Source organism: Bacillus sp. FSL K6-1006 (genome assembly GCF_038593175.1).
GTDB lineage: Bacteria > Bacillota > Bacilli > Bacillales > Bacillaceae > Bacillus > Bacillus safensis.
Map to the genome: position 1 here is coordinate 1 of NZ_CP151970.1, position 57,671 is coordinate 57,671.

General features: G+C 42.8%; 50 protein-coding genes, 5 tRNA genes, 6 rRNA genes, 1 other RNA gene and 1 other annotated feature (1 of these 63 running past the window's edge). Of the genes, 55 read left to right on the plus strand and 7 right to left on the minus strand.

What is annotated here, in order from left to right; all coding sequences use genetic code 11:
- The 12 genes from dnaA (at nucleotide 1) to rrf (NSS65_RS00060) (ending at nucleotide 14,524) form a co-directional block, all read left to right on the plus strand.
- Nucleotides 1–1,341, plus strand: coding sequence for a chromosomal replication initiator protein DnaA (gene dnaA, locus NSS65_RS00005; protein ID WP_024424073.1), 1,341 nt, complete (start codon nucleotides 1–3; stop codon nucleotides 1,339–1,341).
- 196 nt (nucleotides 1,342–1,537) lie between these two features.
- The gene (dnaN, locus tag NSS65_RS00010; protein ID WP_024424074.1) at nucleotides 1,538–2,674 is read left to right on the plus strand and encodes a DNA polymerase III subunit beta; all 1,137 of its coding nucleotides are present in this window, start codon (nucleotides 1,538–1,540) and stop codon (nucleotides 2,672–2,674) included.
- 150 nt (nucleotides 2,675–2,824) lie between these two features.
- Nucleotides 2,825–3,040, plus strand: a complete 216-nt coding sequence (yaaA, locus tag NSS65_RS00015) for a S4 domain-containing protein YaaA (protein WP_144496518.1) — start codon at nucleotides 2,825–2,827, stop codon at nucleotides 3,038–3,040.
- 16 nt (nucleotides 3,041–3,056) lie between these two features.
- The gene (recF, locus tag NSS65_RS00020) at nucleotides 3,057–4,169 is read left to right on the plus strand and encodes a DNA replication/repair protein RecF (protein WP_144496519.1); all 1,113 of its coding nucleotides are present in this window, start codon (nucleotides 3,057–3,059) and stop codon (nucleotides 4,167–4,169) included.
- Between the two features lie 17 nt (nucleotides 4,170–4,186).
- On the plus strand, nucleotides 4,187–4,432 hold the full coding sequence (locus tag NSS65_RS00025; RefSeq protein WP_034283648.1) for an extracellular matrix/biofilm biosynthesis regulator RemA family protein: 246 nt from the start codon (nucleotides 4,187–4,189) through the stop codon (nucleotides 4,430–4,432).
- A gap of 57 nt (nucleotides 4,433–4,489) precedes the next feature.
- Nucleotides 4,490–6,406, plus strand: coding sequence for a DNA topoisomerase (ATP-hydrolyzing) subunit B (gyrB, locus tag NSS65_RS00030; protein ID WP_041118480.1), 1,917 nt, complete (start codon nucleotides 4,490–4,492; stop codon nucleotides 6,404–6,406).
- 232 nt (nucleotides 6,407–6,638) lie between these two features.
- On the plus strand, nucleotides 6,639–9,143 hold the full coding sequence (gyrA, locus tag NSS65_RS00035; RefSeq protein WP_034283649.1) for a DNA gyrase subunit A: 2,505 nt from the start codon (nucleotides 6,639–6,641) through the stop codon (nucleotides 9,141–9,143).
- A 364-nt stretch (nucleotides 9,144–9,507) separates the two neighbouring features.
- A 16S ribosomal RNA gene (locus NSS65_RS00040) occupies nucleotides 9,508–11,056 on the plus strand.
- Between the two features lie 95 nt (nucleotides 11,057–11,151).
- A tRNA-Ile gene (locus tag NSS65_RS00045) sits at nucleotides 11,152–11,228 on the plus strand.
- A gap of 14 nt (nucleotides 11,229–11,242) precedes the next feature.
- Nucleotides 11,243–11,318: transfer RNA gene (locus NSS65_RS00050), tRNA-Ala, on the plus strand.
- 98 nt (nucleotides 11,319–11,416) lie between these two features.
- A 23S ribosomal RNA gene (locus tag NSS65_RS00055) occupies nucleotides 11,417–14,347 on the plus strand.
- A gap of 61 nt (nucleotides 14,348–14,408) precedes the next feature.
- Nucleotides 14,409–14,524 (plus strand): 5S ribosomal RNA (rrf, locus tag NSS65_RS00060).
- Together the 16S, 23S and 5S rRNA genes with 2 tRNA genes alongside form the textbook arrangement of a ribosomal RNA operon.
- A gap of 10 nt (nucleotides 14,525–14,534) precedes the next feature.
- On the opposite strand, the gene NSS65_RS00065 is transcribed toward rrf (NSS65_RS00060), so the two are convergent.
- A complete protein-coding gene (locus tag NSS65_RS00065; protein ID WP_024426750.1) occupies nucleotides 14,535–15,503 on the minus strand; it encodes a YaaC family protein in 969 nt (322 codons plus the stop codon).
- A 121-nt stretch (nucleotides 15,504–15,624) separates the two neighbouring features.
- On the opposite strand from NSS65_RS00065, the gene guaB reads away from it, so the two are divergent.
- Together guaB and NSS65_RS00075 are read left to right on the plus strand one after the other, a co-directional pair.
- A complete protein-coding gene (gene guaB, locus NSS65_RS00070; RefSeq protein WP_024426749.1) occupies nucleotides 15,625–17,091 on the plus strand; it encodes an IMP dehydrogenase in 1,467 nt (488 codons plus the stop codon).
- A gap of 160 nt (nucleotides 17,092–17,251) precedes the next feature.
- On the plus strand, nucleotides 17,252–18,577 hold the full coding sequence (locus NSS65_RS00075; RefSeq protein WP_065214475.1) for a D-alanyl-D-alanine carboxypeptidase family protein: 1,326 nt from the start codon (nucleotides 17,252–17,254) through the stop codon (nucleotides 18,575–18,577).
- 41 nt (nucleotides 18,578–18,618) lie between these two features.
- Here the strand turns inward: NSS65_RS00075 and NSS65_RS00080 are convergent, their stop codons facing one another.
- Nucleotides 18,619–20,097 carry a PLP-dependent aminotransferase family protein gene (locus NSS65_RS00080; RefSeq protein WP_070326893.1) on the minus strand — a complete coding sequence of 493 codons (1,479 nt, stop codon included), beginning with the start codon at nucleotides 20,095–20,097 and terminating at the stop codon, nucleotides 18,619–18,621.
- Between the two features lie 246 nt (nucleotides 20,098–20,343).
- On the opposite strand from NSS65_RS00080, the gene pdxS reads away from it, so the two are divergent.
- The 5 genes from pdxS (at nucleotide 20,344) to NSS65_RS00105 (ending at nucleotide 24,587) form a co-directional block, all read left to right on the plus strand.
- On the plus strand, nucleotides 20,344–21,228 hold the full coding sequence (pdxS, locus tag NSS65_RS00085) for a pyridoxal 5'-phosphate synthase lyase subunit PdxS (protein WP_039175840.1): 885 nt from the start codon (nucleotides 20,344–20,346) through the stop codon (nucleotides 21,226–21,228).
- A 20-nt stretch (nucleotides 21,229–21,248) separates the two neighbouring features.
- Entirely contained in the window at nucleotides 21,249–21,839 is a 591-nt protein-coding gene (gene pdxT / locus NSS65_RS00090) for a pyridoxal 5'-phosphate synthase glutaminase subunit PdxT (RefSeq protein WP_065214477.1), read from the plus strand.
- 53 nt (nucleotides 21,840–21,892) lie between these two features.
- Nucleotides 21,893–22,109, plus strand: a binding site (T-box leader).
- A 49-nt stretch (nucleotides 22,110–22,158) separates the two neighbouring features.
- A complete protein-coding gene (gene serS / locus NSS65_RS00095) occupies nucleotides 22,159–23,433 on the plus strand; it encodes a serine--tRNA ligase (RefSeq protein WP_070326894.1) in 1,275 nt (424 codons plus the stop codon).
- Nucleotides 23,434–23,534: 101 nt separating this feature from the next.
- A complete protein-coding gene (locus NSS65_RS00100; RefSeq protein ID WP_024425758.1) occupies nucleotides 23,535–24,365 on the plus strand; it encodes a methyl-accepting chemotaxis protein in 831 nt (276 codons plus the stop codon).
- 129 nt (nucleotides 24,366–24,494) lie between these two features.
- A tRNA-Ser gene (locus NSS65_RS00105) sits at nucleotides 24,495–24,587 on the plus strand.
- An 89-nt stretch (nucleotides 24,588–24,676) separates the two neighbouring features.
- Here NSS65_RS00105 and NSS65_RS00110 read toward each other — a convergent pair.
- The 4 genes from NSS65_RS00110 to NSS65_RS00125 all read right to left on the minus strand — a co-directional run bounded on the left by NSS65_RS00110 (nucleotide 24,677) and on the right by NSS65_RS00125 (nucleotide 27,943).
- Nucleotides 24,677–25,336: a deoxynucleoside kinase gene (locus NSS65_RS00110; RefSeq protein ID WP_034284267.1), complete on the minus strand. Its 660-nt coding sequence runs from the start codon at nucleotides 25,334–25,336 to the stop codon at nucleotides 24,677–24,679.
- Nucleotides 25,333–25,956 carry a deoxynucleoside kinase gene (locus tag NSS65_RS00115; protein WP_024425759.1) on the minus strand — a complete coding sequence of 208 codons (624 nt, stop codon included), beginning with the start codon at nucleotides 25,954–25,956 and terminating at the stop codon, nucleotides 25,333–25,335. Before NSS65_RS00115 ends, NSS65_RS00110 begins: the two co-directional genes overlap by 4 nt.
- 85 nt (nucleotides 25,957–26,041) lie before the next feature.
- On the minus strand, nucleotides 26,042–27,343 hold the full coding sequence (locus tag NSS65_RS00120; protein ID WP_144496867.1) for a glycoside hydrolase family 18 protein: 1,302 nt from the start codon (nucleotides 27,341–27,343) through the stop codon (nucleotides 26,042–26,044).
- A 45-nt stretch (nucleotides 27,344–27,388) separates the two neighbouring features.
- Nucleotides 27,389–27,943 carry an isochorismatase family cysteine hydrolase gene (locus NSS65_RS00125; RefSeq protein ID WP_034284265.1) on the minus strand — a complete coding sequence of 185 codons (555 nt, stop codon included), beginning with the start codon at nucleotides 27,941–27,943 and terminating at the stop codon, nucleotides 27,389–27,391.
- 79 nt (nucleotides 27,944–28,022) lie between these two features.
- Between NSS65_RS00125 and tadA the strand changes: the two genes are divergently transcribed.
- The 25 genes from tadA (at nucleotide 28,023) to rsmI (ending at nucleotide 47,022) form a co-directional block, all read left to right on the plus strand.
- A complete protein-coding gene (tadA, locus tag NSS65_RS00130; RefSeq protein ID WP_034284264.1) occupies nucleotides 28,023–28,499 on the plus strand; it encodes a tRNA adenosine(34) deaminase TadA in 477 nt (158 codons plus the stop codon).
- A 76-nt stretch (nucleotides 28,500–28,575) separates the two neighbouring features.
- Nucleotides 28,576–28,840: signal recognition particle sRNA large type (gene ffs / locus NSS65_RS00135), an RNA gene on the plus strand.
- Nucleotides 28,841–29,170: 330 nt separating this feature from the next.
- Complete coding sequence (dnaX, locus tag NSS65_RS00140; protein ID WP_065214479.1) at nucleotides 29,171–30,883, plus strand: DNA polymerase III subunit gamma/tau; 1,713 nt, start codon at nucleotides 29,171–29,173, stop codon at nucleotides 30,881–30,883.
- A gap of 26 nt (nucleotides 30,884–30,909) precedes the next feature.
- Nucleotides 30,910–31,233 (plus strand): YbaB/EbfC family nucleoid-associated protein, encoded by a 324-nt coding sequence (locus tag NSS65_RS00145; protein ID WP_008342011.1) that lies wholly within the window; start codon nucleotides 30,910–30,912, stop codon nucleotides 31,231–31,233.
- A 15-nt stretch (nucleotides 31,234–31,248) separates the two neighbouring features.
- Nucleotides 31,249–31,845, plus strand: a complete 597-nt coding sequence (gene recR, locus NSS65_RS00150) for a recombination protein RecR (protein ID WP_070326896.1) — start codon at nucleotides 31,249–31,251, stop codon at nucleotides 31,843–31,845.
- An 18-nt stretch (nucleotides 31,846–31,863) separates the two neighbouring features.
- Nucleotides 31,864–32,088: a YaaL family protein gene (locus NSS65_RS00155; protein WP_024425764.1), complete on the plus strand. Its 225-nt coding sequence runs from the start codon at nucleotides 31,864–31,866 to the stop codon at nucleotides 32,086–32,088.
- A 66-nt stretch (nucleotides 32,089–32,154) separates the two neighbouring features.
- The gene (locus tag NSS65_RS00160; RefSeq protein ID WP_034284261.1) at nucleotides 32,155–32,418 is read left to right on the plus strand and encodes a pro-sigmaK processing inhibitor BofA family protein; all 264 of its coding nucleotides are present in this window, start codon (nucleotides 32,155–32,157) and stop codon (nucleotides 32,416–32,418) included.
- 274 nt (nucleotides 32,419–32,692) lie between these two features.
- Nucleotides 32,693–34,241, plus strand: a 16S ribosomal RNA gene (locus tag NSS65_RS00165).
- Between the two features lie 95 nt (nucleotides 34,242–34,336).
- Nucleotides 34,337–34,413 (plus strand) — tRNA-Ile (locus tag NSS65_RS00170).
- Between the two features lie 14 nt (nucleotides 34,414–34,427).
- Nucleotides 34,428–34,503, plus strand: a tRNA-Ala gene (locus tag NSS65_RS00175).
- A gap of 98 nt (nucleotides 34,504–34,601) precedes the next feature.
- Nucleotides 34,602–37,532, plus strand: a 23S ribosomal RNA gene (locus NSS65_RS00180).
- A gap of 61 nt (nucleotides 37,533–37,593) precedes the next feature.
- Nucleotides 37,594–37,709, plus strand: a 5S ribosomal RNA gene (rrf, locus tag NSS65_RS00185).
- A gap of 171 nt (nucleotides 37,710–37,880) precedes the next feature.
- Nucleotides 37,881–38,072 carry a sigma factor G inhibitor Gin gene (locus tag NSS65_RS00190; RefSeq protein ID WP_024425620.1) on the plus strand — a complete coding sequence of 64 codons (192 nt, stop codon included), beginning with the start codon at nucleotides 37,881–37,883 and terminating at the stop codon, nucleotides 38,070–38,072.
- A gap of 128 nt (nucleotides 38,073–38,200) precedes the next feature.
- Nucleotides 38,201–38,815 carry a 5-bromo-4-chloroindolyl phosphate hydrolysis family protein gene (locus tag NSS65_RS00195; protein WP_041115189.1) on the plus strand — a complete coding sequence of 205 codons (615 nt, stop codon included), beginning with the start codon at nucleotides 38,201–38,203 and terminating at the stop codon, nucleotides 38,813–38,815.
- Between the two features lie 18 nt (nucleotides 38,816–38,833).
- Nucleotides 38,834–39,898 carry a toxic anion resistance protein gene (locus NSS65_RS00200; RefSeq protein WP_065215446.1) on the plus strand — a complete coding sequence of 355 codons (1,065 nt, stop codon included), beginning with the start codon at nucleotides 38,834–38,836 and terminating at the stop codon, nucleotides 39,896–39,898.
- 77 nt (nucleotides 39,899–39,975) lie between these two features.
- Nucleotides 39,976–41,385 carry an aminotransferase class I/II-fold pyridoxal phosphate-dependent enzyme gene (locus NSS65_RS00205; RefSeq protein WP_326135442.1) on the plus strand — a complete coding sequence of 470 codons (1,410 nt, stop codon included), beginning with the start codon at nucleotides 39,976–39,978 and terminating at the stop codon, nucleotides 41,383–41,385.
- Nucleotides 41,382–42,020, plus strand: a complete 639-nt coding sequence (gene tmk / locus NSS65_RS00210) for a dTMP kinase (protein ID WP_111926607.1) — start codon at nucleotides 41,382–41,384, stop codon at nucleotides 42,018–42,020. The genes NSS65_RS00205 and tmk overlap by 4 nt, the downstream gene beginning before the upstream one ends.
- Nucleotides 42,021–42,099: 79 nt before the next feature.
- Nucleotides 42,100–42,429: a cyclic-di-AMP receptor gene (locus NSS65_RS00215; RefSeq protein WP_024425625.1), complete on the plus strand. Its 330-nt coding sequence runs from the start codon at nucleotides 42,100–42,102 to the stop codon at nucleotides 42,427–42,429.
- A gap of 12 nt (nucleotides 42,430–42,441) precedes the next feature.
- Complete coding sequence (locus NSS65_RS00220) at nucleotides 42,442–42,882, plus strand: YaaR family protein (RefSeq protein ID WP_024425626.1); 441 nt, start codon at nucleotides 42,442–42,444, stop codon at nucleotides 42,880–42,882.
- Between the two features lie 11 nt (nucleotides 42,883–42,893).
- Nucleotides 42,894–43,883, plus strand: a complete 990-nt coding sequence (gene holB, locus NSS65_RS00225; RefSeq protein WP_024425627.1) for a DNA polymerase III subunit delta' — start codon at nucleotides 42,894–42,896, stop codon at nucleotides 43,881–43,883.
- Between the two features lie 2 nt (nucleotides 43,884–43,885).
- Nucleotides 43,886–44,713, plus strand: coding sequence for a stage 0 sporulation family protein (locus NSS65_RS00230; protein ID WP_024425628.1), 828 nt, complete (start codon nucleotides 43,886–43,888; stop codon nucleotides 44,711–44,713).
- 14 nt (nucleotides 44,714–44,727) lie between these two features.
- A complete protein-coding gene (gene yabA / locus NSS65_RS00235) occupies nucleotides 44,728–45,081 on the plus strand; it encodes a DNA replication initiation control protein YabA (protein WP_217008956.1) in 354 nt (117 codons plus the stop codon).
- 55 nt (nucleotides 45,082–45,136) lie between these two features.
- The gene (locus NSS65_RS00240; protein ID WP_217008955.1) at nucleotides 45,137–45,880 is read left to right on the plus strand and encodes a tRNA1(Val) (adenine(37)-N6)-methyltransferase; all 744 of its coding nucleotides are present in this window, start codon (nucleotides 45,137–45,139) and stop codon (nucleotides 45,878–45,880) included.
- Nucleotides 45,867–46,166: a GIY-YIG nuclease family protein gene (locus NSS65_RS00245; protein WP_098677773.1), complete on the plus strand. Its 300-nt coding sequence runs from the start codon at nucleotides 45,867–45,869 to the stop codon at nucleotides 46,164–46,166. The genes NSS65_RS00240 and NSS65_RS00245 overlap by 14 nt, the downstream gene beginning before the upstream one ends.
- Nucleotides 46,141–47,022 carry a 16S rRNA (cytidine(1402)-2'-O)-methyltransferase gene (rsmI, locus tag NSS65_RS00250; RefSeq protein ID WP_034284141.1) on the plus strand — a complete coding sequence of 294 codons (882 nt, stop codon included), beginning with the start codon at nucleotides 46,141–46,143 and terminating at the stop codon, nucleotides 47,020–47,022. Before NSS65_RS00245 ends, rsmI begins: the two co-directional genes overlap by 26 nt.
- Before the next feature lie 45 nt (nucleotides 47,023–47,067).
- Here the strand turns inward: rsmI and NSS65_RS00255 are convergent, their stop codons facing one another.
- Nucleotides 47,068–47,358 (minus strand): AbrB/MazE/SpoVT family DNA-binding domain-containing protein, encoded by a 291-nt coding sequence (locus NSS65_RS00255; protein WP_087975202.1) that lies wholly within the window; start codon nucleotides 47,356–47,358, stop codon nucleotides 47,068–47,070.
- A 520-nt stretch (nucleotides 47,359–47,878) separates the two neighbouring features.
- Between NSS65_RS00255 and metG the strand changes: the two genes are divergently transcribed.
- From metG to ridA, 11 genes are all read left to right on the plus strand, one after another.
- On the plus strand, nucleotides 47,879–49,879 hold the full coding sequence (gene metG / locus NSS65_RS00260; protein ID WP_048239539.1) for a methionine--tRNA ligase: 2,001 nt from the start codon (nucleotides 47,879–47,881) through the stop codon (nucleotides 49,877–49,879).
- An 81-nt stretch (nucleotides 49,880–49,960) separates the two neighbouring features.
- Nucleotides 49,961–50,728: a TatD family hydrolase gene (locus NSS65_RS00265; protein ID WP_024425634.1), complete on the plus strand. Its 768-nt coding sequence runs from the start codon at nucleotides 49,961–49,963 to the stop codon at nucleotides 50,726–50,728.
- Between the two features lie 244 nt (nucleotides 50,729–50,972).
- Complete coding sequence (locus NSS65_RS00270) at nucleotides 50,973–52,175, plus strand: ubiquitin-like domain-containing protein (protein WP_326135443.1); 1,203 nt, start codon at nucleotides 50,973–50,975, stop codon at nucleotides 52,173–52,175.
- 161 nt (nucleotides 52,176–52,336) lie between these two features.
- Nucleotides 52,337–52,897, plus strand: coding sequence for a ribonuclease M5 (gene rnmV, locus NSS65_RS00275; protein WP_024427200.1), 561 nt, complete (start codon nucleotides 52,337–52,339; stop codon nucleotides 52,895–52,897).
- Nucleotides 52,890–53,768 (plus strand): 16S rRNA (adenine(1518)-N(6)/adenine(1519)-N(6))-dimethyltransferase RsmA, encoded by an 879-nt coding sequence (rsmA, locus tag NSS65_RS00280; protein ID WP_144496859.1) that lies wholly within the window; start codon nucleotides 52,890–52,892, stop codon nucleotides 53,766–53,768. The genes rnmV and rsmA overlap by 8 nt, the downstream gene beginning before the upstream one ends.
- A gap of 114 nt (nucleotides 53,769–53,882) precedes the next feature.
- Nucleotides 53,883–54,767, plus strand: a complete 885-nt coding sequence (gene yabG / locus NSS65_RS00285) for a sporulation peptidase YabG (protein WP_024427198.1) — start codon at nucleotides 53,883–53,885, stop codon at nucleotides 54,765–54,767.
- Nucleotides 54,768–54,980: 213 nt separating this feature from the next.
- Entirely contained in the window at nucleotides 54,981–55,238 is a 258-nt protein-coding gene (locus NSS65_RS00290; protein ID WP_003217979.1) for a Veg family protein, read from the plus strand.
- Between the two features lie 163 nt (nucleotides 55,239–55,401).
- Nucleotides 55,402–55,587, plus strand: a complete 186-nt coding sequence (locus tag NSS65_RS00295) for a small, acid-soluble spore protein, alpha/beta type (RefSeq protein WP_012008653.1) — start codon at nucleotides 55,402–55,404, stop codon at nucleotides 55,585–55,587.
- Between the two features lie 146 nt (nucleotides 55,588–55,733).
- Nucleotides 55,734–56,603 carry a 4-(cytidine 5'-diphospho)-2-C-methyl-D-erythritol kinase gene (ispE, locus tag NSS65_RS00300; protein ID WP_019743558.1) on the plus strand — a complete coding sequence of 290 codons (870 nt, stop codon included), beginning with the start codon at nucleotides 55,734–55,736 and terminating at the stop codon, nucleotides 56,601–56,603.
- A gap of 55 nt (nucleotides 56,604–56,658) precedes the next feature.
- Nucleotides 56,659–57,492, plus strand: a complete 834-nt coding sequence (gene purR, locus NSS65_RS00305; protein WP_024427197.1) for a pur operon repressor — start codon at nucleotides 56,659–56,661, stop codon at nucleotides 57,490–57,492.
- 38 nt (nucleotides 57,493–57,530) lie between these two features.
- On the plus strand, nucleotides 57,531–57,671 hold the 5' portion of the coding sequence (gene ridA, locus NSS65_RS00310; protein WP_024425639.1) for a 2-iminobutanoate/2-iminopropanoate deaminase. Its footprint extends 237 nt past the window's final position; 141 of the gene's 378 nt are visible here — the first part of the coding sequence; its start codon is at nucleotides 57,531–57,533; its stop codon lies beyond the right edge, outside the window.

A 57,671-nucleotide genomic window follows, 5' to 3' on the forward strand; every position in this document is an offset into this window, starting at 1 on the left:
ATGGAAAATATTTTGGATCTGTGGAATAAAGCACTTCAAAAAATAGAGACAAAATTGAGCAAACCCAGTTTTGAGACATGGATGAAATCGACAAAAGCCCATTCTCTTCAGGGAGATACGCTTACAATTACGGCACCTAATGAATTTGCTAGAGATTGGCTTGAGTCAAGATATCTTCACTTAATTGCTGATACCATCTATGAACTAACAGGTGAAGAGCTCAGCATTAAATTTATTATTCCTCAAAATCAGGACGAAGAGGAAGCCATGCCAAAGTCTCCTATCAAAAAAATGTCTAAAGAAGAGCCCGTTGACATTCCACAAAATATGCTGAATCCAAAATATACATTTGATACTTTTGTTATTGGTTCAGGCAACCGTTTTGCTCATGCCGCTTCACTTGCAGTCGCGGAAGCACCAGCAAAAGCATATAACCCGCTTTTTATTTATGGGGGCGTTGGTTTAGGAAAGACTCACTTGATGCATGCGATTGGTCATTACGTGATCGACCATAATCCATCGGCCAAAGTGGTCTATCTATCATCTGAAAAATTTACTAATGAATTTATCAACTCAATTCGAGATAACAAAGCTGTCGACTTCCGTAACCGCTATCGGAATGTAGATGTGCTTTTGATAGATGATATTCAATTTCTAGCAGGAAAAGAACAAACACAAGAAGAGTTTTTCCATACATTCAACACACTTCACGAAGAAAGTAAGCAAATCGTCATTTCTAGTGACCGGCCTCCGAAGGAAATTCCGACACTTGAAGACAGATTACGCTCTCGATTTGAATGGGGCTTAATTACAGACATTACCCCGCCAGATCTAGAAACGCGCATCGCAATTCTGCGCAAAAAAGCAAAGGCAGAAGGCTTGGACATTCCAAATGAAGTCATGCTGTACATTGCCAATCAAATCGACAGCAACATTCGTGAGCTGGAGGGTGCTTTGATTCGTGTTGTTGCTTATTCATCTTTAATTAATAAAGACATTAATGCAGATCTAGCAGCTGAGGCGCTAAAGGACATCATTCCTTCATCAAAGCCTAAGGTCATTACAATTAAAGATATTCAAAGAATTGTAGGGCAGCAATTTAATATTCGATTAGAGGATTTCAAAGCAAAGAAACGTACGAAGTCAGTTGCTTATCCAAGACAAATTGCCATGTACCTCTCTAGAGAAATGACCGATTCCTCTCTGCCTAAAATCGGAGAAGAATTTGGCGGTCGTGATCATACGACTGTCATTCATGCTCATGAGAAGATTTCGAAATTAATTGTTGAAGATGAACAGCTTCAGCAGCATGTCAAAGAGATCAAAGAACAATTAAAATAACCAAGCTGATATAATGAGTACGGGAAAATGTGAATAACTAGAGCATAGTCATACACAGTCTGTCCACATGTGGATAGGCTGTCTTTCCTTTCTTTTTCATGACTTATCCACATATTCACAAGCCCTACTATTACTTCTACGATTTTTATTAATAAAATATATATACATGTCATTAAGAAAATTTAGGAGGACCACTATGAAATTCACGATTCAAAAAGATCGTCTTGTCCAAAGTGTCCAAGATGTATTAAAGGCTGTATCCTCTAGAACAACGATTCCTATTTTGACAGGGATTAAAATTGTTGCGTCTGATGAAGGGGTTTCTCTAACAGGAAGCGATTCTGATATCTCAATTGAATCTTTCATTCCTCAAAGAGATGGAGATTTAGAGGTTATCACCATTGATCGTCCGGGAAGTATTGTGCTTCAAGCCCGCTTCTTTAGTGAAATTGTAAAGAAACTGCCTATGTCTACTGTCGAAATTGAAGTAGAACAAAATCACCTGACGATCATCCGCTCTGGTTCAGCGGAATTTAACCTAAACGGCTTAGATGCTGAAGAATATCCGCATCTTCCACAAATTGAAGAGCATCATGCATTTCAAATTCCGACAGATCTGCTTAAAAACTTAATTCGTCAAACTGTTTTTGCAGTGTCCACCTCAGAAACACGACCTATCTTGACAGGTGTAAACTGGAAGGTAGAAAAAGGTGAATTAATATGCACGGCGACGGATAGCCACCGTCTTGCTTTAAGAAAAGCGAAGCTAGATATTAACGAGGAAAGTTCGTATAATGTCGTGATTCCAGGGAAGAGTTTAACAGAGCTAAGTAAAATTCTTGATGATGGACAAGATCTTGTGAGCATCGTCATTACAGAAACCCAAGTTCTTTTTAAAGCACAAAATGTGCTGTTCTTCTCAAGGTTGCTGGATGGAAATTATCCAGATACAGCTCGTCTGATCCCGCAAGAAAGTAAAACGGATGTCGTGGTCAACACGAAAGAGTTCCTTCAAGCCATTGATCGGGCATCACTTTTGGCAAGAGAAGGACGTAATAATGTCGTGAAACTGTCAGCTGATCCTGAACAAAGCCTTGAAATCTCTTCTAATTCACCTGAGATCGGTAAAGTGGTGGAGACGGTTCAAGCAGATGACATTAAAGGGGAAGATCTTAAAATCTCCTTCAGTCCAAAATATATGCTGGATGCGTTAAAAGTATTAGAGGGAACAGATATTCATGTAAGCTTCACTGGTGCAATGAGACCGTTCCTGCTGCGTACGCCGAATGATGATTCTATCTTGCAATTGATTCTTCCGGTAAGAACGTATTAATTCAAACTAAAATGGCTGCTGTGTGAGTGCACAGCAGCTTTTCTTCTCGTTTTCCATGCTTTCTTTCATCCCAGTTGGCTTTCCCCCTTTCCTTCTTGTCTTGTTTTTTAGTACAATTAGATATTAGTGATATTGAAAGAGGTCGATACAATGCCTAATCTTATAACCATTGAAACAGAAATGATTACATTAGGGCAGTTTTTGAAATTAGCCGAAGTCATCCAATCTGGCGGAATGGCGAAATGGTTTTTAAGTGAACATGAGGTGCTCATTAATCAAGAGCCAGATAATAGACGGGGACGCAAACTATACCCAGGAGATGTTGTCGAGATTGAAGGTTACGGCACATTTCAAGTTGTGAATTAGAAACGGGTGACAATACATGTACATTCAAAGTCTGGCGTTAACTTCATACCGAAACTATGAACACACCGAGCTTCAATTCGACAATAAGGTGAATGTTATGATCGGTGAGAATGCCCAAGGTAAAACGAACTTGATGGAAGCGATCTATGTATTGTCGATGGCAAAGTCTCATCGTACGTCAAATGATAAAGAACTTATCCGATGGGACCAAGACTATGCTAAAATAGAAGGTAGAGTCATTAAAAAAAATGGTCCACTCCCAATGCAGCTCGTGATCTCAAAAAAAGGGAAAAAGGGCAAGGTCAATCACATTGAACAACAGAAGCTCAGTCATTATGTTGGTGCATTAAACACCATCATGTTTGCGCCAGAGGACTTAAGTCTTGTGAAGGGCAGCCCGCAAATCCGCAGAAGATTCCTCGACATGGAGATTGGACAAGTTTCTGCTGTCTACTTGCATGATTTATCGCTCTATCAAAAAATCCTTTCTCAGCGGAATCATTACTTGAAACAATTGCAGACAAGAAAGCAATCGGATCAAGCGATGCTGGAGATTTTAACAGAGCAGTTGATTGATGCGGCAGCGAAAGTGATCAAAAGACGACTGACTTTTACGAAACAGCTCGAAAAATGGGCGCAGCCGCTGCATTTTGGGATTTCTAGAGAGCTAGAAACACTCACGCTCCAATACCAGACGGCAATAGAGGTATCAGAAGCGTCAGACTTGTCGAAAATAAAGAATAGCTATGAAGAATCGTTTCAGAAACTAAGAGAGAGAGAAATAGACCGAGGGGTGACACTGTGGGGGCCTCACAGAGATGACCTGCTTTTCTTTGTGAATGGCCGGGATGTTCAGACATATGGCTCTCAAGGGCAGCAAAGAACAACAGCTCTTTCATTAAAGCTGGCAGAAATTGATCTGATACATGAAGAAATCGGAGAATATCCTATTCTTCTACTTGATGATGTGTTATCTGAACTTGATGATTACAGACAGTCTCATTTGCTCCATACCATTCAGGGGCGAGTACAGACCTTCGTCACCACAACAAGTGTTGAAGGTATCGATCACGCCACCCTGAAAGAAGCGGAAATTTTCAGAGTAGCCAGTGGAAAAGTAATTGACTGATAAATGAGGTGTGAGTCTTGTATATTCATTTAGGTGATGATTGTGTTGTTTCTACACGAGAGATTGTCGCAATTGTTGATTACAAAATGAGGTCGTCTTCTGTTGTAGAAGAATTTCTACAAAAACAGGAGAAACATATCATTTCGTTATCACAAGGGACACCCAAATCCATTGTCGTCACAACTGAGTCTGTTTATTACTCTCCTCTTTCCTCAAGCACGCTCAAAAAACGTGCTTCGTTTGTGATTGAAATTGAAGTCTAAAAGCTCAATTCATATAAATATATCGTTTAAGAAAAGTGTAGGTGAATGTACGTGGCAATGGAACAGCAACATAATAGTTATGATGAAAATCAGATACAGGTGCTTGAAGGACTAGAAGCTGTTAGAAAACGTCCAGGAATGTACATTGGGTCAACCAATGCAAAAGGACTTCACCATCTTGTATGGGAAATTGTCGACAACAGTATTGATGAGGCATTAGCTGGTTATTGTACAGACATTACAGTGCAAATTGAAAAGGATAACAGCATTACAGTAAAAGATAATGGCCGCGGGATTCCTGTTGGAATTCATGAGAAAATGGGGCGTCCTGCCGTAGAGGTCATTATGACTGTTCTTCACGCTGGCGGTAAATTTGACGGCAGCGGTTATAAAGTATCTGGCGGTCTGCATGGTGTAGGGGCATCTGTTGTAAATGCATTATCTACTACCTTAGACGTGACCGTATACCGTGACGGAAAAATTCATTATCAGCAGTTCAAACGCGGTGTTCCAGTGGGAGATTTAGAGGTTATTGGTGAAACAGATGTAACCGGGACAACAACCCACTTTGTGCCAGATCCAGAAATTTTCACGGAAACCATTGAATTTGATTACGATACACTTGCTAACCGTGTTCGTGAGTTAGCTTTCTTAACAAAAGGTGTAAACATCATCATAGAAGACTTGCGTGAAGGCAAAGAGCGGAGAAATGAATACTGCTACGAAGGCGGTATTAAGAGCTATGTAGAACATTTAAACCGCTCAAAAGAAGTCGTTCATGAAGAACCTGTGTACATCGAAGGTGAGAAAGACGGAATCACAGTTGAAGTAGCATTACAATATAACGATTCCTATACAAGCAATATCTATTCCTTCGCCAACAATATCAACACGTATGAAGGCGGAACACATGAAGCTGGCTTTAAAACCGGTCTAACGCGTGTCATCAATGACTATGCTCGTAAAAATGGCGTATTCAAAGATGGGGATGCGAATTTAAGTGGTGAAGATGTGCGAGAAGGCTTAACAGCCATTATCTCCATCAAACATCCAGACCCTCAATTCGAAGGACAAACGAAGACAAAGCTTGGGAACTCAGAAGCGAGAACCATCACAGACTCCCTTTTCTCAGAAGCACTTGAGAAATTCTTGCTTGAAAATCCTGATTCTGCGAAAAAAATTGTGGAAAAAGGACTGATGGCAGCTCGTGCAAGAATGGCTGCCAAAAAGGCTCGTGAGCTGACAAGACGTAAAAGTGCGCTGGAAGTCTCCAGCTTACCTGGGAAACTGGCGGACTGTTCTTCTAAAGATCCTTCCATCTCTGAGCTCTATATTGTAGAGGGAGATTCTGCGGGCGGATCTGCTAAGCAAGGCCGTGATCGTCACTTCCAAGCGATCTTACCGTTAAGAGGGAAGATCCTAAACGTAGAAAAAGCTCGTTTAGATAAAATTTTATCGAACAACGAGGTTCGTGCAATGATTACAGCGTTAGGAACTGGAATTGGAGAAGACTTCACTTTAGAGAAAGCACGCTATCACAAAGTTGTGATCATGACAGATGCCGATGTAGATGGAGCGCATATCCGAACGCTTCTCTTAACATTCTTTTATCGTTACATGCGTCAAATCATTGAAAACGGTTATGTGTATATTGCGCAGCCGCCTTTATATAAAGTGCAGCAAGGAAAACGTGTGGAGTACGTGTATAACGATAAACAGCTGGATGAGCTGTTAAAATCACTACCTCAAACACCAAAGCCTGGACTTCAGCGTTATAAAGGTCTTGGAGAGATGAATGCTACTCAGCTTTGGGAAACAACAATGGACCCTGATGCGAGAACACTTCTTCAAGTCACACTTGAGGATGCGATCGATGCTGATGAGACATTTGAAATGCTGATGGGAGATAAAGTAGAGCCGAGACGGAACTTTATCGAAGAAAATGCACAATACGTGAAAAACCTTGATATTTAGATGAATCCCTCCTGAGAACAACCTTATTTCTTGTTTGGAATAAGGTTGTTTTTCAAGAAACAGGGGTGTGAAACGAATGTCCTGGTTTTCCGTGTTTTCGTTGATTTTCTAGTAAATTAATGTGTATAAAGCCGAGATTATTGATATAATGAAGAATAGTCTTGTGAAGATAAATACATATTTTACTCCCACATAATTTATTTCATGTGATACGTAAAGGGAGGTTCTTATAGTGAGTGAACAACATACACCAAATGTACGCGAAGTGAATATTAGTCAAGAAATGCGTACGTCCTTTTTAGATTATGCAATGAGTGTTATTGTTTCGCGTGCATTACCAGATGTGCGAGATGGATTGAAGCCCGTGCATCGAAGAATTTTGTATGCGATGAATGACCTAGGTATGACAAGTGATAAACCATTTAAGAAATCTGCACGTATCGTTGGAGAAGTTATCGGTAAGTACCACCCTCACGGTGACAGCGCTGTATACGAAGCGATGGTTCGTATGGCGCAAGACTTCAACTATCGAAATATGCTGGTTGAAGGACACGGAAACTTTGGTTCTGTCGATGGAGACAGTGCAGCAGCAATGCGTTATACTGAGGCGCGTCTATCTAAAATTTCAATGGAAATCCTTCGTGATATCACCAAGGATACGATTGATTATCAAGATAACTACGATGGCAGTGAAAGAGAACCAATCGTCATGCCTGCTCGTTTCCCGAACTTATTAGTCAACGGGGCAACAGGTATCGCTGTAGGGATGGCAACCAACATTCCGCCTCACCAGCTAGGTGAAGTGATTGATGGTGTACTGGCAATTAGTCAAAGTCCAGAAATGACAACACAGGAACTAATGGAGATCATTCCAGGACCAGACTTCCCAACTGCGGGACAAATCATTGGCCGAAGCGGAATCCGTAAGGCATATGAAACAGGCCGGGGCTCTATTACATTACGTGCAAAGTCTATCATCGAAGAAACATCCAGCGGTAAGCAGCGGATTGTCATCAATGAAATTCCATATCAGGTCAACAAAGCCCGTTTGATCGAAAAAATCGCTGATCTTGTGCGCGATAAAAAGATCGATGGCATTACAGATCTGCGTGACGAGTCTGATCGTAATGGAATGCGGATTGTGATTGAACTGCGAAGAGATGCGAACGCCCACGTTCTATTAAACAATCTTTATAAACAAACGACACTCCAAACGTCATTTGGGATCAACTTATTGGCACTAGTTGATGGACAGCCGAAAGTCTTGTCCCTCAAACAATGTCTTGAATATTATTTAGAGCATCAAAAAGTGATTATTCGCAGAAGAACAGCATATGAACTTCGTAAAGCCGAAGCAAGAGCTCATATTCTAGAAGGTTTAAGAATTGCCCTTGACCACTTAGATGAAGTCATTGCATTAATTAGAAGCTCTCAAACTGCTGAAATCGCGAGAAATGGCTTAATGGAGAACTATAGCTTGTCCGAAAAACAAGCACAGGCCATTCTTGATATGCGTCTTCAGCGCTTAACTGGTTTGGAAAGAGAAAAGATAGAAGAAGAATACAAAGGGCTTGTTGATTTGATTGCTGAGTTGAAAGCCATTTTAGCAGACAATGAAAAAGTTCTTGAAATCATTAGAGAAGAATTAACAGAAATCAAAGAACGTTTCAATGATACGCGCCGTACTGAAATTGTGACAGCAGGTATTGAAACAATTGAAGACGAAGATTTGATTCCTGTTGAGAACATCGTGATTACGCTGACTCATAATGGTTATATCAAGCGTCTGCCTGCATCAACATACCGCAGTCAAAAAAGAGGCGGTAAAGGTGTTCAGGGAATGGGAACCAATGAGGATGATTTCGTAGAACAGCTGATTTCAACATCTACCCATGATACGATCCTCTTCTTCTCTAATAAAGGGAAGGTCTATCGTGCGAAGGGATATGAGATTCCTGAATTCGGACGGACAGCGAAAGGGATTCCGATTATTAACCTGCTTGAAGTAGAAAAGGGAGAGTGGATTAATGCCATTATTCCAGTAAGCGAATTTGATGAAGATTCGTATCTCTTCTTTACAACAAGACATGGTGTATCAAAACGAACTTCATTGTCTCAGTTTGCCAACATTCGAAACAATGGACTTATCGCATTAAGTCTTCGTGACGAAGATGAACTGATGGCTGTCCGTTTAACCAATGGAGAAAAACAAATCATCATTGGTACGAAAAAAGGTATGCTGATTCGTTTCGACGAGACAGATGTTCGTGAAATGGGGCGTACGGCAGCTGGCGTGAAAGGAATTACGCTTTCTGAAGATGACATCGTCGTTGGGATGGAAATCCTTGAGCCAGATGCAAACGTATTGATCGTCACCGAAAAAGGGTATGGTAAGTTAACACCTGAAAAAGAATACCGTGTTCAAAGTCGGGGCGGTAAAGGTCTTAAAACATGTAAAATCACTGACAACAACGGTCCGCTTGTTGCGGTGAAGGCGACGAATGCTGAAGCTGAAGAGGACTTGATGATTATTACAGGAAGCGGCGTGATCATTCGTATGGCCGTTTCAGATATTTCAACAACAGGTCGAGTCACTCAAGGTGTCCGCCTGATTCGTCTAGGTGATGATGAACATGTCGCTACAGTGGCATTAGTTGAACAATCACAAGAAGATGATGAAGAGAATTCTGAAGAAAACGTAGAAACTATAGAGTCAGATCAAGAGCAATCTGAGTAAAAATAAAGCCGGTTTTTCACCGGCTTTATTTTTTTCTAAAAAAACATGAGTTTTTTTGAAATTTATAATGCTTTTTTCATAGATATGTGTTAATCTTTCAAAGGAGCAAAAAGAGGCTCTATTTTTTATCTCTGTTACAGTGGAAACTTCTTAAAAAAATAAAATGTTTTTCAAGAAAAATGTTGACTGTTGATAGAGATATATGATATATTTAAGTGGTCGCTTTAAGAGAGTGACAAACAAGTTCTTTGAAAACTAAACAAGACAAAACGTACCTGTTAATTCGAGTTTTTATAAAAAAATCCTATGAAATTTCATAGGTAGTCAGTCAAACTGGCGAAAAGCAAAACTTCGGTTTTGTACTTTTTCGGAGAGTTTGATCCTGGCTCAGGACGAACGCTGGCGGCGTGCCTAATACATGCAAGTCGAGCGGACAGAAGGGAGCTTGCTCCCGGATGTTAGCGGCGGACGGGTGAGTAACACGTGGGTAACCTGCCTGTAAGACTGGGATAACTCCGGGAAACCGGAGCTAATACCGGATAGTTCCTTGAACCGCATGGTTCAAGGATGAAAGACGGTTTCGGCTGTCACTTACAGATGGACCCGCGGCGCATTAGCTAGTTGGTGGGGTAATGGCTCACCAAGGCGACGATGCGTAGCCGACCTGAGAGGGTGATCGGCCACACTGGGACTGAGACACGGCCCAGACTCCTACGGGAGGCAGCAGTAGGGAATCTTCCGCAATGGACGAAAGTCTGACGGAGCAACGCCGCGTGAGTGATGAAGGTTTTCGGATCGTAAAGCTCTGTTGTTAGGGAAGAACAAGTGCGAGAGTAACTGCTCGCACCTTGACGGTACCTAACCAGAAAGCCACGGCTAACTACGTGCCAGCAGCCGCGGTAATACGTAGGTGGCAAGCGTTGTCCGGAATTATTGGGCGTAAAGGGCTCGCAGGCGGTTTCTTAAGTCTGATGTGAAAGCCCCCGGCTCAACCGGGGAGGGTCATTGGAAACTGGGAAACTTGAGTGCAGAAGAGGAGAGTGGAATTCCACGTGTAGCGGTGAAATGCGTAGAGATGTGGAGGAACACCAGTGGCGAAGGCGACTCTCTGGTCTGTAACTGACGCTGAGGAGCGAAAGCGTGGGGAGCGAACAGGATTAGATACCCTGGTAGTCCACGCCGTAAACGATGAGTGCTAAGTGTTAGGGGGTTTCCGCCCCTTAGTGCTGCAGCTAACGCATTAAGCACTCCGCCTGGGGAGTACGGTCGCAAGACTGAAACTCAAAGGAATTGACGGGGGCCCGCACAAGCGGTGGAGCATGTGGTTTAATTCGAAGCAACGCGAAGAACCTTACCAGGTCTTGACATCCTCTGACAACCCTAGAGATAGGGCTTTCCCTTCGGGGACAGAGTGACAGGTGGTGCATGGTTGTCGTCAGCTCGTGTCGTGAGATGTTGGGTTAAGTCCCGCAACGAGCGCAACCCTTGATCTTAGTTGCCAGCATTCAGTTGGGCACTCTAAGGTGACTGCCGGTGACAAACCGGAGGAAGGTGGGGATGACGTCAAATCATCATGCCCCTTATGACCTGGGCTACACACGTGCTACAATGGACAGAACAAAGGGCTGCAAGACCGCAAGGTTTAGCCAATCCCATAAATCTGTTCTCAGTTCGGATCGCAGTCTGCAACTCGACTGCGTGAAGCTGGAATCGCTAGTAATCGCGGATCAGCATGCCGCGGTGAATACGTTCCCGGGCCTTGTACACACCGCCCGTCACACCACGAGAGTTTGCAACACCCGAAGTCGGTGAGGTAACCTTTATGGAGCCAGCCGCCGAAGGTGGGGCAGATGATTGGGGTGAAGTCGTAACAAGGTAGCCGTATCGGAAGGTGCGGCTGGATCACCTCCTTTCTAAGGATATATGGAGCAGCGTACGTTTTCGTCTTGTTTAGTTTTGAAGGAACTTGCAAAAGATCCTACAACATCATATCTTCGATATGAAAGATGGGCCTGTAGCTCAGCTGGTTAGAGCGCACGCCTGATAAGCGTGAGGTCGGTGGTTCGAGTCCACTCAGGCCCACCATCTTCTATTAAATCGGGGCCTTAGCTCAGCTGGGAGAGCGCCTGCCTTGCACGCAGGAGGTCAGCGGTTCGATCCCGCTAGGCTCCACCAACGTGTTCTTTGAAAACTAGATAACAATAAGTAATACATTCACATTGAATGCAATGCAAAGTTCATCACACATAGTGATTCTTTCTAAAGTAAGAAATGGTTAAGTTAGAAAGGGCGCACGGTGGATGCCTTGGCACTAGGAGCCGATGAAGGACGGGACGAACACCGATATGCTTCGGGGAGCTGTAAGCAAGCTTTGATCCGGAGATTTCCGAATGGGGAAACCCACTGCTCGTAATGGAGTAGTATCCATACTTGAATACATAGAGTATGAGAAGGCATACCCGGGGAACTGAAACATCTAAGTACCCGGAGGAAGAGAAAGCAAATGCGATTCCCTGAGTAGCGGCGAGCGAAACGGGAACAGCCCAAACCAAGAGGCTTGCCTCTTGGGGTTGTAGGACACTCTATACGGAGTTACAAAGGAATGATATAAGCGAAGAGGTCTGGAAAGGCCCGCCAAAGAAGGTAACAGCCCTGTAACTGAAATGTCGTTCTCTCCAGAGTGGATCCTGAGTACGGCGGAACACGTGAAATTCCGTCGGAATCCGGGAGGACCATCTCCCAAGGCTAAATACTCCCTAGTGACCGATAGTGAACCAGTACCGTGAGGGAAAGGTGAAAAGCACCCCGGAAGGGGAGTGAAATAGATCCTGAAACCGTGTGCCTACAAGTAGTCAGAGCCCGTTAACGGGTGATGGCGTGCCTTTTGTAGAATGAACCGGCGAGTTACGATCCCGTGCAAGGTTAAGCAGAAGATGCGGAGCCGCAGCGAAAGCGAGTCTGAATAGGGCGCATGAGTACGTGGTCGTAGACCCGAAACCAGGTGATCTACCCATGTCCAGGGTGAAGTTCAGGTAACACTGAATGGAGGCCCGAACCCACGCACGTTGAAAAGTGCGGGGATGAGGTGTGGGTAGGGGTGAAATGCCAATCGAACCTGGAGATAGCTGGTTCTCTCCGAAATAGCTTTAGGGCTAGCCTCAAGGTAAGAGTCTCGGAGGTAGAGCACTGATTGGACTAGGGGCCCCTACCGGGTTACCGAATTCAGTCAAACTCCGAATGCCGATGACTTATCCTTGGGAGTCAGACTGCGAGTGATAAGATCCGTAGTCGAAAGGGAAACAGCCCAGACCGCCAGCTAAGGTCCCAAAGTATACGTTAAGTGGAAAAGGATGTGGAGTTGCTTAGACAACCAGGATGTTGGCTTAGAAGCAGCCACCATTTAAAGAGTGCGTAATAGCTCACTGGTCGAGTGACTCTGCGCCGAAAATGTACCGGGGCTAAACGTATCACCGAAGCTGCGGACTGTTCTTACGAACAGTGGTAGGAGAGCGTTCTAAGGGCTGTGAAGCCAGACCGGAAGGACTGGTGGAGCGCTTAGAAGTGAGAATGCCGGTATGAGTAGCGAAAGACGGGTGAGAATCCCGTCCACCGAATGCCTAAGGTTTCCTGAGGAAGGCTCGTCCGCTCAGGGTTAGTCGGGACCTAAGCCGAGGCCGAAAGGCGTAGGCGATGGACAACAGGTTGATATTCCTGTACCACCTCCTCACCATTTGAGCAATGGGGGGACGCAGGAGGATAGGGTAAGCGCGGTATTGGATATCCGCGTCCAAGCAGTTAGGCTGGGAAATAGGCAAATCCGTTTCCCGTAAAGGCTGAGCTGTGATGGCGAGCGAAATTTAGTAGCGAAGTTCCTGATTCCACACTGCCAAGAAAAGCCTCTAGCGAGGTGAGAGGTGCCCGTACCGCAAACCGACACAGGTAGGCGAGGAGAGAATCCTAAGGTGATCGAGAGAACTCTCGTTAAGGAACTCGGCAAAATGACCCCGTAACTTCGGGAGAAGGGGTGCTTCTTAGGGTGTTAAAGCCCCGAGAAGCCGCAGTGAATAGGCCCAGGCGACTGTTTAGCAAAAACACAGGTCTCTGCGAAGCCGTAAGGCGAAGTATAGGGGCTGACGCCTGCCCGGTGCTGGAAGGTTAAGAGGAGCGCTTAGCGTAAGCGAAGGTGCGAATTGAAGCCCCAGTAAACGGCGGCCGTAACTATAACGGTCCTAAGGTAGCGAAATTCCTTGTCGGGTAAGTTCCGACCCGCACGAAAGGCGCAACGATCTGGGCACTGTCTCAACGAGAGACTCGGTGAAATTATAGTACCTGTGAAGATGCAGGTTACCCGCGACAGGACGGAAAGACCCCGTGGAGCTTTACTGCAGCCTGATATTGAATGTTGGTACAGCTTGTACAGGATAGGTAGGAGCCTTGGAAACCGGAGCGCTAGCTTCGGTGGAGGCATCGGTGGGATACTACCCTGGCTGTATTGACCTTCTAACCCGCTGCCCTTATCGGGCAGGGAGACAGTGTCAGGTGGGCAGTTTGACTGGGGCGGTCGCCTCCTAAAATGTAACGGAGGCGCCCAAAGGTTCCCTCAGAATGGTTGGAAATCATTCGCAGAGTGTAAAGGCACAAGGGAGCTTGACTGCGAGACCTACAAGTCGAGCAGGGACGAAAGTCGGGCTTAGTGATCCGGTGGTTCCGCATGGAAGGGCCATCGCTCAACGGATAAAAGCTACCCCGGGGATAACAGGCTTATCTCCCCCAAGAGTCCACATCGACGGGGAGGTTTGGCACCTCGATGTCGGCTCATCGCATCCTGGGGCTGTAGTCGGTCCCAAGGGTTGGGCTGTTCGCCCATTAAAGCGGTACGCGAGCTGGGTTCAGAACGTCGTGAGACAGTTCGGTCCCTATCCGTCGCGGGCGCAGGAAATTTGAGAGGAGCTGTCCTTAGTACGAGAGGACCGGGATGGACGCACCGCTGGTGTACCAGTTGTTCTGCCAAGGGCATCGCTGGGTAGCTATGTGCGGACGGGATAAGTGCTGAAAGCATCTAAGCATGAAGCCCCCCTCAAGATGAGATTTCCCATTCCGCAAGGAAGTAAGATCCCTGAAAGATGATCAGGTTGATAGGTCTGAGGTGGAAGCGTGGTGACACGTGGAGCTGACAGATACTAATAGATCGAGGACTTAACCTATATTCTAATGTGAAGCATGAACATTGTTATCTAGTTTTGAGAGAACATTCTCTCCATCAGGTTTGGTGGCGATAGCGAAGAGGTCACACCCGTTCCCATACCGAACACGGAAGTTAAGCTCTTCAGCGCCGATGGTAGTTGGGGGTTTCCCCCTGTGAGAGTAGGACGCCGCCAAGCTTCATTAGGATCAGTTCCAGTCGGAACTGGTCTTTTTTGTTTTTTCTTCTAACAGCATCATGATGTATGCTGGGAACTTCTCTTCTGCAATCTCCATGTAGCGTTCAATCATGACGTAATCATCGCTAATGTATTGAGACAGCAGCTCGTACCACCATTCTGTTTCGTAGCGGGCAATCATACTAAGGTTATACATCAATAAGTAATGGCTGATGATTTCAGGAATCCCTAGAAAAGCATCTCGTGTTGACGGTATAAACCATTGATCCATTTCTAAATCATAATGAAGATGAGTAGCAAGAGCTGGGTTTTCTTCAAGAAATACATCAAACGTTAGTTTTTTAGCCTCTCTCTGTTTAAGTTTCCAGCTTGTATGGAACTCAAAGTATTCAATAAAGCGTTCAGCAGACATGTTATAAAGTAATGGAATATGATCTTGAATCATCATTCCATTAGCCTTTTCTACTTTAACTAATGTCGAGGGCTGCTTTTGAAACTCAAGAATATGACTCATTTCAGGTATTTTAGACAGGAGATGGATCATCGTAAATCGTTCATCTTCAAGACCATTTAATTGAAATAGATGCTTTAACACATGCATACATAGCCCATTTCTTTGGATTTTCACCTCATCTTCACTAAAACGGTAATGCTGTTTCTTTCTCTTTCTCGAAGTTACGCCATGAGCTAAAACAGAGGTTTGAGAAGGATAATGGGGATCAACTGTCAGCAAACATGCTTTAAGCAGCTGTGCCATTCCATAAAACAATAAAATGGGTTTAAGTTCTAGAGGCGCGATCGCTGCCTGTTCATAGAACGTATGGCCATGTTTTAGAAAGTAAATAAATCGTTCACAGTTTTTATAGGCTTGCTGGTTTGCATCTTGAATGTTCCGTTTCTCATATTGTTGAAATAGAAACTTTTGGGAGGTTTCGAGCGAGTAAAAACGTTTTAAATCCTTCCATCCTGAACTTTTCATCTTCTTCCTCAACTCTCTTTATATTTTCTAAAAATTGCAACTGTTTGTTGCTTCCTTGACATGCTGTTTGCTAGTTGATAATCTACATATAATATTTTGCCGAAAAGAGGGGGATTTACTAATGTGGGAAAGTAAATTTTCAAAAGAAGGTTTGACGTTTGACGATGTTTTGCTTGTTCCAGCAAAGTCTGAAGTACTTCCGCGTGATGTCGATTTATCAGTGGAGCTAACAAGCACATTAAAGCTAAACATTCCAATTATCAGTGCGGGAATGGACACAGTGACGGAATCACAAATGGCGATTGCAATGGCACGTCAAGGTGGTCTTGGTATTATTCATAAGAACATGTCCATTGAACAGCAAGCAGAACAGGTGGATAAAGTAAAACGTTCAGAGCGCGGCGTTATTACAAATCCATTCTTCTTAACACCAGAGCATCAAGTATTTGATGCAGAGCATTTGATGGGTAAATACCGTATTTCAGGTGTGCCGATTGTCAACAATGAACAAGACCAAAAGCTTGTTGGTATTATTACGAACCGTGACCTTCGTTTTATTTCGGATTATTCAATGAAGATTAGCGACGTGATGACAAAAGAGGAACTTGTGACAGCTTCTGTTGGTACAACATTAGAAGAAGCTGAAAAAATCCTACAGCAGTACAAGATTGAAAAATTACCTCTTTTAGATGACGAAGGAACGTTAAAAGGTCTTATCACAATCAAAGATATTGAAAAAGTGATTGAATTCCCTAACTCCTCTAAAGATGCACATGGCCGTTTAATTGTTGGTGCCGCTGTTGGTGTCACTGGCGATACAATGACACGTGTGAAAAAATTAGTCGAAGCCAATGTAGATGTCATTGTCATTGATACAGCACACGGTCATTCTCAAGGTGTTCTAAACACTGTATCGAAAATCCGTGAAACGTATCCTTCTCTTAACATCATTGCTGGTAATGTTGCAACAGCTGAAGCAACAAAAGCATTGTTTGAAGCAGGAGCAGATATTGTGAAAGTCGGTATCGGACCAGGATCTATTTGTACAACACGTGTTGTTGCAGGTGTCGGTGTACCACAAATCACAGCGATCTATGACTGTGCAACAGAAGCAAGAAAACATGGTAAAGCTATTATTGCAGATGGTGGAATTAAATATTCAGGTGATATCGTGAAAGCATTAGCATCTGGCGGACATGCTGTTATGCTGGGAAGCCTTCTAGCTGGTACATCTGAAAGCCCAGGAGAAACAGAAATTTTCCAAGGTAGACGTTTCAAAGTTTATCGTGGTATGGGTTCTGTCGCTGCAATGGAAAAAGGAAGTAAAGATCGTTACTTCCAAGAAGATAATAAAAAATTCGTTCCTGAAGGTATCGAAGGCCGTACACCATACAAAGGGCCAGTCGTTGATACAGTGTATCAACTAGTTGGCGGTATTCGTTCTGGTATGGGCTATTGTGGAACACAAGATTTACGCACTCTTAGAGAAGAAGCACAATTCATTCGTATGACGGGTGCAGGACTTCGTGAGAGTCATCCACATGATGTACAAATTACAAAAGAATCACCAAACTACACAATTTCTTGATAAATTGTGACAATCAAATTACATTTGACAGGGTCTATGACTCTGTCTATTTTTTTTGTCTTTATTGTGATAAAATTTATACTGTTGTGTTGAGATAAGCCCTTGTGGATTACATATATATGAAAAACGTCGAAAAAAGATGAATACGGAGGTATGACGATTGAACAGCAAGATGATGAAACAGCTTATGGTCTCTATCCTTGCATTGGCATTGATTGTTACAGCATTTACACCAATGTCCAAAGCAAAAGCTGCTGAAGATCCATTCAGTGTGAATGCGAAAGCAGCGATCCTTATTGAAGCTTCTACAGGTAAAATTCTTTATAGTAAAAACGCAGATCAAAGACTGCCTATTGCAAGTATGGCAAAAATGATGACAGAGTATCTATTACTAGAGGCAATTGCTGAAGGAAAAGTGAAATGGGATCAAAAGTATACGCCAGATGATTATGTATACGAAATTTCTCAGGACCGCAGCTTATCCAACGTTCCTTTGAGAAAAGATGGCTCGTATACAGTAAAAGAACTTTATCAAGCAACGGCTATTTATTCGGCAAATGCAGCAGCGATTGGTTTAGCAGAAGTGATCGCTGGATCAGAATCGAAGTTTGTTGAAAAAATGAACGCAAAAGCAAAAGAACTTGGTTTAACAAACTACAAATTCGTGAATGCAACTGGTCTGGAAAATAAAGACTTACATGGCCAACAGCCAAAAGGTACAGGTCCTGATGAAGAAAGTGAAGTATCTGCAAAAGATATGGCTTTGCTTGCACAGCATCTCATCAAAGACCATCCAGAAATTCTTGAAACAGCAAGTATTGCGAAAACAAAGTTCAGAGAAGGCACTGACGATGAAATGGACATGCCTAACTGGAACTTCATGCTTAAAGGACTTGTGAAGGAATATAAAGGTGTTGACGGTCTGAAAACAGGATCTACAGATTCAGCCGGTTCTAGCTTCACAGGTACAGCAAAACAAGGTGACATGCGTGTCATCGCAGTTATCTTGAATGCAAAAGGTAATCTTCATACAGCACGTTTCGACGTGGCAAAAAAACTATTCGACTATGCGTTTAAAAACTTCACGATGAAAGAAATGTACAAAAAAGGTCAACAAATTAAAGGACATGAAAACATCGAAGTGGATAAAGGCAAAGATAAAGAAGTACCTGTTGTGACGAAAGAAGCATTTTCTGTGCCAGTAAAAAATGGTGACGAAAAGAGCTATAAAGCAAAAGTAAATATCGAGAAAAAGAAACTAGAAGCTCCTATTAAAAAAGGAACGAAGGTTGGCATGCTGACGACTTCTTATTCTGGTGATGAGAAGGACTACGGTTATTTAAATAAAGACCAATCAGGTGTTGAGCTTGTGACGAAAACAAGCGATGAAAAAGCAAACTGGTTCATCCTTGCAATGCGTGGTGTAGGTGGATTCTTCGCTGGCATTTGGGGCGGAATCGTTGACACAGTAAAAGGCTGGTTCTAATAAAAAACTGCTCTCTATACACGAGAGCAGTTTTTTTATCGTTAAAAGAAGAGCGATTGCTTCTGATTTTGAGGAGTGGACAAGGCTTGCTGAAAAATACCACATAACTTTTCCACGCCCTCGGCCAGTGCTTTTTCATTCACATAAGAAAAGCTGAGGCGGATATAATTCTGTTTCGGCTCTCCAGGATAGCAGACAGAGCCAGGTAGAAAAGTAATTTGCTGCTTACGGGCCTCATGTAACAGTGCTCGTGTATCGACCCAGGAAGGAAAGCTGAGCCATAAATTGAGACCGCCCTGTGGAATTTGCCACGTTACATCTTTCGGTGCGTGCTTCGTTAACACATCCATCATCAAATCGCGTCTCACCTTCAAGGCGGTTCTTAGCTTCTTCGTATGATCAATCATTTTCTTCGATGTCAGAAACGGCAATATAGCCTTTTGTGTGAGGAGAGGGCTGCCTAAGTCATTATTGGCCTTTGCAGCTAATAAGCGGTTAAATATCGAGCCTGATGCGGTGATAATCCCTATTCTGCATCCTGGAGCCAGTGTTTTACTTAATCCTCGTAAGTAAATGACGTGTCCATCATGGTCCAAGCTTTTAATAGGTGCTGGCGGCTTCTTTTCAAAATAAAGCTCACGATAAGGGTCATCTTCTACAATGAGACAATCAATGCTTTGAGCCAGTAAGAGAAGCTGTTTTCTACGTTTCATCGACATACTGGCCCCTGTTGGACTGTGGAAAGTAGGAATCGTATAGATCAGCTTCGGTTTATATTTATCACAAATGCTTTGAAGCTGCTTCATGTTCATTCCTTCATGATCGACAGGGACGGTAATGATTCTTGCTCCTCTGCCCATAAAGACATCAATGGCCCCAGGATAGGTCGGTGCTTCCATGACAACCACATCATCCGGACCAATAAACGTACGTGCCACTAAATCAAGCCCTTGCTGAGAACCACTTGTTACAAGGATATTTTCAGGTGTAGACGGCACATCCAACTTTTCTAAAAAGGACTGAATGACTTGTCGCAGCAGAAGATCACCTTGTATTTCTCCATACTTCGACATGATTTGAGGATGTCTGGCTAGTACATGCTGCATTTCTTTTTCTAAATACCGGTTTGGCAAAAGCCCTGGATCGATCATAGAGGAAGAAAGGTTAATGGCTTCTTCGACATAGTGATACTGAGCGAATTGAGACCGTGGTAAATAATCTGGAATCGACAACTGCCAATCGAAAGAGGTAGATGATGGAACCGGGGTCTCTGCCTGCTCTTGCTGCTCATTCACAAAAGTTCCTTTACCTTGCACCGTCGTTAAGTATCCGTCGTCTTTTAATCGGGTGTATGCCTTAGCTGCCGTGACAAGACTCACATTGAGCTGCTTAGCTAAATCACGGACAGTTGGCAGCTTTTCTCCTTGCTGAAGCAAACCCGATTGAATGTGATCGATGATTGAAAAGTAAATTTGATTTGAAAGAGATGTATCAGAGTGTCGATGGATATCAATATGCATGAAACCCCTCCATTGAATGCAAAATTGTTATACATGATTTTTAATTGTTATAGTTGCATTATAGCATGTAAATCTCACTTGATAGAGAAAATGACATGTTTTTAGATGAAAACCCTTTATATACAAGGATTTATTCTTTTTTATCGGCTGCTTGAATTGTTATACTATTCTCTTTATTGTTATACTTCCTCGCTTGTATGATAAAGATGTTGAATGAATCGAATAGACAAATGGGAGGAAACTATTGTGAGCAATAAGGGAACTGAACGAGTGAAACGTGGAATGGCAGAAATGCAAAAGGGCGGCGTCATTATGGATGTCGTCAATGCGGAGCAGGCAAAAATTGCAGAAGAAGCAGGTGCAGTGGCAGTCATGGCACTAGAACGAGTACCAGCTGATATCCGTGCTGCAGGCGGTGTTGCCCGTATGGCAGACCCAAGAATCGTAGAGGAAGTACAAAATGCAGTAACGATTCCAGTCATGGCAAAAGCACGTATCGGCCACATCGTCGAGGCTCGTGTTCTTGAAGCACTTGGTGTTGATTATATCGATGAGAGTGAAGTGCTGACGCCCGCAGATGAGGAATTCCATTTAAATAAAAATGAATACACAGTACCTTTTGTCTGTGGATGCCGCGATTTAGGTGAGGCAACCCGCCGTATCGCAGAAGGCGCTTCTATGCTTCGCACAAAAGGAGAACCTGGGACAGGCAACATCGTAGAAGCTGTTCGTCATATGAGAAAGGTCAATGCTCAGATTCGTAAAGTATCGGCTATGAGTGAAGATGAACTGATGACAGAAGCCAAGAATCTTGGCGCGCCTTATGAATTATTGCTGCAAATCAAAAGAGACGGCAAGCTGCCAGTTGTGAACTTTGCAGCAGGAGGCGTTGCGACACCAGCAGATGCTGCATTAATGATGCAGCTTGGAGCAGACGGTGTATTTGTCGGATCTGGTATTTTCAAATCAGACAATCCAGCTAAATTTGCAAAAGCAATTGTTGAAGCAACGACTCATTACACTGATTACCGTCTTATTGCAGAACTTTCAAAAGAGCTTGGAACAGCTATGAAAGGAATTGAAATTTCAAATCTACTGCCAGAAGAACGTATGCAAGAGCGTGGCTGGTAATTAAGGGAGCGCAAACGAACATGCTGACAATTGGTGTACTAGGGCTTCAAGGAGCGGTGAGAGAGCATATTCAATCGATTGAAGCCTGCGGCGCAGAAGGAAAGATCATCAAACGTGTAGAAGAGCTAAAATCCGTTGACGGTTTGATTATCCCTGGTGGAGAAAGTACGACGATGAGAAGACTCATGGATACGTACCAATTCATTGACCCGATCAAAGCGTTCGCTGCTCAAGGGAAACCGATTTTCGGGACATGTGCCGGTTTGATTATGCTGGCAAAGCATATCGAAGATCGAGAAGATGCTCATCTTGGACTGTTAAATGTATCTGTTGCACGGAATTCTTTTGGCAGACAGGTAGACAGCTTTGAAGCAGATTTAGAAGTAAAAGGACTGGATGCGCCGTTTACAGGGGTATTCATCCGTGCGCCTCATATCATCAGCGCAAATGATGACGTAGAAATCATGGCTGAATATGATGGCAGGATTGTGATGGCGAAAGAAAACAATATCTTAGGCTGCTCCTTTCATCCAGAGCTGACAGACGATCACCGGTTAACACAGCTGTTTGTAGACATGGTGAAGTCCTACAAAACGAAGCTTGCTGTATAAAACGGTTGAAAAGAGATAAAACTTATAGTACATTAAAATCACAATCAAAGATCGAAAAAGCGTTGACGGGAAATAGTAAGAAGCCCCTCTTTCTCAGAGAGCCGATGGTTGGTGAGAATCGGTGAAAGATGCATTCTGAATCCATCCTTGAGCGAAATGCTGAAACTAGAGAAGTAAGCATTTACGGTGATACCGTTACAGAGGAAAGAGGAAAGCATGCCTTTGCATGTTTTCAATCAGGGTGGCAACGCGAGAGCTCTCGTCCCTTTCATGGGATGAGGGCTCTTTTTATTTTTCGATAAAAAAAGGAGTGTTACACATGCTGGATATTAAACAACTGCGCACGGACTTTGATCAAATCAAAGAAAAATTAGCACACCGAGGCGAAGATTTAGCGGATTTTGATAAGTTTGGTGAGCTAGATCAAAAAAGAAGAGAATTAATCGGGAAAACAGAAGAATTAAAGAGCCGAAGAAATGAAGTATCACAGCAAGTGGCCGTTCTAAAAAGAGAAAAGAAAGACGCCGATCACATTATTCAAGAAATGCGTGAGGTAGGAGATGAGATCAAGAAGCTGGATGATGAGCTAAGAACAGTAGAAGAAAGCCTGCAGCACATCCTGTTCTCAATTCCAAATATCCCCCATGACTCTGTACCAGTTGGTGAAACAGAAGACGACAACGTGGAAGTGAGAAAATGGGGCGAACAGCCAGCCTTCTCATTTGAACCAAAACCACATTGGGACGTAGCTGATGAGCTAAAAATCCTTGATTTTGAACGTGCAGGAAAAGTGACAGGAAGCCGTTTCGTTTTTTATAAAGGGTTTGGCGCCCGCTTAGAGCGCGCATTGTATAACTTTATGCTTGATTTACATGTGGATGAGTTTGGTTTTACTGAAGTGCTTCCACCTTATATGGTCAACAGAGCGAGCATGACAGGAACTGGTCAGCTTCCAAAGTTCGAAGAGGATGCCTTTAAAATACGTGAAGAAGATTACTTCCTCATTCCAACAGCTGAAGTGCCAATTACGAACATGCATCGTGACGAAATTCTCGAAGGTGAACAGCTGCCAATCAACTATGCAGCATTCAGTGCTTGCTTTAGATCAGAAGCAGGATCTGCCGGAAGAGATACACGCGGACTCATCCGTCAGCATCAATTTAACAAGGTAGAGCTTGTTAAATTTGTCAGACCAGAAGATTCTTATGAAGAATTAGAGAAACTAACAAATCAAGCAGAAAAAGTTCTTCAGCTATTGAACCTGCCATACCGTGTCATGAGCATGTGTACGGGAGATTTAGGATTCACAGCTGCGAAGAAATACGATATCGAAGTGTGGATTCCGAGCCAGAATACGTACCGTGAAATTTCTTCTTGCAGTAACTTCGAAGCATTCCAAGCAAGACGTGCAAACATTCGTTTCCGTCCAGAACCTAAAGCGAAGCCAGAACATGTCCACACATTAAATGGATCTGGATTAGCGGTAGGAAGAACCGTAGCGGCTATTTTAGAAAACTATCAACAAGAGGACGGCACAGTAATCATTCCTGAAGTACTGCGTCCTTATATGGGAAATAAAGAAGTGATGAAATAAGATGCCGTCAAGGCATCTTTTTCTTTTTACCAAAAGTCCTACAGTTTTCCTGAATTTAGCCGATAAAAAAATTAAAAGCTTCTAGGAAAGAAGGAATAACCGTGAATAGGCTTGACTATTATGTTGAAATGGCTCATTTACTTAGAAAGGTACTAGATGAAAGTATTCTTTTCGGCATCACAGATACAGAGAAGATACTTTGTTATTACCCGTCTAACACAATAGATTTTGGTATGAAAGTTGGAGACCCATTGAACCCAGAAGACCAAAATGTGGCGACGACATTAAGAGGACAAGAATATGACGGTCATTTACCAGAGCATTTATATGGTTATGAAATTGCTGTAAAAGGTTACCCGATTTTTGATGAAGATAGAAAAGTAATCGGCTCTTTTTTAGTGGCATTTTCACATCATCGCGAAAAGAAATTAAGCGGTTATATGGAGCAAATCAATAAAGTAGCGAAAGAACTCCAAGGTGGAATTGAGCAAATTGCTGCACATTCACAAGAACTGGCTGCCACAAGTTTAGAAATAAGCGAACAGGCAGGAAGAGCGGAAGAGAAATCTGCGAATATTGAAGAAGTCGTCAAAACCATTGGCGGAATTGCTAGACAAACAAATCTGCTTGGTTTAAATGCTGCAATTGAAGCCGCAAGAGCAGGTGAGAACGGAAAAGGGTTTGCTGTCGTTGCTGATGAAGTTCGCAAATTATCAGATGGCTCGAAGGAAGCGGCTGAAACCATTAATACATTTTTAAAAGAAATCCAAGACAGCATTGGCACTTTGTCTGAAAACATCTCACAAATCAGCAGCTCAACAAATGAACAAGCCAAACAAGTGACAGACTTTACGAAGATTATCGAGTCATTAAATGAGTTTAAAGTAGAGATGAATCAGTTTATTGAAGAAATTAGACAGGATACGAAATAGATCAAGAGCAGCCGTCAATGGCTGCTTTTTTATAGGCAATCATCATGCCGAAATCACATATTGAAATTTTTTTACGAAAAGGTGTTGACTTCAAATAAAATGATATGGTATATTAATTCTTGTCGATACGGAGGAATACCCAAGTCCGGCTGAAGGGATCGGTCTTGAAAACCGACAGGGGTGTCAAAGCCCGCGGGGGTTCGAATCCCTCTTCCTCCGCCATATTGATTTTTTACCTTAGTTGAATTGAACGCAAGCATAAAAATTGGAAATTGTCAAACCGCTGCATTTCGCGAATGCAGCGGTTTTTTTTATTTTGTTTTATTGCGATTTTTTTGAATAACAGAAGCTATTTCATGAAGAATGGGATCAAGTGAGCTTTCATCATGAAGTAAGTCGTAATCTTCAATATTAATTTTAATCACTGGGCATAAATCAAATTGTTCGATCCATTCCGTGTATCGAGTGTACATTTCTTCCCAATAAGCCCGGTCAGTTTGAGTTTCCATCTCTCTGCCGCGTTCCTCAATACGATGTAAAATATGATCTAAATCCCCGTGTAGATAGATGAGGACATCAGGGTGAGGGAAGTAAGGTGTCATCACCATCGCCTCAAATAGGCTTGTATACGTTTCATAATCGACCTCAGACATCGTACCTTTGTCCGCATGCATTTTTGCAAAAATGCCAGTGTCCTCATAAATGGAACGATCTTGTACATATCCTCCGCCAGATTCAAAAATCCGCTTTTGCTCCTTAAAACGCTCAGCTAGGAAATAGACCTGTAAGTGGAAGCTCCATCTTTGGAAATCTGAATAAAAAGGCTCTAAATATGGGTTATCATCTACTTTTTCAAGAGAGGTTTGAAACCCTAGCTTGTCCGCTATTGTTTTGGTCATAGTTGATTTGCCGACACCAACAGTCCCGGCAATTGTGATGACTGCGTCCTTTGGTATTTTGATATTGTTCATAGCACTTGCTCCTTTATGTTCTGTACAATTTGCTGGTAATCTTGCTGTGAGGAAACGAAGTCTGTATGATCTCCTTCAATTGTAATGATGGGAAGCCCTGGCTCAGTCTGTTTTAAATGTTCAATGGCCAGCTCGTAATCTTCAATGAGTGTTTTTAAATAAGCTGGGTCAATGTCTTCTTCAAAAGAGCGTCCTCTCATCTGTATTCTTTCAAGTAAGGTGGGAAGGCTGGCTTTTATATAGATCATGGCATTTGGTTTAGGAAGATCATCTGTTAGCAGGTGATAGATCTTTCTGTATTTATCCATGTGCTTTTTTGATAATGTTCTTTCTGCAAATATCATATTTTTATAGACGTGATAATCAGTGACAACCGGCTGCTGTTTATTTACATAGTTTTCTTCAATTGATTCTAACTGTTTGAACCGATTGCATAAAAAGAACATCTCAAGCTGAAAGCTCCATTGTTCCATATCTTCATAAAATTTATCTAAGAATGGATTTTCTTCTACAATCTCTTTTACTAAAGGAAATTGAAATTCCTTCGCAAGCATTGTAGCCAAAGTTGTTTTTCCGGCTCCAATTGGGCCTTCCACTGCAATAAAAGGGGCAGGATACATAGGCGTTCTCCTCTATCTATAAAGTTAAAGTTGTCAAACCAATGTATATTGTACCATACCCCTTCTAATTGATAGAGTGAATGGATTACGATGTCGTTCTTTTTTCAATATTAAATTGATCTGATAATAAGAGCCAATTTTGTGGGAAGGATAGACCTAATTTCCAATAAGCAATGCCGTTCAATTTTAGCTCTTTGATGAGATTGAATTTTGCTTGAATCGATCTAGCGTCTTCGAACCAGACCTCATGCTCTTTGTTGTTGGCATCTGTATAACGAAAATGGGGTGCTTGTGCTGTTTCGTCGTATAAGATAGAGACATTGTGCTCTCTAGCAAGTGCAATTGCTTGTTGAGGACTGACGGCTTTTGCGATGGGGCCGCCCTGGACGAAAGGAAGTGTCCAATCATAGCCGTATAAATTCTGCCCCATTACAATTTTATTGGCCGGTATGACAGTTAGTGCATATTCAATGACTTGGCGGACAGGCCCAATTGGAGAGACAGCTTGTGGAGGGCCACCGCTGTACCCCCATTCATAGGTCATCAGCACAACATGATCGACGATCTTACCGATCGCTTCATAGTCATGGGCTTCATACCATTTGCCCTTTTGCTGACTACTTGTTTTTGGTGCAAGTGCAACAGATATTGTCCATCTTTCTTGATGGAAACGGGCTGTTGCTTCTCTTAAAAATTGAATATAAGCATCTTTATCAGCAGGGCGTAAATATTCAAAATCAAAATGGATTTCCTTGAATTGATACTTTTTGGCAACACGAACAATTTCATCTAAAAATGCCGTTTTGACAGATTGGTTAGTTAAAAGAATATGCCCAAGTTCATCACTGAATTTTTCATTCTCTAGATTTGTCACCACCATGGTTAATACAGTTCTGTTCTGAGCGGCAATCTGGGGTAGTTGGTCTAACGGTGGTTCTCGCAGTGTCCCATCTCTTTGTGCTTGAAAACTAAAGATGTCTAAATGGGTTAAGTATGGGGAGGCCTCTCTAGCTGCCTGCTTTAAGTTTTCACTGACTTGATTTCCCCGTGGTTCAATATAAGCATTGGAATTAATGTTCCTTTTCGGTCTTTGTGGAATATAGAGCAAGAAACGAACAGGCAGTATCGCTTCAGGCCGAATTCTGTTCACGCGTGCCAATTCTTCTACTGAGATTTGAAACCGTCTACCAATTTGATATAGTGTGTCATTTTGTTTGACCTCATAAAATTGACCTCTAATTGGAATGACAATTGTTTGTCCAATGACGAGTTGATTTGGTGTTTCGATTTCGTTAGTACGGATGATTTCATTGACTGTCGTTTTAAAACGCATAGCAATGTCGTTTAAAGTATCTCCTCTTTTGACAACATAAATTTGAATAGTCAACGCCCCCTTTGTTATTGCTAACAATTTATGAGGGTTATGGCTAAATCATGTTTGATTTTCATTCGTGATTTCCTTAGCGGTAGTGATTTTGGCTAGAAGAACGTTCTCCATCATTGTTAAAGCGTAGTCGTTATCTCTGTCGTCGTTTGAAGCGATACAATCTTTAGGTACAATTAGATTGTATTCTCGCATGTATGCGTCATTTGCAGTGAACAAAACGCAAATGTTTCCGGCAATTCCAGTTAGAATAATGTCCTCAACACCTAATTCATTTAAGAGTGTCTCTAGTGCAGTACCGTAGAAGGCAGAATGCTTAGGTTTAATTAAGAAGTAATTATCTTTAGATGGTGTCATTTTCTCTAAAATAGGAGCGCTTCTTTCATTTTTGCATGTTTCCAGAACAGCTTGGATATCAGCCTTCCAAAGTCCGTAGTGATCGTTGATATAAATGATTGGCCAATTTTCCTTGAAAGCATGTTGTTTAAGAGCTAAAATTTTATTGGTCATTTGCTCTGTTTTTTCTGCAAGCACATGTCCCATTTCAAAATCAAAATCATTAATCATGTCGATAATAAGCAGCGCCTTTTGGTGCTTTGACAAAATAAGACCCCCTTTAAAAGATTGTGATAATATGTTAACCTCAATTTCCTTTTAAAAAACATGAAAAGAGAGCCGTGCTATGACGAAAGATGAACAGTTTATGCAAGAAGCCATTTCTGAAGCCTTAAAAGCAGAACAAATAGGGGAAGTGCCGATTGGTGCGATCATTGTTGTTGATGATCAAATTGTGAGCCGGGCTCATAATTTAAGGGAAAGTGAGCAGCGTTCGATTGCACATGCAGAATTACTTGCTATTGATGAAGCATGTAAAGCGACAGGGAGCTGGCGTTTAGAAGATGCTGTGCTTTACGTTACGCTTGAGCCATGCCCAATGTGTGCGGGTGCTATTGTTCTCTCTAGAGTGAAAAAGGTCGTTTTTGGTGCATACGATCCAAAAGGTGGATGCGCAGGTACTTTAATGAATTTACTGGATGATGAACGGTTCAATCATCAGTCTGAGGTCATCGGTGGTGTACTTGAAAATGAGTGTGGTGAGCTGTTAAGTCAGTTCTTCCGAAATCTCCGTCAGCGAAAGAAACAAGCCAAAAGTAAATGAATGGATGCCGTTTGCAATTTGAGCTATAAGAAGGTATACTTATGTCTGCGTCACTAACAATTTAATATTCATTTTGCCGTGCTAAGCGGGGAGGTAGCGGTGCCCTGTACTCGCAATCCGCTCTAGCGAGGCCGAATCCCTTCTCGAGGTTCGTTTACTTCAAGGTCTGCCTTAAATAAGTGGTGTTGACGTCTGGGTCCTGCGCAATGGGAATTCATGAACCATGTCAGGTCCGGAAGGAAGCAGCATTAAGTGAAACCTCTCATGTGCCGCAGGGTTGCCTGGGCCGAGCTAACTGTTTAAGTAACGCTTGGGGTAGCGAATCGACAGAAGGTGCACGGTAAATCAATATTAAATGTAACTCATCTAGTTTAACTAGGTGAGTTTTTTGTTGCTGTTCAAAGAATAGCTGAATTGCTTTGGTTATACAAATAGATAAAAAGTCTTTTTGGTTCCATTTTTTTGTTTCACTAATCGCAACAAGAACTGGTGTTCTGTTTGGGGTTTCGGGTCTTTTTACAAAGCTAGAAAATACGTTTTTAATGCATGGAAAGTAGAAAATCTATAGTTGAAATCATTTTTTTGGCATATTAGAAAATAAAGGTGTGCTTTTGAATTGATCGGTGCATCATGTATAATGAAAAAGATGATAAATGGAGGAGGGCGTATTTGTGAGTTATCAAGCTTTATATCGAGTGTTCAGACCTCAAGTTTTTGAGGATGTTGTTGGACAAGAACACATCACAAAAACGTTGCAAAATGCCCTTTTGCAGAAAAAGTTTTCTCATGCTTACTTATTTTCAGGTCCTAGAGGAACAGGTAAAACAAGTGCTGCCAAAATCTTTGCTAAGGCAGTGAACTGTGAAAAGTCACCTGTTAGTGAGCCGTGTAATGCATGTGATGCCTGTAAAGGGATTACAAACGGTTCAATTTCAGATGTGATTGAAATAGATGCTGCCTCGAATAACGGGGTAGATGAAATCCGTGATATACGTGATAAAGTGAAATTTGCTCCTTCGGCGGTTACGTATAAGGTTTATATTATAGATGAAGTACATATGCTCTCTATCGGTGCATTTAATGCCCTCCTTAAAACGCTGGAAGAACCGCCTGCTCATTGTATCTTTATTTTGGCTACCACAGAGCCCCATAAGATTCCTCTTACCATCATATCTCGTTGTCAGCGATTTGATTTCAAACGAATCACGACTAAAGATATTGTTGGAAGAATGGAGAAAATTGTAGATGCAGAAGGCCTTAACGTACAGGAGGGTTCGCTCGAGATTATTGCTAGTGCAGCTGATGGCGGTATGCGTGATGCACTAAGTCTCTTGGATCAAGCGATTTCATTTAGTGGTGAACAATTGACAATTGATGATGCGTTGCTCATTACAGGTGCTGTATCTCAGCATTTCATTAGTCAGCTTGCTGAAGCAATTTTTGATCAAAATATTGCGACAGCGTTAGATACATTAAATGAGTTGCTCCAGCAGGGGAAAGATGCTGCTAAATTAATAGAGGATATGATTTTTTACTTTAGAGATATGCTGCTTTATAAAACGGCACCAGATCTCGAGGGGGTCCTTGAAAAGGTAAAGGTCGACGAAAGTTTCGTGGCGCTGTCAGATCGTGTGACACCTCAATTTCTGTATGAAACAATTGAAGTCCTGAATAAAAGCCACCAAGAAATGAAATGGACAAATCATCCAAGGATTTTCTTTGAGGTAGCTGTTGTAAAGCTGTGTCAGTCAACAGCAGGATTGACACAAGGTCATGCTGACGCTGATTTAACGGCGCTAACAGATAAAATAAACAGGCTGGAACAGGAACTATCAAGGCTAAGAGCCGAAGGTGTACCAATGTCTCCATCTCATAGCCCTCAAGAAAAGAAGGAAGCGCCTCGACCACAAACAAGTAACAAAAATGGCTATCGTGCTCCTGTCGGCCGAATTCATGAGATTCTAAAAGAAGCGAAACGGCCTGAGTTAGAAAAAATTAAAGGCAAATGGGGAGAGCTCCTTGCCCAGTTGAAACAGCAGAATAAGGTGTCTCACGCTGCGTTATTAACGGACAGTGAGCCAGTTGCGGCTGCTTCGCATGCCTTTGTTTTAAAATTCAAATTTGAAATACATTGTAAAATGGTTGCTGAAGATAAAAGCGGTGTTCGGACCAATCTTGAACAACTGCTAGAGTCTATGTTAGGAAAAAGAGTGGAATTAGTTGGCGTTCCTGACGCTCAATGGGGTAAAATAAGAGAAGAATTTTTAAGAGATCATCAGCCGGATGAACAAGCAGATGGTCAGGGAACTTCTTCTGAAGAGGATCCATTGATTGCGGAAGCAAAGAAATTAGTAGGAACCGATTTAATTGAAATTAAAGATTAATAAAAATGAAAGAGAGTGGTGTTCATATGCGCGGTGGAATGGGAAATATGCAAAAAATGATGAAACAAATGCAAAAAATGCAAAAGGATATGGCGAAGGCTCAAGAAGAGCTTGCAGAAAAAGTCCTTGAAGGTACAGCTGGTGGCGGTATGGTCACTGTAAAAGTAAATGGACAAAAAGAAGTCGTTGATGTAGCAATTAATGAAGAAGTTGTTGATCCAGAAGATATCGATATGCTTCAAGATCTTGTACTTGCTGCGACAAACGATGCATTGAAAAAAGTCGATGAGCTAACGAATGAAACGATGGGTCAATTCACAAAAGGAATGAACATGCCAGGTTTATTCTAGGAGGAATAACTGAAGATGCAATATCCTGAACCAATATCAAAGCTGATTGACAGCTTTATGAAATTGCCAGGAATCGGACCGAAAACTGCGGTCCGTCTGGCTTTTTTTGTTCTTAGTATGCAAGAAGATGTCGTACTAGATTTTGCGAAGGCGCTTGTAAATGCAAAGCGTAATTTAACTTATTGTTCGGTATGCGGTCATATCACAGATCAAGATCCTTGCTATATTTGTGAAGATACAAGAAGAGATCAATCTGTTGTCTGTGTAGTGCAGGATCCAAAAGATGTAATCGCAATGGAAAAAATGAAAGAATACAACGGCTTATATCATGTGCTTCATGGTGCCATTTCGCCAATGGACGGAATTGGCCCAGAGGATATTAAAATTCCTGACCTATTAAAAAGATTGCAAGACGATCAAGTGACAGAGGTGATCCTTGCAACCAATCCAAACATTGAAGGAGAAGCAACAGCCATGTATATCTCCAGATTGTTAAAACCATCAGGAATTAAACTCTCTCGCATTGCTCACGGACTTCCAGTAGGCGGGGATTTAGAGTATGCGGATGAAGTTACACTGTCTAAGGCTCTAGAAGGCAGACGTGAGATGTAGGAAGGAGAAGTACGGTACATGGGTTTTCTTCGCAGAAAATCAATTCGAAAAGAATTCGATGAGAAATTAATTCAACAGCTTTTTAAGCAAAAGGAAGAATGGAACAGACAAAAAAAGCTTGTCGCAAATAGCGTTGAGCCTTCACCGGACATTCTATTCGAATTAAAGCTTGCTCAAGCGAAGTACTTTTTCTATCTGAGAGAAGCGAAAAAGAGGAATTTACGTTTAAACAACTGGAAATAGCAGGTCTATTATACATAGTCCTCTCATATGCTTGTACTATTCATATGAAGAGGAGATGAGAGGATTATGGAACCTGTTATTGTGATCGGGTCAATTTTGCTAGCTGTGCTATTGTTGTTTATGTCAGGTGTGCAGGCGAATCCATTCAAATGGTTAGGGCTTATCGGAGTGAAGTTTGTAGCAGGCGCTCTTTTTTTATTTTGCCTCAACCTATTTGGCGAGAGTCTAGGATTACATGTCTCTATTAACCCTGTAACGAGTGGAATTAGTGGTTTATTGGGTATTCCGGGCGTAGCAGCTTTAATCGTCATTGAAAAGTTTATTATTTAATGAAAAATATTGTTGACTTTGATTAGATAGGGTGGTAAATTAATATACGTCGCTGATGACGAAGAAACGAAAAAACATAATAACAAAAAAGTTGTTGACACTAACAACTTGGATGTGATAAGATGTTCTAGTCGCTTCTGAAGCGGTAAACAAGTTCTTTGAAAACTAAACAAGACAAAACGTACCTGTTAATTCGAGTTTTTATAAAAAAATCCTATGAAATTTCATAGGTAGTCAGTCAAACTGGCGAAAAGCAAAACTTCGGTTTTGTACTTTTTCGGAGAGTTTGATCCTGGCTCAGGACGAACGCTGGCGGCGTGCCTAATACATGCAAGTCGAGCGGACAGAAGGGAGCTTGCTCCCGGATGTTAGCGGCGGACGGGTGAGTAACACGTGGGTAACCTGCCTGTAAGACTGGGATAACTCCGGGAAACCGGAGCTAATACCGGATAGTTCCTTGAACCGCATGGTTCAAGGATGAAAGACGGTTTCGGCTGTCACTTACAGATGGACCCGCGGCGCATTAGCTAGTTGGTGGGGTAATGGCTCACCAAGGCGACGATGCGTAGCCGACCTGAGAGGGTGATCGGCCACACTGGGACTGAGACACGGCCCAGACTCCTACGGGAGGCAGCAGTAGGGAATCTTCCGCAATGGACGAAAGTCTGACGGAGCAACGCCGCGTGAGTGATGAAGGTTTTCGGATCGTAAAGCTCTGTTGTTAGGGAAGAACAAGTGCGAGAGTAACTGCTCGCACCTTGACGGTACCTAACCAGAAAGCCACGGCTAACTACGTGCCAGCAGCCGCGGTAATACGTAGGTGGCAAGCGTTGTCCGGAATTATTGGGCGTAAAGGGCTCGCAGGCGGTTTCTTAAGTCTGATGTGAAAGCCCCCGGCTCAACCGGGGAGGGTCATTGGAAACTGGGAAACTTGAGTGCAGAAGAGGAGAGTGGAATTCCACGTGTAGCGGTGAAATGCGTAGAGATGTGGAGGAACACCAGTGGCGAAGGCGACTCTCTGGTCTGTAACTGACGCTGAGGAGCGAAAGCGTGGGGAGCGAACAGGATTAGATACCCTGGTAGTCCACGCCGTAAACGATGAGTGCTAAGTGTTAGGGGGTTTCCGCCCCTTAGTGCTGCAGCTAACGCATTAAGCACTCCGCCTGGGGAGTACGGTCGCAAGACTGAAACTCAAAGGAATTGACGGGGGCCCGCACAAGCGGTGGAGCATGTGGTTTAATTCGAAGCAACGCGAAGAACCTTACCAGGTCTTGACATCCTCTGACAACCCTAGAGATAGGGCTTTCCCTTCGGGGACAGAGTGACAGGTGGTGCATGGTTGTCGTCAGCTCGTGTCGTGAGATGTTGGGTTAAGTCCCGCAACGAGCGCAACCCTTGATCTTAGTTGCCAGCATTCAGTTGGGCACTCTAAGGTGACTGCCGGTGACAAACCGGAGGAAGGTGGGGATGACGTCAAATCATCATGCCCCTTATGACCTGGGCTACACACGTGCTACAATGGACAGAACAAAGGGCTGCAAGACCGCAAGGTTTAGCCAATCCCATAAATCTGTTCTCAGTTCGGATCGCAGTCTGCAACTCGACTGCGTGAAGCTGGAATCGCTAGTAATCGCGGATCAGCATGCCGCGGTGAATACGTTCCCGGGCCTTGTACACACCGCCCGTCACACCACGAGAGTTTGCAACACCCGAAGTCGGTGAGGTAACCTTTATGGAGCCAGCCGCCGAAGGTGGGGCAGATGATTGGGGTGAAGTCGTAACAAGGTAGCCGTATCGGAAGGTGCGGCTGGATCACCTCCTTTCTAAGGATATATGGAGCAGCGTACGTTTTCGTCTTGTTTAGTTTTGAAGGAACTTGCAAAAGATCCTACAACATCATATCTTCGATATGAAAGATGGGCCTGTAGCTCAGCTGGTTAGAGCGCACGCCTGATAAGCGTGAGGTCGGTGGTTCGAGTCCACTCAGGCCCACCATCTTCTATTAAATCGGGGCCTTAGCTCAGCTGGGAGAGCGCCTGCCTTGCACGCAGGAGGTCAGCGGTTCGATCCCGCTAGGCTCCACCAACGTGTTCTTTGAAAACTAGATAACAATAAGTAATACATTCACATTGAATGCAATGCAAAGTTCATCACACATAGTGATTCTTTCTAAAGTAAGAAATGGTTAAGTTAGAAAGGGCGCACGGTGGATGCCTTGGCACTAGGAGCCGATGAAGGACGGGACGAACACCGATATGCTTCGGGGAGCTGTAAGCAAGCTTTGATCCGGAGATTTCCGAATGGGGAAACCCACTGCTCGTAATGGAGTAGTATCCATACTTGAATACATAGAGTATGAGAAGGCATACCCGGGGAACTGAAACATCTAAGTACCCGGAGGAAGAGAAAGCAAATGCGATTCCCTGAGTAGCGGCGAGCGAAACGGGAACAGCCCAAACCAAGAGGCTTGCCTCTTGGGGTTGTAGGACACTCTATACGGAGTTACAAAGGAATGATATAAGCGAAGAGGTCTGGAAAGGCCCGCCAAAGAAGGTAACAGCCCTGTAACTGAAATGTCGTTCTCTCCAGAGTGGATCCTGAGTACGGCGGAACACGTGAAATTCCGTCGGAATCCGGGAGGACCATCTCCCAAGGCTAAATACTCCCTAGTGACCGATAGTGAACCAGTACCGTGAGGGAAAGGTGAAAAGCACCCCGGAAGGGGAGTGAAATAGATCCTGAAACCGTGTGCCTACAAGTAGTCAGAGCCCGTTAACGGGTGATGGCGTGCCTTTTGTAGAATGAACCGGCGAGTTACGATCCCGTGCAAGGTTAAGCAGAAGATGCGGAGCCGCAGCGAAAGCGAGTCTGAATAGGGCGCATGAGTACGTGGTCGTAGACCCGAAACCAGGTGATCTACCCATGTCCAGGGTGAAGTTCAGGTAACACTGAATGGAGGCCCGAACCCACGCACGTTGAAAAGTGCGGGGATGAGGTGTGGGTAGGGGTGAAATGCCAATCGAACCTGGAGATAGCTGGTTCTCTCCGAAATAGCTTTAGGGCTAGCCTCAAGGTAAGAGTCTCGGAGGTAGAGCACTGATTGGACTAGGGGCCCCTACCGGGTTACCGAATTCAGTCAAACTCCGAATGCCGATGACTTATCCTTGGGAGTCAGACTGCGAGTGATAAGATCCGTAGTCGAAAGGGAAACAGCCCAGACCGCCAGCTAAGGTCCCAAAGTATACGTTAAGTGGAAAAGGATGTGGAGTTGCTTAGACAACCAGGATGTTGGCTTAGAAGCAGCCACCATTTAAAGAGTGCGTAATAGCTCACTGGTCGAGTGACTCTGCGCCGAAAATGTACCGGGGCTAAACGTATCACCGAAGCTGCGGACTGTTCTTACGAACAGTGGTAGGAGAGCGTTCTAAGGGCTGTGAAGCCAGACCGGAAGGACTGGTGGAGCGCTTAGAAGTGAGAATGCCGGTATGAGTAGCGAAAGACGGGTGAGAATCCCGTCCACCGAATGCCTAAGGTTTCCTGAGGAAGGCTCGTCCGCTCAGGGTTAGTCGGGACCTAAGCCGAGGCCGAAAGGCGTAGGCGATGGACAACAGGTTGATATTCCTGTACCACCTCCTCACCATTTGAGCAATGGGGGGACGCAGGAGGATAGGGTAAGCGCGGTATTGGATATCCGCGTCCAAGCAGTTAGGCTGGGAAATAGGCAAATCCGTTTCCCGTAAAGGCTGAGCTGTGATGGCGAGCGAAATTTAGTAGCGAAGTTCCTGATTCCACACTGCCAAGAAAAGCCTCTAGCGAGGTGAGAGGTGCCCGTACCGCAAACCGACACAGGTAGGCGAGGAGAGAATCCTAAGGTGATCGAGAGAACTCTCGTTAAGGAACTCGGCAAAATGACCCCGTAACTTCGGGAGAAGGGGTGCTTCTTAGGGTGTTAAAGCCCCGAGAAGCCGCAGTGAATAGGCCCAGGCGACTGTTTAGCAAAAACACAGGTCTCTGCGAAGCCGTAAGGCGAAGTATAGGGGCTGACGCCTGCCCGGTGCTGGAAGGTTAAGAGGAGCGCTTAGCGTAAGCGAAGGTGCGAATTGAAGCCCCAGTAAACGGCGGCCGTAACTATAACGGTCCTAAGGTAGCGAAATTCCTTGTCGGGTAAGTTCCGACCCGCACGAAAGGCGCAACGATCTGGGCACTGTCTCAACGAGAGACTCGGTGAAATTATAGTACCTGTGAAGATGCAGGTTACCCGCGACAGGACGGAAAGACCCCGTGGAGCTTTACTGCAGCCTGATATTGAATGTTGGTACAGCTTGTACAGGATAGGTAGGAGCCTTGGAAACCGGAGCGCTAGCTTCGGTGGAGGCATCGGTGGGATACTACCCTGGCTGTATTGACCTTCTAACCCGCTGCCCTTATCGGGCAGGGAGACAGTGTCAGGTGGGCAGTTTGACTGGGGCGGTCGCCTCCTAAAATGTAACGGAGGCGCCCAAAGGTTCCCTCAGAATGGTTGGAAATCATTCGCAGAGTGTAAAGGCACAAGGGAGCTTGACTGCGAGACCTACAAGTCGAGCAGGGACGAAAGTCGGGCTTAGTGATCCGGTGGTTCCGCATGGAAGGGCCATCGCTCAACGGATAAAAGCTACCCCGGGGATAACAGGCTTATCTCCCCCAAGAGTCCACATCGACGGGGAGGTTTGGCACCTCGATGTCGGCTCATCGCATCCTGGGGCTGTAGTCGGTCCCAAGGGTTGGGCTGTTCGCCCATTAAAGCGGTACGCGAGCTGGGTTCAGAACGTCGTGAGACAGTTCGGTCCCTATCCGTCGCGGGCGCAGGAAATTTGAGAGGAGCTGTCCTTAGTACGAGAGGACCGGGATGGACGCACCGCTGGTGTACCAGTTGTTCTGCCAAGGGCATCGCTGGGTAGCTATGTGCGGACGGGATAAGTGCTGAAAGCATCTAAGCATGAAGCCCCCCTCAAGATGAGATTTCCCATTCCGCAAGGAAGTAAGATCCCTGAAAGATGATCAGGTTGATAGGTCTGAGGTGGAAGCGTGGTGACACGTGGAGCTGACAGATACTAATAGATCGAGGACTTAACCTATATTCTAATGTGAAGCATGAACATTGTTATCTAGTTTTGAGAGAACATTCTCTCCATCAGGTTTGGTGGCGATAGCGAAGAGGTCACACCCGTTCCCATACCGAACACGGAAGTTAAGCTCTTCAGCGCCGATGGTAGTTGGGGGTTTCCCCCTGTGAGAGTAGGACGCCGCCAAGCTTCTATTAGGATCAGTTCCAGTCGGAACTGGTCTTTTTTATTTTTAAAGAAAAGGAACAAACACTCGATCTGACATGGATACATATACTAAACTACCATCTAAAACATTCTTAATTTTGTATACAATTGAAGGCGCTAGGGCATACTGAAGCTATAAGTGGAGGTGTCACAATGAGCAAAAAAGAGCGAGAAGCGATTTGTTTGATTTGTGAAGAGAAAAAAACAAAGGGAATTTATTTATATCATCAGTTTTTGTGCCGAGAATGTGAGAGAAAGTTAATTTCTACATCGACCTCGGATCCTAGCTATGCCGATTATGTTAGAAAGCTTAAAAATCTTCATACGCCGCCTTTGTATTCATAGACCATTAGATGGTCTTTTTTTATGAGCTATGGAGGATTGGGCCTGTTTTTTGGAACTTAGTTTGGACATCATCCGTAATTAATAATAAGATAAACAGAGAGCCTGATTATTCATAGGAGTCGATGAACATGAAATCAATCTTTTATACATTTATATGGGCCATCCTCTCTACTTTTTTTTCGCTTGTGATTTTAACCGTCAGTATTGGGGTTTTCCATCATCATGTTGGACTATCGATACTGTATGCGATGATGGGGTGGGGCGTAATGTTTGCAGGGAGCAGATGGGTTGCTTTCCAGTTGTTTTTAAAGAAACACGGACTGTCTCGTAGTGATTATGTATATATCAAACAGCATTTAAAAGAAGCAGGACAAAAGCTCGTACGTTTAAAGAAGGCTTTATTTGCTGTGAAGAACGTACAGACGATCAAACATAATTATGAAATTCTCCGACTTGCACGACGAATCTATACGATTACAAAAAAAGAGCCGACCCGATTTTATGATGTACAGCGTTTTTATTTTGAAAGCTTGGATTCTGTCGTTGAACTAACTGAAAAATATGCACTATTGTATAACCAGCCTGATCGCAGTCATGAGTTGGAAATGACACTAAGCCAAACTCGAGTGACGCTGACAGAGCTGCAAAAGCAATTGACGAATGATTTGCAGCAAGTATTAGGAAGAGACATAGAAGCCCTTCATATTGAGCTTGAAGTGGCAGATAAAATGATAAAGAAATAATGAAAGGAGTCAAACGCAATGAAACCAGAAGATCACATCCCAACATCATCTGCTGCCACTACAGATCTTCAGTTTCAAGTGTTTGATACCTTATCTGATGAGGAGAAACAAGAAGCCTTGCAGCGTGCTGAGCAAATCCCTGACAATCCGCAAAAGCTGCTTTTCTATGGTACACGTGTTCAGGAACGATTATTGGAACAATCACAACAAATGATGAAATATGTTGAGAAAAAAGATATCGATCAAATAGGAGACGTGCTTGAGGCCTTTTTGCACCAGCTCCAAGTAGTAGAACCGGAGGACTTACTGCCAAAGAAGCAGGGCTTTTTTTCGAAGTTATTTCGGCGGGAGAAGCGTTCTACTCAGGAAATCATATCGCGTTTTCAACATGCAAAATCACAGATCGAGAGATTATCAGCAAGGCTTCGTTACGCAAAAGGCGGATTAATTTCCGATCACATGTTATTAGAGCGTTTATTTGAAGAAAATCAAACCTTTTTCCAAGAGATGACGCTGCAGGTTGCAGCAGTTGAAGCGAAAATAACAACTTTAGAGAAGCAGATCATATCAGAAACGGAGCAGACTGGTAATCGGACTATAGAGGATCATTTGATGAGTCAGGAAGTCAATGCAGAAGAATATATGGAGAGGTTGAAAGAACGGAAATATGATTTGCTGCTAAGCCGGCAAATTGCGTTGCAATGTAATGCCCAAATTCGAATGATCCAGCATACGAATCATACATTGGCCAATCACATTCAATCAACTGTTTCTGCATCTATTCCTCTATGGATCAACCAAATGTCGATTGCGTTAACCCATATTCAGCAGCGTGCCAATTCAGCTCTTGAGAATCGAATCAAAAAAACATATGAAAAGGTATCAAAGCAGCAGGGGGAGCTTCTTGAAGAGGCAGCTTTTGCACCTATAGATACGTTGAAAAAGGTTCAACGCCAATTAGCTGAAACCTTACAGGAAACGTTACAGGTGAAAGAGCATGGAAGCCAAGAGCGAGCCCAATTGAAAAACAGAATGTATGAGGCAGAACAGCAGCTGACGAATCACCAGCCAATTAAGGAATGAGAATCCATCTTTCGGTTCCCTTGTATGAACGTTATAATAGACATAAGATATCGTTAAAGTGAAAAGGGTCGATTTGTTTGAAAACACCTTTATATACAGCATTAGCACAACATGCGGAAAAGAAACCTTATTCTTTCCACGTTCCAGGACATCACAATGGAGATGTCTTTTTTGATGAGGCACGGACTTATTATGACTCAATTCTTCAGCTGGATGTAACAGAGCTTGAAGGGTTAGATGATCTCCATCATCCAACTGGTGTGATACAAGAGGCTGAACATTTATTGGCAAAGCTATATGGATCAGATCAAAGCTTTTTCCTTGTGAATGGGACAACTGTCGGAAATTTAGCGATGGTGATGGCAGCCTGTCGTGCGGGAGATGAGATTTTCGTCCAGCGAAATTGTCATAAGTCTGTTTACCATGCGATTGAACTTGCAGGAGCCACGCCTATTATGGTAGAAGCTGAGGTAGATCCACACCTGCATGTACCAACACATGTGACGGATGAAACAGTCAAAAAAGCCATATCCAAACACCCTAATTGCCGGGCGATCGTTTTGACTTATCCGAACTACTACGGACATGCGGCTGATTTATCAAAGCTGATTGACATGTGCCACGAAGCAGGCATGATCGTTTTGGTTGATGAGGCACATGGTGCACATTTTGTATTAGGCGGCGCTTTTCCCCCATCTGCTCTTTCCTATGGAGCTGACGTGGTGGTACAATCAGCACATAAAACCCTTCCGGCCATGACGATGGGATCCTACCTTCATCTTCAGGGGGGGCGAATGGATGCAAAACGTTTGAAAACATTCCTCACGATGCTTCAAAGCAGTTCTCCATCCTATCCAATTATGGCCTCATTAGATGTGGCAAGAGCTTATGTCGAGGAGATCAAGAAAAAAGGGATCTCGGATGGAATGATGAAAGGACTGGCAGAGCTGAAAAATGAGTTCAACCGTATACCCCAGCTTGAAGTGGTAGAGTCTGAATTGCTTTCTAACGATCCATTAAAATGTGTGATTCGATCAACAAAAGGGCTGACTGGTTATGAACTAAAACGAGTACTTGAATCAGTGGAGGTTCACCCAGAGCTTGCCGACGAACATCAGGTTTTACTTATCTTTGGTTTAGAACAGAAGAAGGATATTCCTTTTAAACAGATAGAGCAGGCCCTTAATCAAAGCGATTCATTGCTCAAAGGAAAAGATCATTTCCAAAGAGAGGCGCCGGCTGATGACAACGAGGAGCATAGACAGGATATAGAAGCCGTCCCATTTGAACATGCAGCAGGACGGGTTAGTGCAGAATCGGTTATTCCATATCCACCGGGTATTCCTTTGATCGTTAAGGGAGAGCGTATTGAAATCGATCAGATTGCGGCTTTAAGCCGTTTGCTTGGACATCAGGTTCATGTTCAAGCCAGTCAGGTGATTCATCAGAGAAAATTATATGTTTATATAGAAGAGGAGACACTATGAGCGGTATGTTTATTACGTTTGAAGGGCCAGAGGGTGCTGGAAAAACGACAGTGATTCGAAAAGTGTATGAAGAAATGGAACGCCAAGGATATGCAGTGATGGCGACACGTGAGCCTGGCGGCATTGACATTGCAGAGCAGATTCGTGAAGTCATTTTAAATGAAAAAAACACAAAAATGGATGCGAAAACAGAAGCTTTGCTGTATGCAGCCGCAAGAAGGCAGCATTTGGCTGAGAAGGTAGAACCGGCATTACAGCGCGGGCAGACGGTTTTATGTGATCGTTTTGTTGATAGCTCCCTTGCTTATCAAGGCTATGCGAGAGGGCTTGGGATTGAAGAAGTAAAGTCAATTAACGACTTTGCTATCAATGGCACGATGCCGCAAATGACCATTTATTTTTCTATTACACCTGAGGAAGGGTTAAAGCGAATTGATTCCAACCAGGGAAGAGAAAAGAATCGATTAGACATGGAGACGCTGAATTTCCACCAGCTGGTCAGAGAAGGCTATGAACTGCTTATTGCACAATCGCCAGAACGATTCCGTGTAGTGGATGCGTCTCAGCCGATGCAGGCTGTCTATGAAGAAGTCCTTCAATTGATTCAGGACACATTAAAGCAAAATCAAATATGACCTAATTCCCAATCGTTGTTATAATATAGAGGAAGACATCGGCATGTCATCTGTGCCTAAAATAAAGGAGGCCAATCAAATGAAATTAATTGTTGCCGTTGTACAGGACCAAGATAGCAGCAAGTTGTTGAAAATATTGACTGAACATCATTTCGGCGTGACAAAATTAGCTTCAACTGGTGGGTTTTTAAAGTCTGGGAATACGACTTTTATTATTGGTTGTGATGATGTCCGGGTGGATAAAGCATTACAGCTTATAAAAGAAAATTGCCGTAAACGTGATCAAATGATCGCGCCTGTCTCCCCAATGGGCGGAAATGCAGATTCATACGTACCATACCCTGTTGAGGTTGAAGTTGGCGGAGCTACAGTTTTTATTCTGCCAGTTGAACAATTTCATCAATTTTAAGGATGGGTTGCTGTGAAAATTAATCAAGATATGCGGCTGCGTTTAGAAAAGCGTGAACTCCAAGCGATGAAAGGAAGCCAGACATCTGCCTCCTTTAAAGCTTCGATGGAGACGCAAAGCGGCAAACTGCGCTTAGAACAGCTGACAGTCATGCTGAGTGATATCGAAGTGTTCGGAAAAAAGCTCGCAAAGTCACGAAACTTAAAGGATTTGGCTAGGTTTAAAGGACTGGTGAAGCGCTTTGTGAAAGAGACAGTCGATAATGGACTAAATATAGAAACATCAAGGAGCTTTGACATTTATGGCAACACACGTACACTTGCTTTGGTCAAAGCCTTAGATGAAAAGCTGATTGAATTAACCGAGGAAATGATGGATCAAGAAAAACCATCTATTGATTTGCTTGAACGTATTGGAGAAATAAAAGGTTTATTGATTAACCTTTACACATAGAGAGTGATAACATGGCAATTAGCTGGGATGACATGAATGATTTGCAGCCGCGCGTCATGCGGCTGATTTTTAATAGTATTGATAAAGACCGACTTGCGCACGCCTACTTATTTGAAGGAAAAAAAGGAACCGGAAAACTGGATGCAGCGATGCTTTTGGCTAAAAGCTTTTTTTGCTTGGAATCAGGAGTGAAACCATGTGAATCCTGTCAAAACTGCAAAAGGATTGCATCAGGAAACCATCCCGATTTACATCTTGTGCAGCCTGATGGCCAATCAATTAAGAAGGCGCAAGTGCAGGCACTGCAAGAGGAATTTACAAAAGCCGGTGTAGAATCTCACCGGAAAATGTATATTATTCTTCATGCGGACAAAATGACGGTCAATGCCGCGAACAGTTTATTGAAGTTCCTAGAGGAGCCTAATCGGGAAACGATGGCGGTTTTAATCACTGAGCAATCGCATAAAATGCTGGATACGATTATTTCAAGATGTCAGATGCTCAGCTTTCAGCCGCTGCAGCCACAATCCTTGGAGCAGCAGCTTTTACAAGAAGGCGTATCTCAGCATCTCGCAAGGCTTTTGTCGAATTTAACCAATAATTTAGCAGAAGCACTCGAATTAAGTCGAAATGATCAGTTTGCAGAGTCTAGAGCGAAAGTGATAAAATTGTATGAAGTCTTACACCAGCGAAAAGAACATGCATTTTTTTATATACAGGATCAATGGATGCCTTTTTTCAAAGAGAAAGACCTTCAAGAAACAGGTCTGGATATGCTTTTATTTATATATCGTGATGTATTGTCGATTCAAATAGGAAATGAAGATAAAGTCATTTATCAAGACTTATTCCAGACAATGAAGCAGCATGCGCTGCATTCCACACAGCAGATGGTGACCAGCCAGATCCTTGCTGTATTAGAAGCGAAAAAGAGACTTCAATCCAACGTGAATGCCCAAGGGCTGATGGAGCAATTGGTGTTGATGTTGCAGGAGGGATAAGCTTGTACAACGTAATTGGTGTTCGCTTTAAAAAAGCGGGCAAAATCTATTATTTCGATCCTAATGGATTTCATATAGAAAATGATAGTTGTGTCATTGTAGAAACGGTCAGAGGGGTTGAGTACGGACAAGTGGTCATCGCTAACAAAAAAGTAGATGAACACGATGTGGTTCTCCCTCTGCGTAAAGTCATTCGTGTAGCAGACGAACGAGACCGGCTCATCGTTGAGGAAAACAAAGAAGCAGCGATGACAGCCTTTGATACATGTCTTCAGAAGGTAAGTGAACATGGGCTGGAAATGAAATTGGTTGATGTTGAATTTACATTTGACCGAAACAAGGTCATCTTCTACTTCACAGCAGATGGCAGAGTTGATTTCCGTGAGCTAGTGAAGGATCTTGCATCAATTTTCAAAACGAGAATTGAACTTCGCCAGATTGGCGTAAGAGACGAGGCAAAAATGCTTGGCGGCATTGGTCCTTGCGGGCGAATGCTTTGCTGTTCGACATTCTTAGGAGACTTTGAACCAGTGTCGATTAAGATGGCAAAGGATCAAAACCTGTCGTTAAATCCGACAAAAATTTCCGGACTATGCGGCCGTTTGATGTGCTGCTTGAAATATGAGAATGATGAGTATGAAACAGCGAAGGAACAATTACCGGATATCGGCGAAACGATTCAAACGTCTAATGGCTCTGCAAAGGTAGTAGGGCTCAATATTTTAGAACGAATTTTGCAAGTTGAATTAACCGGGCAAGAAAAAGTGATAGAATATACATGGGAAGAATTATTACAAGAAGGCGTTGTATCTGCACAAACAACTGAGTAACGAGGTGTGCCACCTTGGATAAAAAGGAACTATTTGATACGGTGATTAATTTAGAAGAACAAATCGGTTCTCTTTATCGCCAGTTAGGTGATTTGAAAAATCATATCGGTGAAGTGATTGAAGAAAATCATCAGCTGCAGATGGAGAATCAGCACTTGCGTGAACGTCTGGATCATTCCGATCGAGACAAATCGTCTGAGGCAGAGAATGATTCTGCCCAGAAGCCAAGTCATTCTGATATAGGAGAAGGTCATGATAACCTGGCCCGGTTATATCAGGAGGGCTTCCATATTTGTAATGTACATTATGGAAGCATTCGTAAAGAGGGAGACTGTTTGTTCTGTCTGTCATTTTTAAATAAAAAATGAGAAAAGGCTTCCGCTGAATCGGGAGCCTTTTTCACAGGAAAAGAAAGGATACATCATGGTTTCGTTAAGAGAAGATGAACGTTTAGATTACCTGCTCGCCGAAGATATGAAGATTATACAAAGTAAAACTGTGTTTGCCTTTTCATTGGACGCAGTGTTATTAGCTAAATTTGCGTATGTACCGATCCAAAAAGGGGAGATCATTGATCTTTGTACCGGAAACGGTATCGTGCCATTGCTGCTATCGACTCGTTCTAAGGCCTCGATTACGGGGGTTGAAATTCAAGAACGGCTGTTTGATATGGCAAAAAGAAGTGTGGAGTATAATCAACTTGAGCACCAGATCGAATTGATTCGTGGTGACTTGAATGATATGCCGGAACGCTATGGCAACCATAAAGTTGATGTGATTACATGTAACCCGCCATATTTTAAAACACCTTCTAAGGATGAAATCAATGAAAATGGATATTTGGCGATTGCACGGCACGAAATTCATTGTACATTAGAAGATGTTATTCGTGTTTCTTCCACGCTGCTAAAGCAAGGGGGAAAACTGGCGATGGTTCATCGACCAGGACGGCTGCTTGAGATAGTGGAATTAATGAAGAAATACCGAATTGAGCCAAAACGAATTCAATTTGTTTATCCCAAACAAGGGAAAGAAGCCAATACCATCTTGGTAGAGGGCATAAAAGATGGAAAACCAGATCTGAAAATTCTCCCGCCTCTTTTTGTTTATGGGGAAGATCAGGAGTATACAGATGAAATCAGGACGATACTGTATGGAGAAGCATAATCATTACTTCTATGTATTAAAATGTGCAGATGGCAGCCTGTATGCGGGTTATACAAATGATTTACAAAAGAGATTGATGACCCACAATAGTGGAAAGGGAGCAAAGTATACAAGAGCGAGACGGCCGGTTGAGCTTTTTTATCATGAATGTTTTGCAACCAAAAGAGAAGCCATGCAGCAAGAATATCGTTTCAAAACGTGGACGCGGAAAAAGAAAGACATTTATATAGAAGAAATGCGAATAGAAAAGGAGACGGCACATGAAAAAGACACAGAAAAGCTTTGATGGTCAATCTGGTATGGGGATTCTTTATCTTGTCCCAACCCCGATCGGAAATCTAGAAGATATGACGTTCCGAGCGATACAAACATTAAAAGATGTAGACTATATTGCCGCAGAAGATACAAGGCAAACGAAAAAGCTTTGTCATGTATACGAAATTGATACACCCTTAACCAGCTATCATGAGCATAACAAAGACAGCAGCGGCCACAAGTTAATCGAATGGCTAAAAGAAGGGAAAAATATCGCACTCGTGAGTGATGCCGGTTTACCGACGATTTCAGATCCAGGGGCCGAAGTGGTTCGAGATTTTACTAGCATTGGGGGCTATGTCATTCCGTTACCTGGCGCTAATGCTGCACTAACGGCACTCATTGCATCAGGAATCGCGCCTCAGCCATTTTTCTTTTACGGTTTTCTCGACCGTCAAAAAAAAGAAAAGAAAAAGCAGCTTGAAGCCTTGAAGAAACGCCAAGAAACGATCATTTTCTATGAAGCACCCCATCGATTAAAAGAAACGCTGACTTTGATGAAGGAAGTGTGGGGGAATCGGAACATCGCAATTACGAGAGAACTGACGAAAAAATTCGAAGAGTTTATTCGTGGAGATTTAGAGTCTGTGCTGACATGGGCTGCGGAGAATCAAATCCGAGGTGAATTCTGTCTTGTGGTACAAGGAAATGATCAAGCTGAAGAAGAGCTGAATGAAGAAGCTTGGTGGACGTCCTTATCTGAAAAAGAACATGTGATCCATTACATAGAGGAAGGATTAACGTCGAAGGAAGCCATTAAACGTACAGCTGTCGAACGTGGTGTGCCAAAGCGCACGATATACGATGCCTATCATATTGAACAATAAAGAAAGGTTCTTGCAAACGGTGCAAGAACCTTTTTTATATGAACCTTATTTTTGTGATTGAAGTTGGTTTTGAATTTCGTTAATGATTTGCTCTGCACCTTCACGGCTAAGAACTAATTTACCATTAGCAAGCTTAAGGTTATCGTCTGATACTTCACCTGTTACTTGGCAAGTCATGTTTGGTTTATATTTTTTTAGGATAATTTTTTCATCATCAACATAAATTTCCAAAGCGTCTTTTTCAGCGATTCCTAGCGTACGGCGAAGTTCGATTGGAATCACCACGCGTCCTAATTCGTCAACTTTACGTACAATACCTGTAGATTTCATCTTCATTCTCCTCCCAAAAAGAACTTATTCTTAATATAATATTATCTTCGTCATTATTCGACAAATTCCTTACATTCCTAGCATAACAAGGTTTCCATAAATCGTCAATCATTTTGTTTACTATTGTTTGTAAAATATGACTCTTAAAGTCAAAAGACCTTGAAACTACTGGTGTATAAGGATTTTGTAGGCTTTTTCTATGAAAATATAAGAAATGACGAGATCAGATTAACAAGACTTTCGCCCTAATTTAGCCAATTGTAAATCTGGAAATAGATTTCATACGACAATATTCGACAAAATGTCGACGGGTTTGTCGTTTTTTTCGAAAAACTCATCTTTTTCGATCATTTCATCTTGTTCTATGTATATATGCTTGATCTTAAAGGCTAAGATGGTATCATAGAGAAAGCACAAGTGCAAAATTGAATGAATTGATCTGACACATTTTCATGTAATGATGATAACCGCTCTCGTCCATTGGGCGGGAGTTTTTGACATTTACACACACGCAGGAGGTTCCGACATGCCAGAAAAGAAAAAAACGTTTTATCTGACAACACCTATTTACTATCCGAGCGGAAAATTACATATTGGACATGCTTATACGACAGTAGCAGGAGATGCTATGGCTCGTTATAAACGTCTTCAAGGCTATGATGTGATGTATTTAACGGGTACAGATGAGCACGGACAAAAAATTCAGCAAAAAGCTGAAGAACAAAATATCACACCGATCGAGTATTTAGATCCAGTCGTAGAAGACATTCAATCATTATGGAAGAAACTCGACATTTCTAATGATGACTTCATCCGTACAACGGAAAAAAGACATACGAAAATCATTGAGCAAGTCTTTCAAAAATTGCTTGATCAAGGAGATATTTATTTAGATCAATATGAGGGCTGGTACAGTATTCCTGATGAGACATTCTATACAGAAACACAGCTTGTTGATGTTGAGCGTAATGAGAAAGGGGAAGTCATTGGCGGGAAAAGCCCTGACAGCGGCCACCCTGTTGAATTAATTAAAGAAGAATCATATTTCTTCCGCATGAGTAAGTATGCGGATCGTTTGCTCGATTATTACGAAAAAAATCCATCGTTTATTCAGCCTGAATCAAGAAAGAATGAAATGATTAATAACTTCATTAAACCAGGTTTAGAGGATCTAGCAGTATCAAGAACAACCTTTGATTGGGGAATTAAAGTTCCTAACAATCCAAAACACGTCATTTATGTATGGATTGATGCGTTATTCAACTATTTAACTGCGATTGGCTATGGAACAGATCAAGATGAAAAATATAAAAAATATTGGCCTGCCAACGTTCATCTCGTAGGAAAAGAAATTGTACGCTTCCATACGATTTATTGGCCGATTATGCTGATGGCATTAGATCTGCCTCTGCCGAAACAAATTTTTGCACACGGCTGGCTGCTCATGAAAGATGGCAAAATGTCTAAATCAAAAGGGAATGTGGTAGATCCGGTCACATTAATTGATCGCTATGGCCTCGATGCCCTTCGTTATTATCTGCTTCGCGAAGTACCATTTGGTGCGGATGGTGTGTTTACACCAGAAGGATTCGTGGAACGTGTAAACTATGACCTTGCCAATGATTTAGGTAACTTGCTTAATCGTACAGTTGCGATGGTGCAAAAATATTTTGACGGCACTTTAAGCAGCTATAAGGGTCCTGTTAATGAGTTTGATGAGGAGCTGAAAGCAGTAGCTGAACAAACAGTCAAAGCCTATGAAGAAGCGATGGAAAATCTTGAATTCTCTGTGGCTCTTTCAAATGTTTGGACATTAATCAGCAGAACCAATAAATATATTGATCAAACAGCTCCATGGGTGCTGGCAAAGGATGAAACAAAACGAAAAGAACTGCATTCTGTTATGTATCATTTAGCAGAATCACTTCGAATCACTGCAGTACTCTTAACGCCATTCCTAACGAAAACACCTGAGAAAATCTTCTTCCAGCTTGGGATTGAAGAAGAGAAGCTCAAAAGCTGGGATAGTATCCTATCATTTGGTGCGATTCAACAAGCGACGGTACAAAAAGGAGAGCCTTTGTTCCCGCGTTTAGAGGTTGAAGAAGAAGTAGCCTACATTAAAGAAAAAATGCAGGGAAGTGCACCTAAGGTAGAAGAAGAAAAAGTGGAAATCGAAGAAACGGAATTACCTGAGCTGGGAGCAGAAATTGCATTTGATGATTTCTCAAAAGTTGATCTTCGAGTTGCACAGGTATTGGAAGCAGCCCCAGTGAAAAAAGCGGATCGTCTCTTAAAGCTTCAGCTTGATTTTGGATTTGAAAAAAGACAAATAGTCTCTGGGATTGCCAAGCACTATCAACCAGAGGAATTAGTAGGGAAGAAGCTTGTTTGCGTAGCGAATCTTACACCAGTTAAACTCCGAGGGGAAATTTCCCAGGGAATGATTTTAACTGGAGAAACTGGCGGGAAATTGCAGGTTCTTGAAGTAGATCAATCTCTAGCAAATGGAACAAAAATTTTATAAATTAACAAAGGTGTTCCACGTGTAACATTTCGTCGAACACCTTTTGTTTTTTAGGAGAATTGTCGAAAGGAGCAATCAACCATGTTATTTGATACACATGCCCACTTAAATGCAGAACAATACAATGAAGACTTAGAGCAGGTGATCGAAAGAGCGAAAAGCGAAAAAGTTGAGAAAATCGTGGTGGTAGGGTTTGACCGCCCGACAATTACGAGAGCGATGGAATTAATTGAAGAGTATGATTTCATATATGCAGCTATCGGCTGGCATCCAGTCGATGCTATTGATATGACAGATGAGGATTTGGCTTGGATCAAAGATTTATCTCAACACGAAAAAGTGGTTGCAATTGGAGAAATGGGTCTGGATTACTATTGGGACAAGTCGCCAAAAGATGTGCAAAAGGAAGTCTTTAGACGCCAAATTGCTCTTGCGAAGGAAGTGAAGCTTCCAATCGTTATTCATAATCGTGACGCAACGGAAGATGTCGTGACGATTTTAAAGGAAGAGGGAGCAGCTGAGGTTGGAGGTATTATGCACTGCTTTACTGGCAGTCTGGAAACTGCAAAAGCGTGTATGGAGATGAACTTTTATATTTCATTCGGTGGACCCGTGACATTTAAAAATGCCAAAAAGCCAAAGGAAGTTGTAAAGGAGATACCAAGTGACAAGCTTTTGATTGAAACAGACTGCCCATACTTAACGCCAGTGCCATTTAGAGGGAAACGTAATGAGCCAAGTTATGTCAAATATATCGCAGAACAGATTGCGGAGCTGAGAGAAATCAGCTTTGAAGAGCTTGCTGAATTGACAACAAAAAATGCAAAAAAAGTTTTCCGTATAAACTGACAGTATATGATGTCAATCCTTGTTTAAGCTTGTCCAATTGTGAAACATAACGAAAAAGTTCTACACGTTTGCGCCTCCTCATAGGATAAGTTGTCGATAAGTCTTTCTTCCCTTCCTTCCACAAATCTCCCATAATAGGTTTACAATCGAGCATTTTTGTACAGTGGGTGGAAGGGTTGACAGGTTTTGAGATACTCTATATAATCTCTCCGAGGAGAAGGAGGCGTTTTTCATCGTACAAAAAATGAAAAATCTGTTTTCTGTGAAGCTAGGAAAAGGCAAGGTTTTATTACTAGTTGTTTGCTTGCTTTTAGCTGGAACTGGAACGGCTTACGGTGCGCATGAGCTCACTAAGCAGTCTATTACCATTTCAATCAATGGTAAAGAGAAGACAATTCGTACACATGAAGAGACAGTAGCACAGCTGCTTTCAGACCTTGGCATAAGGACCAAGGCGGAGGATCATATCTCTCCAAGTCTAAATACAAAGATTCAAGACAATATGAACATTGTGTATGATGCGGCTATACCGGTTCATCTGACCCTAGATGGGAAAGAGAAAACGATATGGACTACAGATCAGACGGTTGGAGCATTATTGAAGAATGAGAAGATAGATATAGGGAAGCACGATCAAGTAACTCCAGGAAAGAATGACAAGTTAAAAAAGGATATGAATCTTGTGGTTCAGCAGGCCTTCCAGGTCAGCTTAAATGATGGAGGAAAAGATAAAAAAGTGTGGACCACTTCGACTACGGTCGCTGACTTTTTAAAGCAACAAGAGCTGAAGCTCAAGAAGCACGATAAGATCAAGCCTGCGTTACATAGTAACCTTTCTAAAAAGAGCGCAGATATTAAGATCACTCGGGTGGAAAAAGTCACCGATGTAGTGGAAGAGAAAATTGCTTTTGATACCAAACATAAAAAGGATCATTCTCTTGAAAAAGGGAAAGAGAAGGTACTTAAAAAAGGTGAAGAAGGTAAATTGAAGAAGCACTATGCCGTTGTGAAAGAAAACGGCAAAGTGGTGTCTAAAGAATTGATTAAAGAAGTGACCGAAAAAGATAGTAAGGACCGTTTAGTGGCCATTGGTACACAAGTGGCCAAAAAGGAGCCTACAGCGTCCCCTGCGGTTTCACGAGGCAATGAATCGTCAGGAAAAGAATTTTATGTAGCATCAACAGCCTATACAGCGGGCTGTGCTGGATGTACGGGCAGAACGTCTACAGGCTTTGATTTAAAAGCGAATCCGGGTGCAAAGGTCATAGCAGTTGATCCGAGTGTCATTCCGCTGGGCTCAAAAGTGTATGTGGAAGGCTATGGATATGCCGTTGCATCAGACACTGGATCTGCTATAAAAGGGAATAAAATTGATGTGTTCGTCCCAAGTAAGTCGGCAGCTTATCAATGGGGAAATAAACGAGTGAAAATTAGAGTACTCAAATAAACACATCAAATCATTTATATGAACAGAGGGCTTTGCGCACCCTCTGTTTTTTTGGTTATAATAGAAGCACTGTTTTCTAATTAATTAGACGCAAAAGCAGCATGAAAGGTTTCGTTTTTTTAACCAAAAAATGTAGATTGTTTTTGCAAGCGGAGGAATACATGAAAATCAAAGAAATCATTGTGGTGGAGGGTCGTGATGACACTGCCAGAGTGAAGATGGCAGTGGATGCAGATACGATTGAAACAAACGGATCTGCCATTGGCGATACAGTCATTCAACAAGTGCGTCTTGCTCAGGAGACGAGAGGGGTCATTATTTTAACAGATCCTGATTTTCCTGGTGAGAAGATCCGTAAAACCATCGCAGAGGCAGTTCCTGGCTGTAAGCACGCTTTTTTGCCAAAACATCTTGCGAAGGCGAAGCGGGATAAAGGAATTGGTGTCGAGCATGCTTCCTTGGACAGTATTCGGGAATGTCTTGCCCATGTCCATGAAGAAATGGAAGTAACGGAAAGTGACATTACATTAGACGACTTATTTGACGCAGGCCTTATCGGTGGCGAAGCATCGAAACGCCGCCGCGAACGACTAGGAGTGCTTTTAAATATAGGATATACCAATGCGAAGCAGCTGCAAAAGCGCCTTCACATGTTCCAAATAACCAAACATGATTTTATTGCGGCCTTAAAGACCGTCATGCAGGAGGAAGCCGATGAATAAAGATATTGCGACACCCGTCAGAACGAAGGAAATACTGAAGAAGTACGGTTTCTCTTTTAAAAAGAGCTTGGGGCAGAACTTCTTAATTGATACAAATATTTTAGATCGCATTGTCGATCACGCGGAGGTTACAAATGAGACCGGCGTCATTGAAATTGGACCTGGTATCGGCGCATTGACAGAGCAGCTGGCTAAACGTGCAAAGAAAGTTACCGCTTTTGAAATCGATCAGCGTTTATTGCCTATTTTAAACGATACGCTTTCTCCATATGATAATGTCACGATCATTCATCAAGATGTATTAAAAGCCGATGTGAGAAAGGTCATCGAGGAAAATTTTGCTGACTGTAAGGAAGTGATGGTCGTAGCCAACCTTCCATATTATGTGACAACACCGATTATTATGAAATTGCTTGAAGAAAACCTTCCATTGAAAGGGATTGTGGTCATGCTGCAAAAAGAAGTAGCAGATCGTATGGCAGCTGCCCCTTCATCAAAGGAATATAATTCACTGTCTATCGCAGTTCAATTTTATACGGAAGCAAAAACGGTGATGGTTGTGCCTAAAACGGTTTTTGTTCCTCAGCCCAATGTTGATTCGGCTGTGATTAAGCTGACTGTTCGTGAAACGCCTGCTGTCTCAGTAGAAAATGATGCGTTTTTCTTTCAATTGATCCGAGCAAGCTTTGGCCAGCGCCGGAAAACATTGATGAATAATTTGATGAACAATCTCCCTGATGGAAAAAAACATAAAGCCATCATCGAAGAAGCACTTCAAACAGCAGATATTGATGGAAAGCGCCGCGGAGAATCATTATCCATTGAGGAATTTGCCCGTTTGTCGAATGTTTTACAAAAAGCCCTATCGTAAGGGCTTTTTTCTTTTGTTTTTCACCACTTCAACTGTTCGGGCATAGGCTAGAAAGAACAGCATATATGAAAGACGATACCAACAGGATATGAGCCTGATTGTGGAGTGAACAGCATGCAATTTCAAATAGGAGATATGGTGACGAGGGCATCCTATCAAATGGATATTATGTTTCGAATCATTCGAATTGATGAGACAGATCAGCACGAAGCCACTGCCATATTGCATGGGAATGAAGTGAGGCTGATTGCTGATGCTAAGATGTCGGATCTCGTCTTGATTCAAAAAGAGGAGCAGCTGACAAGGGAAAAGGACGACGAACGGAAAATTAACGAATCGCTCGACTTACTAAGACAGGATTATCAGCTGCTGCGTGAAAAACAAGAGTATTATACTTCTGGACAATATCAGCATCAGGAGCAGTATTTTCACATGCCTGGAAAGGTCCTTCATTTAGATGGAGATGCTTCATACTTAAAGAAATGTTTAGATGTATATGAACGAATTGGTGTACCTGTGTACGGAGTGCATTGTCATGAGAAGAAAATGCCAAGCGTGATCGATTCGTTACTTGATCAATATCGGCCTGATATTTTGGTCATTACAGGGCATGATGCGTATTCCAAGCAAAAGGGCGGCGTAAATGATATCGGTGCCTATCGCCATTCTCGTCATTTCGTTGAGACGGTTCAAAAAGCAAGAAAGAAAATTCCTCATTTAGATCAGCTTGTGATCTTTGCAGGCGCCTGTCAATCTCATTTCGAATCATTGATCCAAGCAGGTGCCAATTTTGCAAGCTCACCTTCACGTGTGAACATCCATGCGCTCGATCCCGTCTATATCGTTGCGAAGATCAGCTTCACTCCATTTGTAGATCGAATCAATGTGTGGGATGTGCTTCGTAATACATTAACAAGAGAAAAAGGTCTCGGAGGCATCGAGACGAAGGGTGTTTTAAGGGTAGGTATGCCATATAAAAAAGACCATGAATCGACATAACCCGACTGATTTCAGTCTGGTTTTTTTTATGTGTAAAAAGAAATTTCAAACGGATACATAATTCACCGGAATTTGAGAAAAATAGGGAGGAGAAAAGGTAGAAGTTTGTCAAAATTATTTTGTTGACAATGGCTCGTGTTGGTTGATATAATTTAATTTTTATTTGACAAAAATGGGCCGTTGTTGTATAATTATCTCAGTGAGGTGGATGCAATGGCGAAGACTTTGTCCGACATCAAAAGATCGCTTGATGGTAACTTAGGTAAACGTTTGACGTTAAAGGCTAACGGAGGCCGCCGTAAAACAATTGAGCGTTCGGGCATTTTAGCTGAAACGTACCCTTCTGTATTTGTGATTCAATTAGATCAAGATGAGAATTCGTTTGAAAGAGTTTCTTACAGTTATGCAGATATACTGACTGAGACGGTCGAATTAACGTTCGATGATACCGCTAGCTCAGTCGCCTATTAATGGGCAGTGAACTTCTTGTTTACTGCTTTTTGTTTTGCCTTTTTTTCTGAATGGGAGTCTGTCCATTTTTTGAAAGGGGTAAAAGAAAGGATTCGATACAAAATAAGAAAGCCACAAAAGCAGTGGCACTGATTCGAATTCTCGACTAAAGGGGCTGTTTCGTTTGGGTAGACGCCGAGGCATTATGTCAGATGAGTTCAAATACGAGCTGGCGAAGGATCTTGGATTTTATGATACCGTCAAAAATGGAGGCTGGGGAGAAATTCGTGCGCGTGACGCAGGTAATATGGTCAAACGTGCCATCGAATTAGCTCAGCAGCACATGGCTCAGGATGAGAATCAACGATAGAAAAATGGTCAGGGATACCTCAGGTGTCTCTGGCTTTTTTTGCTGAAAAAGTCAGTGTGCTGGGCGTAAAAGCCAATATTCATCAGATCCATCAAATGTGATACAATATTGATACTTATGTTTAGATGGAGAAGTAGGTGAAATGTTTGCGTATTTTAGAAAAAGCACCGGCAAAAATTAATCTCTCACTTGATGTTCATGGAAAAAGACCGGATGGATATCACGAAGTGGAGATGGTGATGACAACAATAGACCTTGCAGATCGACTTGAGCTGACGGAGCTGGACAAAGACGAAATCCGTGTATCATCTCATAATCGATTTGTGCCAGATGATCAGCGTAACTTGGCTTATCAAGCGGCTAAATTACTGAAAACAAGGTTCGGTATTCAAAAAGGGGTATCGATTGTCATCACAAAAGCAATTCCTGTTGCAGCAGGTTTAGCTGGAGGCAGCAGTGATGCTGCAGCAGCGCTTCGCGGTTTAAACCGTTTGTGGAAGTTGAATCTCACGTTAGATGAACTCGCTGAGCTTGGAGCGGAGATTGGCTCAGATGTGTCTTTTTGTGTACACGGAGGCACAGCACTAGCGACAGGACGTGGAGAGAAACTGAAGCATATCGCCACACCGCCGCATTGCTGGGTGATTTTAGCGAAGCCGGTGATTGGGGTATCTACAGCTGAAGTTTATAGACAATATGACGCAAGCAAAGTAGAACACCCAAATGTACAGCGTATGATTGAAGCCATTGAAGCGAAAGATTATAAAGAGATGTGCGGCTCACTCGGTAACGTTCTGGAGTCTGTGACATTAAAGATGTATCCGGAAGTAGATATGATCAAAAGACAGATGAAGCGTTTCGGTGCTGATGCTGTATTAATGAGTGGAAGCGGCCCAACTGTATTTGGCTTGATTCAATATGAATCGAAGGTACAAAGAATATATAACGGACTGAGAGGATTTTGTGATCAAGTATACGCTGTCCGCATGATCGGCGAACAAAATGCCCTTGATTAAATCCGTATATTAAGTTATATTATTCATAAATTATTCGGGTTCTGGGGGTAAGTTCATGAAGTTTCGTCGAAGCGGCAGATTGGTGGACTTAACAAATTATTTGTTAGCCCACCCGCACGTACTAGTACCTTTAACTTTTTTTGCAGAACGTTATCAATCTGCAAAGTCCTCCATTAGTGAAGACTTAACGATTATCAAACAGACCTTCGAACAGCAGGGAATAGGCACATTGCTTACTGTACCTGGCGCTGCTGGCGGAGTGAAATATATTCCTAAAATTCACCTAAAAGAAGCAGATGACGTAGTAAACGATATCGGAGAGGCATTATCAACTCCTGAACGTGTACTTCCTGGCGGTTATTTATATTTAACCGATGTTTTAGGCAATCCATCGATTCTTGCGAAAATCGGTAAGCTGTTTGCGACCATCTTTGCGGACCGTGCGATTGATGTCGTCATGACCGTTGCGACAAAGGGTATTCCAATTGCCTATTCTGTTGCGGGTTATTTAAATGTGCCTGTTGTGATCGTTAGAAAAGATAATAAGGTAACCGAAGGATCAACAGTCAGTATTAATTATGCGTCAGGTTCGTCTAACCGAATTCAAACCATGTCCCTTGCAAAGCGCAGCTTAGATAAAGGCTCCAATGTGCTGATCATTGATGACTTTATGAAAGCGGGCGGAACCATTAACGGCATGATGAATTTGCTTGAGGAATTTAATGCAAATGTTGCAGGGATCGGTGTTCTTTTAGAAGATGAGGGCGTAGATGAACGTCTTGTCGATGAATATGTCTCATTGTTAAAGCTTTCAACCATTGATATGAAGCAAAAAATCATTGAGATCAATGAAGGCAATTTCCACGAGTTTTTTCATCCGAAAGCGTAAGCTTTGATTAAACATGTATTTGAATGGGAGAGATTGATATGACAAAAGTTGTTCAAACCAAACATGCACCAGCAGCCATTGGACCTTACTCTCAAGGAATTATTGTCAATAACATGTTTTACAGCTCAGGGCAAATTCCATTAACCCCAGCTGGAGATTTTGTCAATGGAGATATTAAA

What these genes read in the sequence shown, in the direction of transcription:
- dnaA (WP_024424073.1), top strand. Translation starts at nt 1, where the DNA reads ATGGAAAATATTTTGGATCTGTGGAATAAAGCACTTCAAAAAATAGAG.
- dnaN (WP_024424074.1), top strand. Translation starts at nt 1,538, where the DNA reads ATGAAATTCACGATTCAAAAAGATCGTCTTGTCCAAAGTGTCCAAGAT.
- yaaA (WP_144496518.1), top strand. Translation starts at nt 2,825, where the DNA reads ATGCCTAATCTTATAACCATTGAAACAGAAATGATTACATTAGGGCAG.
- recF (WP_144496519.1), top strand. Translation starts at nt 3,057, where the DNA reads ATGTACATTCAAAGTCTGGCGTTAACTTCATACCGAAACTATGAACAC.
- gyrB (WP_041118480.1), top strand. Translation starts at nt 4,490, where the DNA reads ATGGAACAGCAACATAATAGTTATGATGAAAATCAGATACAGGTGCTT.
- NSS65_RS00065 (WP_024426750.1), bottom strand. Translation starts at nt 15,503, where the DNA reads ATGAAAAGTTCAGGATGGAAGGATTTAAAACGTTTTTACTCGCTCGAA.
- guaB (WP_024426749.1), top strand. Translation starts at nt 15,625, where the DNA reads ATGTGGGAAAGTAAATTTTCAAAAGAAGGTTTGACGTTTGACGATGTT.
- NSS65_RS00080 (WP_070326893.1), bottom strand. Translation starts at nt 20,097, where the DNA reads ATGCATATTGATATCCATCGACACTCTGATACATCTCTTTCAAATCAA.
- pdxT (WP_065214477.1), top strand. Translation starts at nt 21,249, where the DNA reads ATGCTGACAATTGGTGTACTAGGGCTTCAAGGAGCGGTGAGAGAGCAT.
- serS (WP_070326894.1), top strand. Translation starts at nt 22,159, where the DNA reads ATGCTGGATATTAAACAACTGCGCACGGACTTTGATCAAATCAAAGAA.
- NSS65_RS00110 (WP_034284267.1), bottom strand. Translation starts at nt 25,336, where the DNA reads ATGAACAATATCAAAATACCAAAGGACGCAGTCATCACAATTGCCGGG.
- NSS65_RS00115 (WP_024425759.1), bottom strand. Translation starts at nt 25,956, where the DNA reads ATGTATCCTGCCCCTTTTATTGCAGTGGAAGGCCCAATTGGAGCCGGA.
- tadA (WP_034284264.1), top strand. Translation starts at nt 28,023, where the DNA reads ATGACGAAAGATGAACAGTTTATGCAAGAAGCCATTTCTGAAGCCTTA.
- NSS65_RS00145 (WP_008342011.1), top strand. Translation starts at nt 30,910, where the DNA reads ATGCGCGGTGGAATGGGAAATATGCAAAAAATGATGAAACAAATGCAA.
- recR (WP_070326896.1), top strand. Translation starts at nt 31,249, where the DNA reads ATGCAATATCCTGAACCAATATCAAAGCTGATTGACAGCTTTATGAAA.
- NSS65_RS00155 (WP_024425764.1), top strand. Translation starts at nt 31,864, where the DNA reads ATGGGTTTTCTTCGCAGAAAATCAATTCGAAAAGAATTCGATGAGAAA.
- NSS65_RS00160 (WP_034284261.1), top strand. Translation starts at nt 32,155, where the DNA reads ATGGAACCTGTTATTGTGATCGGGTCAATTTTGCTAGCTGTGCTATTG.
- NSS65_RS00190 (WP_024425620.1), top strand. Translation starts at nt 37,881, where the DNA reads ATGAGCAAAAAAGAGCGAGAAGCGATTTGTTTGATTTGTGAAGAGAAA.
- NSS65_RS00195 (WP_041115189.1), top strand. Translation starts at nt 38,201, where the DNA reads ATGAAATCAATCTTTTATACATTTATATGGGCCATCCTCTCTACTTTT.
- NSS65_RS00200 (WP_065215446.1), top strand. Translation starts at nt 38,834, where the DNA reads ATGAAACCAGAAGATCACATCCCAACATCATCTGCTGCCACTACAGAT.
- tmk (WP_111926607.1), top strand. Translation starts at nt 41,382, where the DNA reads ATGAGCGGTATGTTTATTACGTTTGAAGGGCCAGAGGGTGCTGGAAAA.
- NSS65_RS00215 (WP_024425625.1), top strand. Translation starts at nt 42,100, where the DNA reads ATGAAATTAATTGTTGCCGTTGTACAGGACCAAGATAGCAGCAAGTTG.
- holB (WP_024425627.1), top strand. Translation starts at nt 42,894, where the DNA reads ATGGCAATTAGCTGGGATGACATGAATGATTTGCAGCCGCGCGTCATG.
- NSS65_RS00240 (WP_217008955.1), top strand. Translation starts at nt 45,137, where the DNA reads ATGGTTTCGTTAAGAGAAGATGAACGTTTAGATTACCTGCTCGCCGAA.
- NSS65_RS00245 (WP_098677773.1), top strand. Translation starts at nt 45,867, where the DNA reads ATGGAGAAGCATAATCATTACTTCTATGTATTAAAATGTGCAGATGGC.
- rsmI (WP_034284141.1), top strand. Translation starts at nt 46,141, where the DNA reads ATGAAAAAGACACAGAAAAGCTTTGATGGTCAATCTGGTATGGGGATT.
- NSS65_RS00255 (WP_087975202.1), bottom strand. Translation starts at nt 47,358, where the DNA reads ATGAAGATGAAATCTACAGGTATTGTACGTAAAGTTGACGAATTAGGA.
- metG (WP_048239539.1), top strand. Translation starts at nt 47,879, where the DNA reads ATGCCAGAAAAGAAAAAAACGTTTTATCTGACAACACCTATTTACTAT.
- NSS65_RS00265 (WP_024425634.1), top strand. Translation starts at nt 49,961, where the DNA reads ATGTTATTTGATACACATGCCCACTTAAATGCAGAACAATACAATGAA.
- NSS65_RS00270 (WP_326135443.1), top strand. Translation starts at nt 50,973, where the DNA reads ATGAAAAATCTGTTTTCTGTGAAGCTAGGAAAAGGCAAGGTTTTATTA.
- rnmV (WP_024427200.1), top strand. Translation starts at nt 52,337, where the DNA reads ATGAAAATCAAAGAAATCATTGTGGTGGAGGGTCGTGATGACACTGCC.
- rsmA (WP_144496859.1), top strand. Translation starts at nt 52,890, where the DNA reads ATGAATAAAGATATTGCGACACCCGTCAGAACGAAGGAAATACTGAAG.
- yabG (WP_024427198.1), top strand. Translation starts at nt 53,883, where the DNA reads ATGCAATTTCAAATAGGAGATATGGTGACGAGGGCATCCTATCAAATG.
- NSS65_RS00290 (WP_003217979.1), top strand. Translation starts at nt 54,981, where the DNA reads ATGGCGAAGACTTTGTCCGACATCAAAAGATCGCTTGATGGTAACTTA.
- purR (WP_024427197.1), top strand. Translation starts at nt 56,659, where the DNA reads ATGAAGTTTCGTCGAAGCGGCAGATTGGTGGACTTAACAAATTATTTG.